47 protein-coding genes and 2 tRNA genes (2 of these 49 only partly in view) are annotated in these 57,671 nt (G+C 64.9%); 31 read left to right on the top strand and 18 right to left on the bottom strand.

Translation table 11 applies throughout. The annotated features are described in order from the left end of the window. Both FLL57_RS11990 and FLL57_RS11985 read right to left on the bottom strand, forming a co-directional pair. A protein-coding gene (locus FLL57_RS11990; RefSeq protein WP_142882990.1) for a hypothetical protein crosses the window boundary here: on the bottom strand, nt 1-163 show its 5' end (the start). It extends 518 nt beyond the left edge of the window; only the first 163 of its 681 coding nucleotides appear in the window; the start codon lies at nt 161-163; the stop codon falls past the left edge of the window. 410 nt (nt 164-573) lie between these two features. Continuing rightward, nucleotides 574-1,254, bottom strand: a complete 681-nt coding sequence (locus FLL57_RS11985; protein WP_142882989.1) for a site-2 protease family protein — start codon at nt 1,252-1,254, stop codon at nt 574-576. A gap of 336 nt (nt 1,255-1,590) precedes the next feature. On the opposite strand from FLL57_RS11985, the gene FLL57_RS11980 reads away from it, so the two are divergent. Together FLL57_RS11980 and FLL57_RS11975 are read left to right on the top strand one after the other, a co-directional pair. Next, the gene (locus FLL57_RS11980; protein ID WP_142882988.1) at nt 1,591-2,775 is read left to right on the top strand and encodes a S1C family serine protease; all 1,185 of its coding nucleotides are present in this window, start codon (nt 1,591-1,593) and stop codon (nt 2,773-2,775) included. A gap of 69 nt (nt 2,776-2,844) precedes the next feature. Further along, nucleotides 2,845-3,057, top strand: coding sequence for a hypothetical protein (locus FLL57_RS11975; protein WP_013501820.1), 213 nt, complete (start codon nt 2,845-2,847; stop codon nt 3,055-3,057). A gap of 206 nt (nt 3,058-3,263) precedes the next feature. Here the strand turns inward: FLL57_RS11975 and FLL57_RS11970 are convergent, their stop codons facing one another. From FLL57_RS11970 to FLL57_RS11955, 4 genes are all read right to left on the bottom strand, one after another. Continuing rightward, entirely contained in the window at nt 3,264-4,112 is an 849-nt protein-coding gene (locus FLL57_RS11970) for a transglutaminase-like domain-containing protein (protein ID WP_013501821.1), read from the bottom strand. Nucleotides 4,113-4,271: 159 nt separating this feature from the next. Further along, on the bottom strand, nt 4,272-6,476 hold the full coding sequence (gene glgX, locus FLL57_RS11965; RefSeq protein WP_013501822.1) for a glycogen debranching protein GlgX: 2,205 nt from the start codon (nt 6,474-6,476) through the stop codon (nt 4,272-4,274). Nucleotides 6,477-6,731: 255 nt separating this feature from the next. Continuing rightward, nucleotides 6,732-7,292, bottom strand: coding sequence for a DUF4142 domain-containing protein (locus FLL57_RS11960; protein ID WP_013501823.1), 561 nt, complete (start codon nt 7,290-7,292; stop codon nt 6,732-6,734). Nucleotides 7,293-7,306: 14 nt separating this feature from the next. Then, nucleotides 7,307-7,816, bottom strand: a complete 510-nt coding sequence (locus tag FLL57_RS11955; RefSeq protein ID WP_013501824.1) for a ferritin-like domain-containing protein — start codon at nt 7,814-7,816, stop codon at nt 7,307-7,309. 227 nt (nt 7,817-8,043) lie between these two features. Here FLL57_RS11955 and FLL57_RS11950 point away from each other — a divergent pair. Beyond that, a tRNA-Gly gene (locus FLL57_RS11950) sits at nt 8,044-8,117 on the top strand. Nucleotides 8,118-8,299: 182 nt separating this feature from the next. Beyond that, on the top strand, nt 8,300-9,070 hold the full coding sequence (locus tag FLL57_RS11945; RefSeq protein WP_142882987.1) for an exodeoxyribonuclease III: 771 nt from the start codon (nt 8,300-8,302) through the stop codon (nt 9,068-9,070). Nucleotides 9,071-9,078: 8 nt separating this feature from the next. Here the strand turns inward: FLL57_RS11945 and FLL57_RS11940 are convergent, their stop codons facing one another. From FLL57_RS11940 to FLL57_RS11920, 5 genes are all read right to left on the bottom strand, one after another. After that, a complete protein-coding gene (locus tag FLL57_RS11940; RefSeq protein WP_142882986.1) occupies nt 9,079-9,855 on the bottom strand; it encodes an enoyl-CoA hydratase-related protein in 777 nt (258 codons plus the stop codon). A gap of 14 nt (nt 9,856-9,869) precedes the next feature. Further along, nucleotides 9,870-10,697, bottom strand: coding sequence for an SDR family NAD(P)-dependent oxidoreductase (locus FLL57_RS11935; RefSeq protein WP_142882985.1), 828 nt, complete (start codon nt 10,695-10,697; stop codon nt 9,870-9,872). Nucleotides 10,698-10,845: 148 nt separating this feature from the next. Continuing rightward, the gene (locus FLL57_RS11930) at nt 10,846-11,268 is read right to left on the bottom strand and encodes a MaoC family dehydratase (RefSeq protein ID WP_185966138.1); all 423 of its coding nucleotides are present in this window, start codon (nt 11,266-11,268) and stop codon (nt 10,846-10,848) included. Further along, complete coding sequence (locus tag FLL57_RS11925) at nt 11,265-11,711, bottom strand: MaoC family dehydratase N-terminal domain-containing protein (RefSeq protein WP_142882984.1); 447 nt, start codon at nt 11,709-11,711, stop codon at nt 11,265-11,267. Before FLL57_RS11925 ends, FLL57_RS11930 begins: the two co-directional genes overlap by 4 nt. Before the next feature lie 10 nt (nt 11,712-11,721). Further along, nucleotides 11,722-12,906 carry a lipid-transfer protein gene (locus FLL57_RS11920; protein ID WP_142882983.1) on the bottom strand — a complete coding sequence of 395 codons (1,185 nt, stop codon included), beginning with the start codon at nt 12,904-12,906 and terminating at the stop codon, nt 11,722-11,724. Nucleotides 12,907-13,032: 126 nt separating this feature from the next. Between FLL57_RS11920 and FLL57_RS11915 the strand changes: the two genes are divergently transcribed. The 8 genes from FLL57_RS11915 (at nt 13,033) to FLL57_RS11880 (ending at nt 22,719) form a co-directional block, all read left to right on the top strand. Next, nucleotides 13,033-13,815, top strand: a complete 783-nt coding sequence (locus FLL57_RS11915; protein WP_142882982.1) for a TetR/AcrR family transcriptional regulator — start codon at nt 13,033-13,035, stop codon at nt 13,813-13,815. Next, nucleotides 13,733-15,289 (top strand): acyl-CoA synthetase, encoded by a 1,557-nt coding sequence (locus tag FLL57_RS11910; protein WP_142882981.1) that lies wholly within the window; start codon nt 13,733-13,735, stop codon nt 15,287-15,289. Before FLL57_RS11915 ends, FLL57_RS11910 begins: the two co-directional genes overlap by 83 nt. A 155-nt stretch (nt 15,290-15,444) precedes the next feature. Beyond that, entirely contained in the window at nt 15,445-16,827 is a 1,383-nt protein-coding gene (locus FLL57_RS11905) for an alpha/beta hydrolase family protein (RefSeq protein WP_142882980.1), read from the top strand. 540 nt (nt 16,828-17,367) lie between these two features. Next, nucleotides 17,368-18,720: a substrate-binding protein gene (locus tag FLL57_RS11900; protein ID WP_013501883.1), complete on the top strand. Its 1,353-nt coding sequence runs from the start codon at nt 17,368-17,370 to the stop codon at nt 18,718-18,720. A 250-nt stretch (nt 18,721-18,970) separates the two neighbouring features. Further along, complete coding sequence (locus FLL57_RS11895) at nt 18,971-19,978, top strand: branched-chain amino acid ABC transporter permease (protein WP_013501884.1); 1,008 nt, start codon at nt 18,971-18,973, stop codon at nt 19,976-19,978. A 4-nt stretch (nt 19,979-19,982) separates the two neighbouring features. Next, nucleotides 19,983-21,203, top strand: a complete 1,221-nt coding sequence (locus tag FLL57_RS11890; protein ID WP_013501885.1) for a branched-chain amino acid ABC transporter permease — start codon at nt 19,983-19,985, stop codon at nt 21,201-21,203. After that, on the top strand, nt 21,200-21,970 hold the full coding sequence (locus FLL57_RS11885; protein ID WP_142882979.1) for an ABC transporter ATP-binding protein: 771 nt from the start codon (nt 21,200-21,202) through the stop codon (nt 21,968-21,970). Before FLL57_RS11890 ends, FLL57_RS11885 begins: the two co-directional genes overlap by 4 nt. Continuing rightward, a complete protein-coding gene (locus FLL57_RS11880) occupies nt 21,967-22,719 on the top strand; it encodes an ABC transporter ATP-binding protein (protein ID WP_142882978.1) in 753 nt (250 codons plus the stop codon). The genes FLL57_RS11885 and FLL57_RS11880 overlap by 4 nt, the downstream gene beginning before the upstream one ends. Nucleotides 22,720-22,796: 77 nt before the next feature. Here FLL57_RS11880 and FLL57_RS11875 read toward each other — a convergent pair whose 3' ends face one another. Then, nucleotides 22,797-23,195: a hypothetical protein gene (locus FLL57_RS11875; protein ID WP_047309700.1), complete on the bottom strand. Its 399-nt coding sequence runs from the start codon at nt 23,193-23,195 to the stop codon at nt 22,797-22,799. A 274-nt stretch (nt 23,196-23,469) separates the two neighbouring features. Beyond that, the gene (locus tag FLL57_RS11870) at nt 23,470-24,147 is read right to left on the bottom strand and encodes a TetR/AcrR family transcriptional regulator (protein WP_013501888.1); all 678 of its coding nucleotides are present in this window, start codon (nt 24,145-24,147) and stop codon (nt 23,470-23,472) included. Nucleotides 24,148-24,388: 241 nt separating this feature from the next. On the opposite strand from FLL57_RS11870, the gene FLL57_RS11865 reads away from it, so the two are divergent. After that, nucleotides 24,389-25,621 (top strand): acyl-CoA dehydrogenase family protein, encoded by a 1,233-nt coding sequence (locus FLL57_RS11865; RefSeq protein WP_011158831.1) that lies wholly within the window; start codon nt 24,389-24,391, stop codon nt 25,619-25,621. A 153-nt stretch (nt 25,622-25,774) separates the two neighbouring features. Further along, nucleotides 25,775-26,833: a phosphotransferase family protein gene (locus FLL57_RS11860; protein ID WP_142882977.1), complete on the top strand. Its 1,059-nt coding sequence runs from the start codon at nt 25,775-25,777 to the stop codon at nt 26,831-26,833. A 305-nt stretch (nt 26,834-27,138) separates the two neighbouring features. Here the strand turns inward: FLL57_RS11860 and FLL57_RS11855 are convergent, their stop codons facing one another. After that, on the bottom strand, nt 27,139-27,924 hold the full coding sequence (locus tag FLL57_RS11855; protein WP_142882976.1) for an SDR family NAD(P)-dependent oxidoreductase: 786 nt from the start codon (nt 27,922-27,924) through the stop codon (nt 27,139-27,141). Nucleotides 27,925-28,079: 155 nt separating this feature from the next. Between FLL57_RS11855 and FLL57_RS11850 the strand changes: the two genes are divergently transcribed. Both FLL57_RS11850 and FLL57_RS11845 read left to right on the top strand, forming a co-directional pair. Further along, complete coding sequence (locus tag FLL57_RS11850; protein WP_047308229.1) at nt 28,080-28,835, top strand: histidine phosphatase family protein; 756 nt, start codon at nt 28,080-28,082, stop codon at nt 28,833-28,835. 155 nt (nt 28,836-28,990) lie between these two features. After that, on the top strand, nt 28,991-29,758 hold the full coding sequence (locus tag FLL57_RS11845) for an SDR family NAD(P)-dependent oxidoreductase (RefSeq protein WP_142882975.1): 768 nt from the start codon (nt 28,991-28,993) through the stop codon (nt 29,756-29,758). A 287-nt stretch (nt 29,759-30,045) separates the two neighbouring features. Here the strand turns inward: FLL57_RS11845 and FLL57_RS11840 are convergent, their stop codons facing one another. Next, a complete protein-coding gene (locus tag FLL57_RS11840; protein WP_142882974.1) occupies nt 30,046-31,269 on the bottom strand; it encodes a serine hydrolase domain-containing protein in 1,224 nt (407 codons plus the stop codon). Between the two features lie 186 nt (nt 31,270-31,455). Here FLL57_RS11840 and tuf point away from each other — a divergent pair, with 186 nt between their 5' ends. Together tuf and FLL57_RS11825 are read left to right on the top strand one after the other, a co-directional pair. After that, a complete protein-coding gene (tuf, locus tag FLL57_RS11835; protein WP_013501895.1) occupies nt 31,456-32,646 on the top strand; it encodes an elongation factor Tu in 1,191 nt (396 codons plus the stop codon). Between the two features lie 414 nt (nt 32,647-33,060). Further along, nucleotides 33,061-33,136, top strand: a tRNA-Trp gene (locus tag FLL57_RS11825). A gap of 75 nt (nt 33,137-33,211) precedes the next feature. On the opposite strand, the gene FLL57_RS11820 is transcribed toward FLL57_RS11825, so the two are convergent. Then, nucleotides 33,212-34,462: a PepSY-associated TM helix domain-containing protein gene (locus FLL57_RS11820; protein WP_047309353.1), complete on the bottom strand. Its 1,251-nt coding sequence runs from the start codon at nt 34,460-34,462 to the stop codon at nt 33,212-33,214. Nucleotides 34,463-34,549: 87 nt separating this feature from the next. After that, entirely contained in the window at nt 34,550-36,619 is a 2,070-nt protein-coding gene (locus FLL57_RS11815) for a TonB-dependent receptor (protein ID WP_052960655.1), read from the bottom strand. A gap of 1,037 nt (nt 36,620-37,656) precedes the next feature. Here FLL57_RS11815 and secE point away from each other — a divergent pair. The 11 genes from secE to FLL57_RS11760 all read left to right on the top strand — a co-directional run bounded on the left by secE (nt 37,657) and on the right by FLL57_RS11760 (nt 56,042). Next, nucleotides 37,657-37,845: a preprotein translocase subunit SecE gene (secE, locus tag FLL57_RS11810; protein ID WP_013501899.1), complete on the top strand. Its 189-nt coding sequence runs from the start codon at nt 37,657-37,659 to the stop codon at nt 37,843-37,845. Nucleotides 37,846-37,862: 17 nt separating this feature from the next. Beyond that, nucleotides 37,863-38,393, top strand: coding sequence for a transcription termination/antitermination protein NusG (nusG, locus tag FLL57_RS11805; RefSeq protein ID WP_013501900.1), 531 nt, complete (start codon nt 37,863-37,865; stop codon nt 38,391-38,393). A gap of 216 nt (nt 38,394-38,609) precedes the next feature. Next, the gene (rplK, locus tag FLL57_RS11800) at nt 38,610-39,038 is read left to right on the top strand and encodes a 50S ribosomal protein L11 (RefSeq protein ID WP_013501901.1); all 429 of its coding nucleotides are present in this window, start codon (nt 38,610-38,612) and stop codon (nt 39,036-39,038) included. A 6-nt stretch (nt 39,039-39,044) separates the two neighbouring features. Further along, nucleotides 39,045-39,734, top strand: coding sequence for a 50S ribosomal protein L1 (rplA, locus tag FLL57_RS11795; RefSeq protein ID WP_047309350.1), 690 nt, complete (start codon nt 39,045-39,047; stop codon nt 39,732-39,734). A gap of 107 nt (nt 39,735-39,841) precedes the next feature. Next, the gene (locus tag FLL57_RS11790) at nt 39,842-40,801 is read left to right on the top strand and encodes an NAD(P)-dependent oxidoreductase (RefSeq protein WP_142882973.1); all 960 of its coding nucleotides are present in this window, start codon (nt 39,842-39,844) and stop codon (nt 40,799-40,801) included. A 771-nt stretch (nt 40,802-41,572) separates the two neighbouring features. Continuing rightward, the gene (gene rplJ / locus FLL57_RS11785) at nt 41,573-42,091 is read left to right on the top strand and encodes a 50S ribosomal protein L10 (protein ID WP_013501904.1); all 519 of its coding nucleotides are present in this window, start codon (nt 41,573-41,575) and stop codon (nt 42,089-42,091) included. Nucleotides 42,092-42,146: 55 nt separating this feature from the next. After that, nucleotides 42,147-42,521, top strand: coding sequence for a 50S ribosomal protein L7/L12 (gene rplL / locus FLL57_RS11780; RefSeq protein WP_013501905.1), 375 nt, complete (start codon nt 42,147-42,149; stop codon nt 42,519-42,521). A gap of 467 nt (nt 42,522-42,988) precedes the next feature. Next, nucleotides 42,989-47,113 carry a DNA-directed RNA polymerase subunit beta gene (gene rpoB, locus FLL57_RS11775; RefSeq protein ID WP_047309348.1) on the top strand — a complete coding sequence of 1,375 codons (4,125 nt, stop codon included), beginning with the start codon at nt 42,989-42,991 and terminating at the stop codon, nt 47,111-47,113. 146 nt (nt 47,114-47,259) lie between these two features. Then, nucleotides 47,260-51,462: a DNA-directed RNA polymerase subunit beta' gene (gene rpoC, locus FLL57_RS11770; protein ID WP_013501907.1), complete on the top strand. Its 4,203-nt coding sequence runs from the start codon at nt 47,260-47,262 to the stop codon at nt 51,460-51,462. A gap of 303 nt (nt 51,463-51,765) precedes the next feature. After that, complete coding sequence (locus FLL57_RS11765; protein WP_142882972.1) at nt 51,766-53,829, top strand: FAD-dependent oxidoreductase; 2,064 nt, start codon at nt 51,766-51,768, stop codon at nt 53,827-53,829. 116 nt (nt 53,830-53,945) lie between these two features. Continuing rightward, nucleotides 53,946-56,042, top strand: coding sequence for an ABC transporter ATP-binding protein (locus tag FLL57_RS11760; RefSeq protein WP_142882971.1), 2,097 nt, complete (start codon nt 53,946-53,948; stop codon nt 56,040-56,042). Nucleotides 56,043-56,118: 76 nt separating this feature from the next. Here the strand turns inward: FLL57_RS11760 and FLL57_RS11755 are convergent, their stop codons facing one another. Beyond that, nucleotides 56,119-56,580: a MarR family winged helix-turn-helix transcriptional regulator gene (locus FLL57_RS11755; protein WP_142882970.1), complete on the bottom strand. Its 462-nt coding sequence runs from the start codon at nt 56,578-56,580 to the stop codon at nt 56,119-56,121. A gap of 142 nt (nt 56,581-56,722) precedes the next feature. On the opposite strand from FLL57_RS11755, the gene FLL57_RS11750 reads away from it, so the two are divergent. Both FLL57_RS11750 and FLL57_RS11745 read left to right on the top strand, forming a co-directional pair. Then, nucleotides 56,723-57,151, top strand: a complete 429-nt coding sequence (locus tag FLL57_RS11750; RefSeq protein WP_013501911.1) for a VOC family protein — start codon at nt 56,723-56,725, stop codon at nt 57,149-57,151. A gap of 254 nt (nt 57,152-57,405) precedes the next feature. Further along, nucleotides 57,406-57,671 carry the 5' portion of an MFS transporter gene (locus FLL57_RS11745; RefSeq protein WP_142882969.1) on the top strand. Its footprint extends 943 nt past the window's final position, so 266 of the gene's 1,209 nt are visible here — the first part of the coding sequence; it begins with the start codon at nt 57,406-57,408; the stop codon falls past the right edge of the window.

The following is a 57,671-nucleotide window of genomic DNA, read 5'->3' as shown; positions in this document are numbered from 1 at the left end:
CTCTCGCGGCGATTTCGTAGTGGCGACCGATCCCACGGACGATCTGCCGAACGGCCTCATCCATGCCTCTGATCCTGCCGTGCTGGTAGTATGATCTAGCTGAAGACCAGCACGCCCAAAACAGGGCGATCAGAAGGCCGACGACTATCAGCAGCACGATCATTCCAGCCCCCGCTTGAATGTCTCTCGAAGCAAGTCCTCAGCACAGTCCGGCGCCACTCTAGTGAGTTCTGGTAATTCAATCGTAAATTAGTAAGCGATCGCCAAAAGCGCCGCCGGACGGGTGCGAACGTCCAAATTACTTGCTGCGACGATGGGGGATGGACGGCCGTGTCCGTGTCGTCCCGGGAGGCTCGGACGAATCCATGTGAGCCCGAGTCGTCCGACGGCGCTGCCGAGATCCGGCTCATGCTGGGAGAGGCTGCAGGCCCCAGCCCGCCAGTCGCTGGTCGGCGAACTGTGGTGGACGACGGTGCCTGTACGGGATCCCGATGGCTCGGGGCGAGCGGCACAGGCGGTGCGACAACGGGACGCGGCGCCTCGGTCGGGCTGCCGTTTGAGGCGACGCCCGCGTCAGGCCGCGCCGGTGAGGCGCAGGATCGCGTGAACCACGAACTGGCTCGATTGCGCGATGAACCGCGTCGCCACGCCGATCCCGGCCATCGGCAGGATGAAGATCAGCGTCAGCAGGATCAGCATGCCGTAAGGTTCGAGCCGGTCGAGTGGCCGCGCCAGCGCCCGTGGCAGGATCCCCACCGCAATGCGGCCGCCGTCGAGCGGCGGGATCGGCAGCAGATTGAAGATCGCCAGCACCACGTTGATCAGCAGCGCGTTGACGAGGTTCTGTGCGAGCCATTGCCCGGCTTCGCCGGGCACGTAGCCGACGAGATGAAACGACAGCCCCGCGAGCGCGGCCAGCGCCAGATTGATCGCGGGACCGGCGGCCGCGACCAGCACCATGTCGCGGCGCGGGTGGCTCAGATTGCGGAAGTTCACCGGCACCGGCTTGGCGTAGCCGAACAGAAACGGCGACTGGATCACCAGCAGCAGCAGCAGCAGCGGCAGCAGCACCGTGCCGAACGGATCGATGTGCCTGATCGGATTGAAGCTGACGCGGCCGAGCATCCAGGCGGTGTTGTCGCCGCAAAGCTTCGCCACATAGGCGTGCGCGGCCTCGTGGAAGGTGATCGCGATCAGGAGCGGCAACGCCCACACCGAGATCACCAGCATCATGTTGGACAATGATTCAGTCATTCGATCGACTCGCGCTGGGATCGATCGGTCGGCCGAGGAGAGGGGAACAGCGCAGATATAGAAGCCGGTCAGGATCGGCGCCAGCGGCGAACGGCGCCTCCAGACGATGATGGACACGATGTCATCCAACGGCATTCCTGGGTCGGGGGCGGCGTTGCCGGCCTTTGGCGGCAACCGCGGAGCCGCTGTCTCCGCCGGAGCTGGCGCAGCCGCCGGCCGTGCCTATCTGCAGGATGGAACCGGCGGAAACGTCGTGCATTAGCGGTTATCGATGTCGATGGAACCGACCGCTGCCAGCCGGTTCGGTCGGCTTCGTGTTGAAGGATTCATCTCGCCATGACGTCGCTTCCGCCCCGTTCGCCGGTCCCTCCTGGTCCCGATCCGCGACTCGCGCAGGCCCAGATGCGGCGGGCGCAGCGCACCGACTTGTTGCTGCGCATCGCGATCGTCTGGCTGCTGGTGCTGGCGACGTTCTGGGTCGCTCAGCCTTATCTGAGCGCGTTGTGGTTTTCCGCCACCGGCCCGCGCACCGTCACCGCTCGCGGCGAGTTGGCACCTGCCGAGAAGGCCACGGTGGAGCTGTTCAAGCAGGTATCGCCCTCGGTGGTGCACGTGTTCGCGCAAGCCCAGCAACGGGTGTCGCCGTTCTTCGCACAGCAGGAGGCTCCGGTGCAGTCCGGCTCCGGCGCGATCTGGGACGCCGCCGGTCATGTCGTCACCAACAACCATGTGGTGCAGAATGCCGGCCAGCTGGGCGTCCGGCTCGCCTCGGGTGAGTTTGTCACCGCGCGCGTGGTCGGCGCGGCGCCGAACTACGATCTCGCCGTGTTGCAGCTCGAGCGGCCGCAGACGCCGCTGCGCCCGATCGCGATCGGCAGCTCGGAAGATCTCCAGGTCGGGCAGGCGGCCTACGCGATCGGCAATCCCTACGGTCTCGAACAGACGCTGACCACGGGCATCGTCAGCGCGCTGCGGCGCCGGTTGCCGACCGCGGCGGCGCACGAGGTCCGCGGCGTGATCCAGACCGACGCGGCGATCAATCCCGGCAATTCCGGCGGCCCGCTGCTCGACAGTGCCGGCCGGCTGATCGGCATCAACACCGCAATCATCTCCGGCTCCGGCGCTTCGGCCGGGATCGGCTTTGCGATTCCGGTCGACGCAGTCAACCGGGTGGTCACAGCTCTGATCACCAACGGTACCGTGCCGGTGCCGGGTATCGGCATCATCGCCGCCCGCGAGAACGAGACCGCCCAGCTCGGAATCGACGGCGTCGTGGTGTTGCGGACGCTGCCGGATTCGCCGGCCGCCCGCGCCGGCCTCGAAGGCGCGACCAACGACGGTTACGTCCGGGACGTCATCACCGCCGCAGATGGCAAGCCGATCCACGGCATGTCGGACCTTGCGGCGGCCTTGGAGGAGGCCGGCATCGGCCGCGACGTGAAGCTCACGGTCGAGCGCGACGGTCGGACCCGGAGCGTGACCGTGAAGGTCACCGACATTTCGCAGCAGCGGCGCGGCTGAGGCGTCGCCCCGCGGCCAAGCGGAACGAATGCGGTCGCCGTCGATTGTCGCAGCATTCGGAGGTGAATGATGGGCAAGGCTTACTACGACATCATCGGCAGCGACAATCGCTGGGGCATCCGCCACGACGACGATCCGACCGGCGACTATTCCAGCAAGGAGGCCGCGTTCGAAGCCGCCTGCGCCGCTGCGTCGAACGCGATCAAATTCGGCCACGAGGTGCGGATCACCGTGCCGGGGAATGAAGGCTCGGAAACCAATCTCGGTGTGATCACCAACTGAACGTTTCGGCCTTCGTCTCGAGCGGTCGGGTAAAAGCCCGGCCGCTTTTTGCCGTCGGAGGGGCGCTTGCCGTCGTGATGAGCGCGAGGCCGCGTCATGGCGAGGATCGAGCCGAAGAAATCCGGATGCTCCGCACGGAGACTGGATTGCTTCGCTTCACTCGCAATGACGGAGAGTTGGGATCCGACGACGTCACGCCGAACGTGTCACGCCACTTTTGACAGCGGAGCGTCCGTCGCAGCTTCCTGGTTCGTCACCTCATGGGTGATCACTTCGAAGTTCAGCAGGTTGGTGACGCCGAACGAGGTCGAAATCGCGACGTCGGCTGCGTCGCGGCCACGGGCGATGACGATGCGGCCGATCCGCGGCGTGTTGTGCCGGGCATCGAAAGTGTACCAGCGTCCGTCGAGATAGACCTCGAACCATGCCGAGAAGTCCATCGGTGCCGGATCGGCCGGCACGCCGATGTCGCCGAGATAGCCGGTGCAGTAGCGCGCCGGAATGTTCATGCAGCGGCACAGCGCGACGGCGAGATGGGCGAAGTCGCGGCAGACGCCGATCTGTTCGGCATGGCCTTCGGAGGCGGTGCGATCGTTGCGGGCGAATTGATATCCGAAGGTGATACGGTCATGCACGTAGTCGACGATCGCCTGCACCCGCTCCCAGCCGGCGGGGGTGCCGCCGAACAGCGACCAGGCGAGGTTCGACAGCTTGTCGGTGTCGCAATAGCGGCTGCCGAGCAGATACACCATCACCTCGTCCGGCAGTTCCGCCACCGGGATCTGGCGGGCGCCGGGCGCGACCTCGTCGGGCAGGCCGGAATCCTCGATCAGAAAGTCGTTGCTGATGTCGATGCGGCCGGGCGGCGCCACGATCCGGGTGCAGACGTTGCCGAACATATCGGTGAAGTCGTGTGCGGGCACATCCGGAGAAAACTTGATGACGTGCTCTCCGATCACATGCTGGGCGCGCGACGGATGCACGCTGAGCAGCAGATTGATGGGCGTCTCCTGAAAGCAGTGGAACGCGATGTGGTAGCCCGCGCGAATGATCACCTGAAGAGCTCCGTTGCTGATCGAGAAAGGGGCGGTCGCAGCCGGCCCGTGCTGTTGTTCTCAATCGCGGAATGAACCTGGTGTTCCCGCCATCCAGCGGAGATCATTGCGCAAATTTGTGGCAGCGCGTCGGCGGCAGATCCGCCGACGCGCCGTGGGTCACTCGCTCAGCCCGAACAGCAGCACCGAACGTGCGGTCACTTGATAAACCGCGCCACAGGCGAACTGCTCGTCCGGCAGGCCGCTCGGCAGGTTGGTGTCGATCAGCAGCGACCATGTCGAGCCGTGCGGGACCTCGGGCAGGGTGAAGTCGACCACGCCGTCGAAACTGTTCATCACCAGCAGCACGGTGGCGTGCTCACCGTGCTTGTGAATGCCGGTGGTTTGGGCGCGGCCGTCGAGCAGCATTCCGAAGCATTTCACATTTGGGTCGTCCCAGTGCTCCTGCTGCATCTCCCCGCCATTGGCGTTGATCCAGGTGACGTCGCGGACGTCGAGCTCTTCGTCGTATTGTCCGGTGAGAAACCGGCTGCGCCGCAACGTCGGCGTGGTCCGGCGCAGTTCCAGCAGCCGCTGCGTGAAGGCCAGCAGGTGTTGCGCGGCCTCGTCGTGGTCCCAGTGCACCCAGGAGATCTCGTTGTCCTGGCAATAGGCGTTGTTGTTGCCGTTCTGGGTGCGGCCGAATTCGTCGCCCGCCAGCAGCATCGGTGTGCCTTGAGCGAGCAGCAGGGTCGCCAGCATGTTGCGCTTCTGGCGTTCGCGTAGCGCCACAATGGTCTCGTCGTCGGTCGGGCCTTCCGCGCCGCAATTCCACGAGCGGTTGTCGGAGTGGCCGTCGCGATTGTCCTCGCCGTTCGCCGCGTTGTGCTTGTCGTTGTAGCTCGCCCAGTCGTTGAGGGTGAAACCGTCGTGCGCGGTGATGAAGTTGACGCTTGCCCAGGCGCGACGTCCTTGCCGGTTGAAGACGTCGCCCGAAGCCGACAGCCGCGGCGCCAGCGCCGCAGCCGGTGCTTCGCCGCGCCAATAGTCGCGCACAGTATCGCGGAATTTGTCGTTCCATTCCGCCCATCCCGGTGGGAAGCCGCCGACCTGATAGCCGCCGGGGCCGCAATCCCACGGTTCTGCGATCAGCTTCACCGAACTGAGCAGTGGGTCCTGCATCACGGATTTCAGAAAGCCGCTCTGCTCGTCGAAGCCGTAATGCTCGCGCGCCAGGATGGTGCCGAGGTCGAAGCGGAAACCGTCGATGTGCATCTCGCCGGCCCAGTAGCGCAGGCTGTCGTTGACCATCTGGATCACGCGCGGATGCGTGAGGTTGACGGTGTTTCCGGTGCCGGTGTCGTTGATGTAGTAGCGCTTCTGCTCCGGGAGCAGGCGATAATAGCTGGCGTTGTCGATGCCCTTGAACGACAGTGTCGGGCCGAGCTCGTTGCCTTCGGCGGTGTGGTTGTAGACCACGTCGAGGATCACGGCGAGGCCGACATCGTGCAGCCGCGCCACCATCTCCTTGAACTCGCGCAGGCTGTTGGGCACATCCGCGGCGTAGCGCGGATCGGGCGCGAAGAATCCGATGGTGTTGTAGCCCCAGTAATTCACCAGATTCTTGTCGAGCAGATAACTGTCGTTGACGAAGGTGTGGATCGGCAACAGCTCGACCGCAGTGACGCCGAGTGAGGAAATATAGTCGACCACCGGCTTGGTGCCGAAGCCCGCATAGGTGCCGCGCAGATCTTCGGGTACCTCGGGATGCAGCTTGGTGAAGCCTTTGACGTGAGTTTCGTAGATGATCGCCTGGTCCCACGGCACGAATTTGCGGCCGGGCTCGCCCTTCCAGTCGAAATCCGGATCGACCACCACGCATTTCGGCACGAACCGTGCGCTGTCGCGTTCGTCGAATGTGGTGTCGTCGCCGCTCTCCATCACATAGCCGAACACGGCCGGAGCCCAGGTCAGCTCGCCGGCATGGGCGCGCGCGTAAGGGTCGAGCAGCAGCTTGTTCGGATTGAAGCGATGGCCGTTCTCGGGCTCGTAGGGTCCATAGACCCGGTAGCCGTAGAAGGTGCCGGGGCCGACATCCGGGATGTAGCCGTGAAACACCTCGTCGGTATATTCCGGAAGCTCGATGCGCCGCTCGGTATCGCCATCGAACAGGCAGACTTCGACCTTGGTGGCGTTGGCGGAGAACAGCGCGAAGTTGGTGCCATGGCCGTCCCAGCAGGCGCCGAGCGGATAGGGCAAGCCCTCGCGCACGGCCGAGGAGTCGTGCACCACCTGATACAGCGGCGGCTCGGGCGATTTCGAGGCGACCTCGGGAGCGGCGGCAGTCTCAGCGGGCGGTTCGAGGGTTTCGCTGACGTCGGTCATCGACCGCTCTCCGCTGCGAGCGGAGCTGTGCCCGCGCGGTACGCCCGCGGGAAAATGGAAAACGCCGACGGTCTGGTCATTTGCTGATGTTCCCCCGAATGAGCTTCACCGGACAATGCGGCAACCAGGAGTCCGGTTCCACCGATCCGGAAAAGCTCGTCGCAATCGGCAGGCATCTCGAAGCCTCGGCCCGGCATCGTGACGATGCCGGGCCGAGGCTCCAGTCTCAGACCAGTTGGTGACGCAATCGGCGGATTACTTGGCAGACTGCGACGTCGTGCTGGTGCGGTCGCGTTCGAGCTGCTTGGCCATCTCCAGATGGTGCTGCAGCTTGGGCAGCGTGGTGCCGGCCCAGTTCTTCAGGGCGTCGTTGTCGCCGCTCTTGGCGTAACGTTCGAACAGCGACACCGCGTCCTGGTGGGCTTCGACCTGCTGCTCGCCGAACAGCTCGCTGAACTCGGCGCCGCTGGCGTTCTTCAGCTTGTCGAGCTTTTCCTGGTGGGCGGAGTCGAGTGCGGTCGGCAGCGCGGCCTTGACCTTGCCGTCGGTCACCATCGCCTTGAGCTCGCTCGAGGTCTTGGTGTGATCGGTGATCATCTGCTTGGCGAAGGTCTGCTGGGCGGCATTGCCCTTGCGCTCGGCGAGCTGGTTCGACTGGATCTCGTACATGTCGCTGATCGCGACCTGCTTGACGAAATCGGGGGTGGAGGGCGCGATGCCGAGCACCGAATTGACGCCGGTCTTCTCGGTCACCGATTGCGCCAGCGCCGGGGTGGCGATCAGCAGGCAGCCGAGTGCGAGTGCTGTGCGGTTCATGCGGTTGTTTCCTTTCAGCTTGCAGCTTTGCGATTGACGCCTTTGCGCAGCGCCACGGTGTTGAGCTTTGTGTTGGCGGCCTTTTCCTCGTTCAGATTGGTGGTGAGGAAGCGGACGATGTCGTCGTGGCCGAGTTCTTCGGCCCAGGCGATCAGGGTGCCGTAGCGGGCGATCTCGTAGTGCTCGACCGCCTGCGCGTTGGCGACGATGGCGGCGTCCAGCACGGTCTTGTCGGCGATCTCGCCGGCGGTCTCGTCGGCTTCCTGGATCAGGCCGTCGATCGCCGGGCAGTTCACGCCCGACGGCTTCTCGCCGAGCTTCTTGAACACCTGGTCGAGCCGTTCGATCTGCTTCTGGGTCTCTTCCAGATGCGCCTTCAGGCCCTGCGACAGGTCACGGTTGGTGGCCTGCTCGATCATCTTCGGCAGCGCCTTGGTGATCTGCTGTTCGGCGTAATAGATGTCGCGGAGGCCGTGCAGCAGCAGGTCCTCCATGGTCTGAATGTCCTTGCTGAAGAATCCCATCGTCGCCTCCGCCCGAATGGTCCGCGTCCCGCGGTTCGACCGGAGAACCGGGAACGGTCGATTCTGTTCCGCAGCGCGCGCGCCCGAGCGGGCGGCCGGCCCGGCTACGGCCAGGACGGGTTGCGCCGCGGGCCGCCGGGGTCATTCCGGTGATCGGCAGACGAAGTTGGGGGGCGCCAACCAGGGGAGTTGAGGCTCCGCGGCTAACGTGTTACGGGGGCTGCATTGCGGGTGTAGCTCAATGGTAGAGCAGCAGCCTTCCAAGCTGAATACGAGGGTTCGATTCCCTTCACCCGCTCCAGCTTCCGATCCAAAATACTTAGAAGTATCTGAGGCTTACGGTCTTTCGGCCGGGGGTCTGGCTTGGCGCGGCTCGCCCTGAGGCCAGGGCGCAAATAGAGCGCAGGCACTCACGCCATCGGGATCCATCCGGCCGCGCTCGCGTTGCTCAGGCCGAGGGCCGGCAGGCGGGGGCGGGGCGGCGTGAAGATCGCGACCTTCAACGTCAACAATGTCAACAAGCGGTTGCCGGTGCTGCTGGCGTGGCTGAAGGCGGCGCGGCCGGAGATCGTCTGCTTGCAGGAGCTGAAGGCGGCCGATGCGGACTTTCCGGAAGCGGCGCTGCGCAAGGCGGGCTATACGGCGGCGTGGGCCGGGCAGAAAAGCTGGAATGGCGTGGCGATCCTCGCCCGCCGCCGCGAGATCGTGGTGACCCGGCGCCGGCTGCCTGGCGCGCCGCACGACAAGCAGAGCCGCTACATTGAGGCGGCGGTTGCCGGGATCATCGTCGGCTGCCTGTACGCGCCCAACGGCAACCCGCAGCCGGGGCCGAAATTCGACGAGAAACTCGCCTGGCTGATGCGGCTGAACCGCCATGCGGCGACGCTGCTGAAGAGCGGTGCGCCTGTGGTGCTGGCCGGCGACTTCAACGTGGTGCCGACGCCGGCCGATATCTACCCGACCAAATCATGGGACAAGGACGCGTTGGTGCAGCCGGCGCCGCGCAAGCTGTTCGCGGCGCTGCTGCGCCAGGGCTGGACCGATGCACTGCGGCACTGCCATCCGGACGACGCGCCATACACATTCTGGTCGTATTGGCGAAAACGGTTCGAGCGCGACGCGGGCTTGCGGATCGACCACCTGCTGCTCGATCCGTCGCTGGCGCTGCGGCTGAAGCGGGCCGGCGTCGATCGCAAGGTGCGGGCGGCGCCGCAGGCGAGCGATCACGCCCCCGCCTGGATCGTGATCGACTGAACGCGACGTCAGCGGCCGGTGAAGTTCGGCGGGCGCTTCTCGACGAAAGCGGCGGCGCCTTCGCGCAGGTCCGCGGTGACGAAGGCGCGGCCCTGCTGCTGGGCTTCGTCGTCCAGCACTTCGGCGAGCGGGGCGCTCCATGCAGCTTCGATCTGGCGCTTGATCAGGCCGATGCCGATCGGCGGGCCGGCCGCGAGCTGCTGGGCGATCGCCATCGCGTCGTCCATCAGGCGGTCGTCGTCGACGGCCTGGAAGATCAGGCCGGATTGCTCGGCCTGTTCGGCGGACAGCGGCCGGCCGAGCAGCGCCAGTGCGCGGGCGCGGGCCACGCCGATCGCGCGCTGCACGAACAGCGAAGTGCCGGCATCGAGCGCGGCGCCGAGCTTGACGAAGCTCAGCACGAACTTCGCCGACCGCGCCGCCAGCACGATGTCGCCGGCGAGCGCCAGTCCCACGCCGGCGCCGGCTGCGGGGCCATTGACCGCGACCACGATCGGCTTCGCGGCACCGCGCATCGCTTCCAGCACCGGGCTGAGCTCGGCGCGCATCCACGGCGCGACGTCGGCGCCGGCGTCGAACGTCTCGCTGCCGAGCGCCGCGCCGGCGCAGAAGCCCTTGCCGGCACCGGTGAGAAGGATAGCGCGGACGGCGTCGTCGGCGAGCGCCGCGTTCAATGCGGCGCCGAGCTCGCCGAGCAGGCCGCGGCGCATCGCGTTGTATTGCGCCGGGTTGTTCAGCGTCAGCAGCGCGACGGCGCCGCGCCGCTCCGACAGAACCAGGGTCATCGCCGCATATCCGCTTAGAGGATCAGGCCGCCGCCGCAGACCAGCACCTGGCCGCTGACGTAGTTGGATTCCGGGCTGCAGAACAGATACACCGCATCGGCCGCTTCCTCCGGCGTGCCGCCGCGGCCGAGCGGGATCATCCGCGCCATCGCGTCCAGCATCTGCGGCTGCACCCCGACCTTGATGTCGCGGCCGGCGACGTCGATCGTCTTCTGCTGCGCTTCGATCGGCTGGGTGAGGCGGGTGTTGATCAGGCCGAACGCGACGCAATTGACGTTGACCTTGTAGCGGCCCCATTCCTTGCACAGCGTCCGCGTCAGCCCGACCAGCGATGCCTTCGCCGACGAGTAGCTGGCCTGGCCGGCATTGCCGTAGAGCCCGGCGATCGACGAGATGTTGACGACCTTCCGGAACACCTCTTGGCCTGCCTCGGCTTCCTTCTTGGCGAAGATCCGGATCGGCTCGGCGGCGGCACGCAGGATGCGGAACGGCGCAACCAGATGCACGTCGAGCATCGCCTGGAATTGCTCGTCGGTCATCTTCTGGATCGTCGAGTCCCAGGTGTAGCCGGCGTTGTTGACGATGATGTCGAGGCCGCCGAATTTCTCCACCGCGGCGCCGACGAAGCGATCGGCGAAGCCCGGCTCCGAGACGCTGCCGTTGACCGCGATCGCATCGCTGCCCATCGCCTGGATTTCGGCGGCGACGGCGTCGCCCGGCTCGGCGTCGAGGTCGTTGACGACGACGCGCGCGCCTTCGGACGCGAGCTTCAGCGCGATGGCGCGGCCGATGCCGCGGCCCGATCCTGTGACCAGCGCCACCTTGCCTTGCAGTTTGCCCATGAGATGTCCTTCAAATTGTTGAACGCACACGCAGTTATTAGTGGGTCGTCATGCCCGGGCTCGTCCCGGGCATCCACGCCTTGCGGCGGTCAACGACAGCAAAGACGTGGATGGCCGGGACAAGCCCGGCCATGACGGATGAGTAGTGCTAAACGGCGACGATCGCTTCGCCGGCGAGCTTGATCTCGCCGGTCTGGTCGCGGGCGGTGAGGGCGAGTCGGGCGCGGCGCTCGCCGCCGGCCTCGATCAGCTCAGTGACCTGGCCTTCGCAGGTGATCTCGGCACCGAGCTGGGTGATCGCCGCAAATCGCGTCGAGAAGCTGCGGATCCGGCCCGGCGGCACCGCGTCGCTCAGCGCCTGGCCGAGATAGCCCATCACCAGCATGCCGTGGGTGAACACGTCCGGAAAACCCGACGCCTTGGCGAAATCGATGTCGACATGGATCGGATTATGATCACCGGAGGCGCCGCAATACAGCGCCAGACGGTGACGGTTGATCGCCGGGAAGCGCTTGTGGACGATGCGGTCGCCGACCGTGGGGGAAGTTGTCATGTCCATCATGTCGGTCATCCGTTGCGCACCACGATGGTCCGCGTCGTATCGGCGACGTGAACCCCGTGCTGATTGGTGACGGTGGTTTCGACGCCGATCAGCGTCATTGCGCCACCCTTCTTGTCGGTGACGCTGGTCACCTGCGGGCTGAAGGTGAGGCTGTCGCCGACCATCACCGGGGCGTGGTAGGTGAAGCTCTGCTCGCCGTGCAGCACCCGGCCGAGATCGATCTCGAGCGCTTCGAGGAACTCGAACGGCTTTTCGTTGTCGAGCATCTCGAGGCAAAACAGATAGGTCGGCGGGATCGGCGGCGCCGCGAAGCCTTCGGCCTTGGCCGCGGCGGCGTCGCGATACACCGGATTGGTCTCGCCGAGCGTGTCGAGAAAATAGCGCAGCCGGCCGGCTTCGACATGGGCGGTCACCGGTGTGAACCGGCGACCAACAGCGGATTGATCGACCATTGCGTCAGCCTCACGCGCGCTCGTACAGCGTCACCACGCAGGCGCCGCCGAGACCGAGATTGTGCTGCAACGCGCGCTTGGCGCCGTCGACCTGGGTCGCCTCCGCGGTGCCGCGGAGTTGCCGGGTCAGCTCGTAGCACTGGGCAAGGCCGGTGGCGCCGAGCGGATGGCCCTTCGACAGCAGACCGCCCGACGGGTTGGTAACGAACTTTCCGCCATAGGTGTTGTCGCCGTCGGCGATGAACTTCTCGGCGCCGCCTTCGGGGCAGAGACCAAGCGCCTCGTAGGTGATCAGTTCGTTATGGGCGAAGCAGTCGTGCAGCTCGACGACGTCGATGTCGTCCGGCCCGACGCCAGCGTCCTCGTACACCTTGGTGGCCGCGGCGCGCGCCATGTCGTAGCCGACCACCCGCATCATGTCGTGCGCCTCGAAGGTCGACGCCGTATCGGTCGTCATCGCCTGCGCGGCGATGCGAACGTCGGTGCGGAGGCCGTGCTTCTTGGCGAAGGCTTCGGACACGAGCACCGCGGCGGCGCCACCGCAGGTGGGGGGACAGGCCATCAGCCGCGTCATCACGCCCGGCCAGATCACCTGATCATTGAGCACATCGTCGGCCGAGACTTCCTTGCGGAACAGCGCCAGCGGGTTCTTCGCCGCATGGCGGCTGGCCTTGGCGCGAACTGCCGCGAACGACGACAGCGGCGTGCCGTACTTCTGCATATGGCTGAGGCCGGCGCCGCCGAAATAGCGCAGCGCCAGCGGCACGCCGGGCGCATCGATCAGCTTGTCGGCAGCGGCGTCGAAATCCTCGAACGCGCTGGGCCGATCGACGAACACCGAGCCGAGAGCGCCGGGCTTCATCTGCTCGAAGCCGAGCGCCAGCACGCAGTCGGCGGCGCCGGAGGCGATCGCCTGCCGCGCCAGATACAGCGCGGTCGAGCCGGTCGAGCAGTTGTTGTTGACGTTGACGATTGGGATGCCGGTCATGCCGACCTGGTACAGCGCGCGCTGGCCGCAGGTGGAGTCGCCATAGACGTAGCCGACGAACGCCTGCTGGATCGCGTCGTAACCGACGCCTGCATCGCGCAAGGCCAGCCGCGCCGCTTCGGCGCCCATCAAATGATACGGCTCGTTCGCGCCCGGCTTGACGAACGGGATCATGCCGACGCCGGCGACGTGGACGGGTGACGCCATCGTTTCCTCCCTAAACTTACCCATTGGACTTTTTATTACCCATGAGTAATATATGCGAGCTGCTGGCGAGTCAATCGATCGGCGCCGGATCAGTTATTTGCCAAATTGCTGCCTGCGGAATTTGTGATGAGCGGACACGCCGCCGACGACCGATCGCCCTGGATGCCGTTCGAAAACCGCCGCCGCGCCCGCGACGAAAAGCGCGAGGCGGTGCTGCGAACGGCGGTGCATCTGTTTCTCGAACAGGGCTATCATCGCGCCACGCTCAACGAAGTGGCGGAGCGGCTGAACATCACCAAGCCGGCGCTGTACAATTACTTCCGCAGCAAGGAGGAGATTCTGTTCGAGTGCTGGGCGCTCGGCCAGGAGCAGGTCGACGACATCATCGCGGTCATCAACGCTTCCGGTGACGATGGGCTCGGCAAGCTGCGCGGGCTGGTGCGTGCCTATGCCACCACGATGGCCACCGAGTTCGGTGCCAGCATGGTGCGGTTCAATCCACGCGACCTGTCGCCCGAGAACGAAAAGACCGTGCGCGCCGCCAAGCGCGGCATCGACCAGACGTTCCGCCGCTTCATCGCCGAGGGCGTCGCCGACGGATCGATCAAACCGTGCGATCCGAAGTTGACAGCGTTCGCGATCGCCGGTTCGTTGAACTGGATCGGTCACTGGTACCAGCGCGACGGTGCGCTGTCGCCGGAGGCGATCGCCGACGAATTCGCGATGCGCCTGACTGAAGGCCTCGCCACCCGATCAACCAAGAAGAAGAGCGCCCTCGAGGCGCCGGACGGCAACAACAACAGGAAACGACCCAAGGGAGGACACCATGAACATCACCCACGGCCTGCGGCGCGCGCTGCAGATCAACCCGGAAGGGCTGGCCACCGTCTGCGCCGGCCGCCGACGTAACTGGCGCGAGGTCGGCGACCGCGTCGCGCGTCTCGCCGCGGGCCTGCGCGCCAGCGGTGTCGGCGAGGGCGACCGCGTCGCGATCCTGTCGCTGAACTCGGATCGCTATCTGGAAATGTATCTCGCCGCCGGCTGGTGCGGCGGGGTCATCGTGCCGCTCAACATCCGTTGGAGCGCGCTGGAAAACGAAGACGCCCTGCGCGACTGCCGCGCTGTGGCTCTGGTGGTCGACAAGGCGTTTGCTGCGACCGGCGCCGCGCTGGCGCAGGCGATCCCGTCGATGGCGATGATCTACGCCGACGACGGCGACGTCCCGGCCGGGATGCAGAGCTATGAGGATCTGATCGCCGCGCACGCGCCGATCCCGGATGCGATGCGCAAGGCCGAAGATCTCGCCGGCATCTTCTACACCGGCGGCACCACCGGCCGCTCCAAGGGCGTGATGCTGAGCCACGGCAATCTGATGGCGAACGCGCTCAATGCGCTGGGCGAGGGGCTGTTTCCGGGCACGTCTGTGTATCTGCACGCGGCGCCGATGTTCCATCTCGCCAACGGCGCGGCGATGTATTCGCTGCTGCTGTCGGGCGGCTCCAACGTGATGATCCCGTCGTTCACGCCGGAGGGCGTGATGCAGGCGATGCAGAACGATCGGGTCACCGACGTGCTGCTGGTGCCGACCATGATCCAGATGTTCGTCGATCACCCGGCGCTGAAGACTTACGATCTGTCGTCGCTGAAGAATATCGTCTATGGCGCGTCGCCGATCAGCGAGGCGGTGCTGGCGCGGGCGAGCGCGGCGCTGCCCAACGTGCAGTTCACCCAGGCCTACGGCATGACCGAGCTGTCGCCGATCGCGACCTTGCTGCACTGGAAGGAGCACATCGGCGACGGCAAGGCCAAAGGCCGCCAGCGCGCTGCTGGCCGCGCCACGCTCGGCTGCGAAGTTCGGATCGTCGATGCCGAGGATCGCACCGTGCCGTATGGGACGGTCGGCGAGATCTGCGTCCGCGGCGACAACGTGATGATGGGCTATTGGGAGCGGCCGGAGGAAACCGCGCGGGCGCTTCTCGGCGGCTGGATGCACACCGGCGACGGCGGCTACATGGACGAGCACGGCTTCGTCTATGTCGTCGACCGGGTCAAGGACATGATCATCTCCGGCGGCGAGAACGTCTACTCGGTCGAGGTCGAGAACGCGGTGGCGCAGCATCCGGCGGTGGCGCAATGCGCGGTGATCGGCATCCCGCACGAGGCGTGGGGCGAGCAGGTTCACGCCGTCGTCGTCACCAAGGCCGGCGCCACCGTGACGGCAGAGGAGCTGATCGCGCATTGCAAGGCGCTGATCGCCGGCTACAAGTGCCCGCGCAGCGTCGAGATCACCGAGACGCCGCTGCCGCTGTCCGGCGCCGGCAAGATCCTCAAGCGCGAGCTACGCCAGCCGTATTGGGAAAGCCGCGAACGCCGCGTGAGTTGACGCGCCGCCACACGACACCAGCGCCGCGCCGGATCGGTTCTTGTTTGGACCGTATCCGGCGCGGCGTTTTTCTTTGTCCGAGGCGGTGGGGGCGCGATCGAGCGCTAGACTGAACCGCCGATTCGTCCGCAGCGCGAGAGCCGAGGTCCATCCCGATGCCGCCCCTGAATGATCAGTCCGCCCCGGCGCAGGCGCAGTCATCCGCAGAACGGATCGATAGGGCCCGGCGAGCCCTGGTGTTCGGTGCCGCGCTCTCCGCCGGCGTGGCCGGTGCCGGGCTGGGCCCTGCGAACGCTGCGGTGCGCCGGTCGTCGGCACGGTCCGGGATCGACCGCTCGGTGCGGGTCAGCGCCGCGCGGCTCGATGCGGAGGTCGCCAAGGCGTTTCCGCTGTTCAATGTGCCGGCGATCCTGCCGCCGTTCGACGCCGCATCCGCCGGCGCACGGTTCGACGTCGATCTGCACCGGATCGTGACCACGACGCGCGTTCCGGAAACCGGCGCGCGGGTGCAGGTCAGCGGCCTGCTGGCGGTGCCGGTCGGCAAGACCGGCGAGCTGCCGCTGGTATCGTGGCAGCACGGCACCATCCTGTCGTTCGATCAGGTGCCGTCGAATCTGATCCGGCTGGCCGACCCGGACTATGCGCTCACTGACGCCGCGGACTCGCTGGAGACGCTGTTCAATGTGCAGCGCTTCGCCGGGCAGGGCTACGCGGTGATCGCCGCCGACTATGTCGGCAAGGGCCCGTTCCGCGACGGACGGGACGAGGCGTATGTGGTCAAGGGCGTCAGCGTCCAGACCTGCCTCGACATCCTTCAGGCCGGGAAGGCGGCGATGACCTCGCTGGGTCTTGCGCCCTCGAAGCTGCTGCTGAACGGATGGTCGCAGGGGGCACTCAACACCCAATGGCTGCATCAGGCGCTGCGCCGCCGGTCGACGCCGATCGCCGCCACTGCGGCGGCTAGTCCGTTCAACGATCTGAACGAAGCCTGGAGCTACTGGGCCGGCGCGCAGAGCTTCGCCTTGCCGGCCGGTACGACCTCGTACCCGGCGCTACCGAGCTGGATTTCGCTGTGCATGATCGTCGCGCTCGGCAGCTACGAACGGTACTACGGCCTGAATGGATTGCTGGACAGCGCCATCCGGCCCGATTTCCGAGAACTCGCCCGCAAATATTGGAGCGATTATAAAACCGACTTCGACCCGGCCAAGCCTTTTCCCACCGGTGCGGAGCTGTTGGTGCCGGGGGTTTTCGAGCGCGCCACCGACGATCGCAACAGCGCATTCCTCCGCCACCTCGCCGCCAATCGTGCCTCGTACTGGCGCTACGATTCGCCGATCCGGTTTCACTACGGTCTCGCCGACGAGGCGCTGCATCCGGCGATGGTGTATCGGGCGCTGTCGGCCGGCGGTCATGCGGCGACGGGGATTCCGACCGCCGGCGCCAGCCATCGCGCGACCTTTCTGGCCTCGCTCTACGGCGACGCGGCGAGCCTCGGCGGCGCCGAGAACGTGTTGAGCTGGTTCGGTAAATCGTAGCTGCGGCGCAATTTGCGGGAGCCCGCCATGCAAACCGGCGAGCTGTTCGATCTTCGATATCCTCCCGAAGGCGCGCCATTCAGTTTGCGCGATCGCGGCAGGATGTGCGCTGCCTTGTTGACGCACCGCATCGCGAGCGTGCGCTTTCGCGACCAAACGTCACATCGTGACACAAACGACCATCGCCGGCCGGGGGTGCACGCGCTGTGAATCGTTTGGTGCATTGCGATATGTGACGTTGCGATTGCGGGTCTCTGCTGATCCGTCGTGACTTTTCCTGCGAAGCTCGATGCGGGCGGTCCGACAAGTGTCACGCCGGCGTGACGATTAGTTCTGTCAACTGAATTAGTAGTTACCTGTGCGACCTGGGCGCGAACCCTCCCTTAGACAAAAGGAGCGGTTGACCCATTTCCACCCGCTCTCCAAGACTTCGGCTTCGTTGCCGGAAGAGCAACTGGTCACAACGGCGTCTGATCGCCCTTAGTCGTGACTGGAAGAACAACAACACGATTTACCGAGGAACCTGAGGAGAGACGCCCCATGGCCGACAAGAAATTCATCATCGACCGCAGAACTGCGCTCAAGACCGGCCTGGCCGGTGCTGCTGCCCTTGCAACGCCGACGTTCTTCATCCGCGACGCGTGGGCCGACGATTTCTGCAACATGCCGAAGGGCAAGGAAGTCGTGTTCGGCTTCAACGTCCCGCAGTCCGGCGCCTATGCCGACGAAGGCATGGACGAACTCAAGGCCTATCAGCTCGCGGTCAAGCACCTCAACGGCGAGGGCGACGGCGGCATGCTCAAGACCATGAAGCCGCTGGCGCTCAAGGGTAACGGCGTGCTCGGCAAGAAGGTCACCTTCGTTTCCGGCGACACCCAGACCAAGGCGGACGCGGCCCGCGCCTCGGCCAAGCGCATGGTCGAGAAGGACGGCGCGATCATGATCACCGGCGGCTCGTCGTCGGCCGAGGCGGTCGCGGTGCAGTCGCTGTGTCAGGACATCGGCGTGATCTTCATGGCCGGCCTGACTCACTCCAACGACACCACCGGCAAGGACAAGCGCGCCTACGGCTTCCGGCACTTCTTCAACGCCTACATGTCGGGCGTGGCGCTCGGCCCGGTGCTCGCCGAAGCCTACGGCAAGGATCGCGCAGCCTACCACCTGACCGCCGACTACACCTGGGGCTGGACCCAGGAGGAGTCGATCAAGGACGCCACCGAGAAGCAGGGCTGGAAGACCATCAAGGCGGTCCGCACCCCGCTCGGCGCGGCGGACTTCTCGCAGTACATCACGCCGGTGCTGAATTCCGGCGCGGACGTGCTGATCCTGAACCACTACGGCAAGGACATGATCAACTCCTTGACCCAGGCGGTGCAGTTCGGCCTGCGCGACAAGATGGCGAACGGCAAGAAGTTCGAGATCGTCGTGCCGCTGTTCTCCGAGTTGATGGCGCAGGGCGCGGGCGACGCGATCAAGGGCATCTACGGCACCGCCAACTGGGATTGGAAGCTGGAAGACGCCGCAACGAGCGCCTTCACCAAGTCGTTCGGTGCCGCTTACGGCACCCCGCCGTCGCAGGCCGCGCAAACCTGCTACGTCCAGGCGATCCTCTACGCCGATGCCGTCGAGCGCGCCGGCACGTTCAATCCGTCCAAGGTGATCGCTGCGCTCGAAGGGTTCGAGTTCGACGGCCTCGGCAATGGCAAGACGCTGTACCGCGCCGCCGACCATCAGTGCTTCAAGGACGTGCTGGTGGTGCAGGGCAAGGACAAGCCGAAGGACAAGTTCGATCTGCTTGAAGTTCGGAAGATCGTGCCTGCGTCGCAGGTCACCTACGATCCGAGCATCTTCGGCGGCGAACTGGGCTCCAAGGACGCCAAGAAGTGCGGCTGATCTGATCGAGCCGGGCTGCTGATCGCGGCCCGGCGGACTGATCGCGGCCGGCTGCGCCTCGGTGCGGCCGGCCGACGCTTCGTGTCTCACGAGTGCGTTCGGCGCGGTTTTGCGACGTCCAGGCACAGCTTCGGGACACACGATACTGCCAATGTTTGTACCAGCCTGGCGGCCGAGGTCGGTCGTCGGGGACTAGCGATGGACGCGCGCGCCGGGCTGGCGCCACGGACACAGGGGAGATTGACCACGCATGGACGCGATCGTTCTGCAGATCATGAACGGCCTCGACAAGGGAGGGGCCTATGCGCTGATCGCGCTCGGGCTGACATTGGCCTTCGGCACGCTGGGCGTCGTGAATTTCGCCCACGGGGCGCTGTTCATGCTCGGCGCGTTCTGCGCCGTCGTCTTCAACAAGCTGCTGACCCTCGAGATCGTCAAGGTCGATCCGACCCGGACCACCCCGTGGGGCAGCCCGCTCGAGATCAAGACGCCCTACGTCCAGGATATGCTGGGCGATTGGGGCAAGGTGCTGATCGACTATTCGGTGCCCATGTCGATCCTGTTGGCGATTCCGGTGATGCTGCTGATCGGCATCCTGATCGAGCGCGGCCTGATCCGGTTCTTTTACAAGCGTCCGCACGCCGACCAGATCCTGGTCACCTTCGGCCTCGCCATCGTGCTGCAGGAGATCGTCAAGCACTTCTTCGGCGCCAACCCGATCTCGCAATCGGCACCGGCGCTGTTCTCCGGCAGCCTCCAGATCACCGAAGCGATCGTCTATCCTTATTGGCGCATCGTCTATCTGTGCTTCTCGCTGGTGGTGATCGCGCTGGTGTTCGCGTTCCTGCAGCTCACCACCTTCGGCATGGTGGTGCGCGCCGGCATGCAGGATCGCGAGACCGTCGGTCTGCTCGGCATCAACATCGAACGGCGCTTCACCATCGTGTTCGGTCTCGCCGCGGTCGTCGCCGGTCTGGCCGGCGTGATGTACACGCCGATCGTCCCGCCCGATTATCACATGGGCATGGACTTCCTGGTGCTGTCGTTCGTCGTCGTCGTGGTCGGCGGCATGGGCTCGCTGCCGGGCGCGGTGCTGGCCGGCTTTCTGCTCGGAATCCTGCAGTCCTTCGCCTCGATGAACGAGGTCAAGGCGCTGGTGCCGGGCATCGATCAGATCATCATCTATCTGGTCGCGGTTGTGGTTCTGCTGGTGCGGCCGCGAGGGCTGCTCGGCCGCAAGGGCGTGATGGAGAGCTGATCCGATGAAGCACACCTCCAAATTCGCCGACATCGCGCTGTTGATCGGCTTCGCCGTGATGGTGGCGCTGGGCCCGATCATCTTCACCCCGATCGGCGCCGGCTATCCCGACCTGCTGCAGAAGTTCGCGATCTACGGAATCTTCGCGATCGGCTTCAACATCCTGTTCGGCCTCACCGGCTATCTGTCGTTCGGCCACGCCGCGTTCCTCGGCGTCGGTTCCTACGCGGCGGTGTGGTCGTTCAAGCTGGTCTCGATGGAATTGCTTCCGGCGGTGGCGTTCTCGGTCGTGCTCGCCGGAATCCTGGCGCTGGCGATCGGCTTCGTCAGCCTTCGCCGGTCCGGGATCTACTTCTCGATCCTGACGCTGGCGTTCGCCCAGATGTGCTACAACATGGCCTATTCGGTGCTGACCCCGATCACCAACGGCGAAACCGGCCTGCGCGTGCTTCGCGACGATCCGCGGGTGCTCGACGCCGCGATCGGCTACGCCTCGCCGATGCCGTCGCTGTTCGGTCTGACGATCACCGGCTGGACCGGCTTCTACATCTGCGGCGCGGTGCTGGTGGCGGCGTTCGGTCTGTCGATCGCGATCTTCCGGTCGCCGTTCGGCATGACGCTTCGCGCGATCAAGTCCAACCAGAACCGGATGGGCTACACCGGCTACTCCACCAGGCCCTATCTGCTGTCCGCCTTCGTGATTTCCGGCATGTTCGCCGGTCTCGCCGGCGCACTGCTCGCCGCCACCGACCCGCTCGCGGGTGCGGAGCGGATGCAATGGACTGCGTCGGGCGAGGTGGTGCTGATGACGATCCTCGGTGGTGCCGGAACGCTGCTCGGTCCGGTGGTCGGAACTGGCATCATCAAGTACTTCGAGAACATTTTCTCGGCCTACAACGATCAGCAGCTCGCCAAGTTCTTCGCGTTCCTGCCGGACGGCTTCCGCGAAGGCGTCGTCAGCGTGACGAGCCTGTTCGTCGGCGAAGGCTGGCACCTCACTCTCGGCCTGCTGTTCATGGCGGTGGTGATCTTCCTGCCCGGCGGCGTGATGGAAGGCGTCAATCGGCTGATCGGCTTCAAGCACACTCCGAAGGTCAAGTCGCTCGGCGATTCACCGCAGCGCGACGCGCTCGGCGAGGCGGTGATCGAGGAGATGCCGACCCACGACCGCGCTGCGGAAATCGAGAAGAAGGCTAGCGAGAAGAAAGCGAGGGCCGTGTCATGACCGCGACCAACGACATCGTCCTGCACATCGATCACGTCCACAAGACGTTCGCCGGTCTGCACGCGCTCGCGGACGTTCACCTCGACATCCGCGAGGGCGAGACCCACGCCATCATCGGCCCGAACGGCGCCGGCAAGTCGACGCTGCTCAACGTCTGCGTCGGCGTGCTGCCGCCGACCCAGGGCAAGGTGATGTTCCACGGCACCCAGCTCACCGGGCTCAAGCCCTACGAGATCAACCAGCTCGGGGTGGCGCGGGTGTTCCAGACGCCGGAGATCTTCGGCGATCTCACGGTGCTGGAAAACGTCATGATGGCGATGCTGTCGCATCAGGACGGCGCCTTCCGTCTCAAGCTGGTGAGCCGGTTCGACGAGCAGGGCGAGATCGGCCAGCGCGCCGTCCAGGCGCTGCGCGAGCGCGGTCTCGGCGACCACGTCTATCATCTGGCCGGAGCACTGTCGCGCGGCGACAAGCGGCGCCTCGAGCTAGTGATGGGCCTGGTGCAGAAGCCGAAGCTGCTGCTGCTCGACGAACCGACCGCCGGCATGGCGCGAGCCGACACCAACGCCACCATCGACATCCTCCGGCAGATCAAACAGTCCGGCATGACGATCGTGATCATCGAACACGACATGCACGTGGTGTTCTCGCTGGCCGATCGCATCACGGTGCTGGCCGGCGGCCGTGTCATCGCGCAGGGCGTGCCCGACGAGATCAAGGGCAACCCGAAAGTGATCGAAGCCTATCTCGGCGAGGAACAGGTATGACGACGATGACCGCAGAACGGCCCGGCCCGGCGCAAGCGGGCGCGACGCCATTCTTTCGCTGCCGCAATCTGAATTCGTATTACGGCGACAGCTACATCGTGCAGAACGTCTCGTTCGACCTGAACAAGGGCGAAATCCTGGCGCTGCTCGGCCGCAACGGCGCCGGCAAGACCTCGACGCTGCGCTCGATCGCCCGTGCTTCGACGCCCGAACTGGTTTCGGGCGAGGTGATCCTCGACGGCGTGGCGCTGCACGGCAAGCCGAACTATGTCGCGGCGCAGGCCGGCATTCAGTTGGTGCAGGAAGATCGCCGCATCATCCCGGGCATGACGGTCGAGCAAAATCTGCAGATCGCCGTCATCTCGGGCAGCGTCGGCTGGTCGTTCGAGCGGATCTACGAGCTGTTCCCGCGACTCGCCGAACGCCGCAAGCAGGAAGGCGTCACGATGTCCGGCGGCGAGCAGCAGATGCTGGCGATCGCCCGCGCGCTCGCCCGCGACCTGAAGCTGCTGCTGCTCGACGAGCCCTATGAAGGGCTCGCACCGGTGGTCCGGCACGACATTGCCAAGGCGTTGCGCGAAGTCCGCGCCGCCGGCATCACCACCATCATCGTCGAGCAGAACGCCGTGGCGGCGCTGGAACTGTCCGACCGCGCCGTCATCCTCGATACCGGGGAAGTGGTGTTCGACGGCAGCGCCAAGCACGTGCTCGACAGCGAAGAGCTACGGCATCGCTATCTGGCGATTTGAGTTCTGCATCTCATTTGACACTGAACCCCGGGCGGACGGGCGTCGCGCAAACCGGCCGGGGCTCACTGAATTGCTTGTCACGTTCTCCCGCGCGTCCGGACGCTGGCCCACAAGCCAAGCAGTCCGACCGGCAACAGCAGCGCCCATTGCGGCAATTTGAAAAGCCAGCCCGGCTCCGGCTGGATCGCAATGACAGCCAGGAAGACGCCGGCAAAGCAGCACCACAACACCGAGACGAACAAGACCAGATAGCGCGCGGCGACGGCGTGACGGGGCAGGCCGCCGATGAGCAAGGCGACCGAGGACAGGGCCAGTGCGACCGAGCCCATATGCCAGACGGCGTAGAGAACCTGCTTCGGCCAGCTTTCCAGCATCGACGCCAAAAGGGGATCGACCACGCCGTTACCACCCATGATGATGTGGATGGCGGCGGCAAGGGCGGCAAGGCCAGATGCGGCCGCGAGCGTTCGATTCATTTGTCCTCAACGATCTGGATGGCTCGCGGTTCTGAATGACTCGCGTATCAGGCCGCTGATTAGCTCGGTCAGTGCGCTAGAGTATTCCGACGCAGTCCGTGCGATAAGACTATCCTGTCAGCATGACGCGGATATTATCAACAAGTCGGTATCGTGGCGCGATTGGGCAGGTGTTGTCCGCTTCTGTGTCTGGGGTGCGGGTGGTCCATCGGACTGATCGCGCTCCGTCGTCGGATCAGGATAGCGCTTCGATACGCGTTTCCGAGTCGGTACTTCAGCGCTTCCGCGCCTCGGACTTTTCAGCGGTGGCAGCCTCGGCGTCGCCGGTCATGCCCATCTTCAGCGCCAGCGACGCCACCGCCACGACGCGGTCGATCACGCCGTCGACATCGTCGAGGTCGCAGATGCCTTCCGACAGCCGCAGCAGGCGCTCGCTGTCGCGCACCGTCTGCTGCGCCATTGCGAGGGCGAAGTGCAGGCCCCAATAGATCTCGGCGTCCGGCTTGCCGGGCAGGGAGCGCCGCATCGCGGCTGCAAATTTGCGCAAGTGATCGACTTCGCGATTCTTGATCTTGCGGATCGGCGGGATGGTCTCGATCGAGGCGCGGATCATGAACCGCGCGGCGTCGGAGCGCTGGCTGTCGGGGCCGAGACAGCCACGCAACGAAGGAGCGATCAGCGCGCGCAGCACCGCTTCGATGGGTGCCCGGCCGCCGCCGGCGGCTTCGGCGGCTTTCAGCTCGTTCAGCCGCGCGCGATTAGTGACGATCGAACGCGTCACGAACAGCTCGGCGATCAGTTCGTCCTTGGAGCCGAAGTGATAGTTCACCGCGGCGAGGTTGACTCCGGCCGCGGCGACGATGTCGCGCAATGTGACGTCGCCGAAGCCGCGCTCGGCGTAAAGCCGCTCGGCGGCGATCAGGATGGCGCTGCGTGTGGTGTCGGTCGACATGCCGCTCCGCGGGAAATCATCGCTGTTGCAATTCAAACAACTGTATGAAACTATCGTTTCACAGCCGGAAGTCAATGCGCCGTCGGGCGCTGCGACGCCGGCAGCGTCGTTTTCGCGGTTCGTGGCCGCCCGGCTGTCGGGAGGCGCGGGGCGGAAATCCGGCTTGCGGGCGCGATGCGGCAGGACGACAGTGCCGCACCCCGTCGGTCAAACAGTCTGGGAAAACAGTGAGGATCGCCTGATGGATTTCACGATGTCCGATCGCCAGCGTGAATGGCTGGACCGCGTCACCAAGTTCATGAACGACCATGTGCGGCCCGCTGTGCCGATCTACAAGCAGCAGGACGCCGAGGGCGAGCGCTGGAAGGTGATTCCGGTGCTCGAGGAGCTGAAGGCCAAGGCGAAGGCCGAAGGTTTGTGGAACCTGTTCCTGCCGCCGTCCTCGCACGACGACGATGAATTCCACGGCGCGGGGCTCTCCAACCTCGAATACGCGCTGCTGTCCGAGCAGATGGGCCACATCTCCTGGGCCTCCGAAGTGTTCAACTGCTCGGCGCCGGACACCGGCAACATGGAAGTGCTGTTCCGCTACGGCACCAAGGAGCAGAAGCAGAAGTGGCTGCGGCCGCTGATGGCCGGTGAGATCCGCTCGGCGTTCCTGATGACCGAACCGGCGGTGGCCTCGTCGGACGCCACCAACATCGAGACCCGGATCGAGAAGGACGGCGATCACTACGTCATCAACGGCCGCAAATGGTGGTCGTCGGGCGTCGGCGATCCGCGCTGCAAGATCGCGATCGTGATGGGCAAGACCGATCCGAACGCCGCGCGTCACCAGCAGCAGTCGCAGATCCTGGTGCCGCTCGACACCCCCGGCATCACCATCGAGAAGATGCTGCCGGTGTTCGGCTTCGACGACGCGCCGCACGGCCACGGCATGGTCAAGCTGGAGAACGTCCGCGTTCCGGCCTCGAATCTGCTGCTCGGTGAGGGCCGCGGCTTCGAGATCGCGCAGGGGCGCCTCGGCCCGGGCCGCATCCATCACTGCATGCGCACCATCGGCAAGGCCGAAGAAGCGCTGGAGAAGATGGTGAAGCGGCTGCAGTCGCGCGTCGCGTTCGGCAAGCGGATCATCGAATTCTCGGTGTGGGAGCAGCGGATCGCCGAAGCCCGTATCGACATCGAGATGAACCGTCTGCTGTGCCTGAAGGCCGCCGACATGATGGACAAGGTCGGCAACAAGACCGCGCAGCTTGAGATCGCGATGATCAAGGTGGCGGCGCCGCGGATGGCGCAGCGCATCATCGACGAAGCGATCCAGGCGTTCGGTGGCGCCGGCGTGTCCGACGACGCGGGTCTCGCCAAGGATTACGCCAACATCCGCACGCTGCGGCTCGCGGACGGTCCGGACGAGGTGCACAACCGCGCCATCGCCCGGCTGGAGATGAAGAAATACGCCAACGCAGCGCACTGACGCGCAAAGGCAGCACAAAAACGTCATCGCCGGACTTGATCCGGCGATGCATCTCTTGGAAAGATGGATACCCGGGTCACGCCCGGGTATGATTGTTTTAGGATTGTCGGAACGCGCGGCGCGAAACGCGCGAACAAGAACAAGGAGCGTCACTTGGTCGGGAAGCGAAACGACGACGATTACACCGGCACCAAGCCGGTCGAGGAGCGGCATCGGGTCGACGAGGCCCGCCTCGCCGAATGGATGCAGGCGAATGTCGAGGGCTATCAGGGTCCGCTCGAGGTTCAGCAGTTCAGGGGCGGGCAGTCCAACCCGACCTATAAGCTCGTCACCCCGAACCGTTCCTACGTGATGCGGCGCAAGCCGTTCGGCAAGCTGCTGCCGTCGGCGCACGCGGTCGACCGCGAATTCCGCGTCATCGCCGCACTCGGCAAGCAGGGCTTCCCGGTCGCCAAGGCCTATGCGCTGTGCACCGACGACTCGGTGATCGGCGTGTCGTTCTACATCATGTCGATGGAAGAGGGCCGGGTGTTCTGGGACCCGACCCTGCCGACCCAGACGCCGGAGTCGCGATGGGCGATCTTCAAGGCCAAGATCGAGACCCTGGCGCAGCTTCACAGCTACGATCCGGAGAAGATCGGCCTCGGCGACTTCGGCAAGCCGGGCAATTATTTCGCCCGCCAGGTCGACCGCTGGAGCAAGCAGTACAAGGCGTCGGTGGCCGAGCCCATCCCGGAGATGGAGCGGCTGATGGAATGGCTGCCGAACACGCTGCCGGTGCAGGAGCGGGTGTCGGTGGTGCACGGCGACTACCGGCTCGACAACATGATCTTCCATGCCACTGAGCCGCGCGTGCTGGCGGTGCTGGATTGGGAGCTGTCGACGCTCGGCGATCCGATGGCCGACTTCACCTATCTGCTGATGCAGTGGGCGATGCCGGGCCTCGCCGAGGCCGATCTCAAGGCGCTGAATCTGCCGACGCTGGAGCAGGCCGCCGAGATCTATTGCAAGGCCGCTGGCATTGCCGGTGTGCCGGACCTCAACTGGTATCTGGCCTACAACACCTTCCGTCTCGCCGGCATTCTGGCGGGCATCGCCGGCCGGGTCCGCGACGGCACCGCGGCCTCCGACAAGGCCAAGGAATCTGCCGCCCGCACCGTGCCGATGGCGGAGCTGGCGTGGGAATACGCCCAGAAGGCCGGCGCGAAGTAAGCGGGTTTCGATATTGAAAAAGGCGCGGTCCGCAAGGATCGCGCCTTTTTTGTTGCTCTCACCAACGTCATTCCGGGATGCACGCCGCAGGTGTGCATCCCTCCGGGGGCGCGCGTTACGCCAGCGCCCCGAATGACGAAATTGCGATATTGATCTCAAGAAAAGGTCGTCATCGCCCGGCTTGACCGGGCGACCCAGTATTCCAGTGCGTCGTTGTTGTCACGAACGCCCTGGAATACTGGATCCCCGCATGCGCGGGGATGACGGTCGTGTGTGGAGCGGTCTGCGCCGCTCATCATCCCGTCTCAGATCGGCTTGCCCGCATAGGGCATCGAAGCGGTCAGGCCACCGTCGACCGGGAACGCCTGGCCGTTGACGTAAGACGCTTCGTCGCTGAGCAGGAACAGTCCCATGGTGGCGAGTTCGTGCGGCTGGCCGGCGCGCTTCAGCGGGTTGAGCTGACCGATCTTGTGATCGGTGCCGCGGGCGCGGGCGCCGTCGAACACCGGCTTGGTCATGCCGGTTTCGATCAGGCCCGGGCACACCGCGTTGATGCGCACGCCGGTGCCGGACAGCGAATAGGCGGTGGTCTGTACCAAGCTGATCACGCCGGCCTTCGATGCCGCGTAAGGGTGTCCCGACGCGCCGCTCTTCAAACCCGCGACCGAGGCAGTGCAGACAATTGCGCCGTGCCCCTGTTTGATCAGATGCGGCATGGTGTGCTTGATCGCCAGGAACGGACCGATCAGGTTGACGCGCAGGATCTCCTGCCAATGCTCCGGTGTCTGTTCGGGCAGCGGCACCAGGCCGCCGCTGATGCCGGCATTGGCCCAGATGCCGTCGAGCTTGCCGTAGGCCGAGAGCGCCTTGGCGACGAAGCCCTTCACGTCGTCTTCGGAGCCGGCGTCAGCCATCACCGCCTCGGCGGTGCCGCCGGCCTTGCGCACCAGCGCGACGGTTTCGTTGACGCCCTCGGTGCGATCGACGGCGATCAGTTGCGCGCCTTCCTTGGTGAACAGCAGCGATGCCGCGCGGCCGATGCCACTGCCGGCACCGGTGATGATGATGGATTTGCCTTCGAGGCGGCCCATGCGTTGCTCCCTGCTGATCATTTGCGGCGTTTGCCGTTTGACGGAATTGGAACGACGATCGTTCGTCGACATCGCGCGTCCGACACACAAGTGACTTGAGACGATGCGAGGTCTGACGTACAGCGACTTGTGACCGGATTGAAGGATTTTCTCACATGACGAACGTGCCGCCGTCTTCCAACGACAAACCGTTCGTCGCCCAGCACTCGGTGCCGGTCGGCGTCACCGCGACGCGGTGGTGGTGGGTGCGGCACGCGCCGGTCCGCAGCGACGGCGGTAACATCTACGGCCAGATCGACATCGATTGCGATTGCAGCGACAAGGTGGTGTTCGACGCGGTCAGCCGGGTGCTGCCGCAGAATGCGGTGTGGTACGCGAGCAAGCTGAAGCGTACCCACATGACCGCCGAAGCGATCTTCGCCGCCGGCTTTCCCCGGCCCGAGACCATCACGCAGGACGCCGATCTCAACGAGCAGCATCTCGGCGACTGGCAGGGCACCAACCGCGCCGCGTTCTTCGCCAAGCTGCCGGTCAACCTCGCCACCTTCTGGTTCGCGCCGATCGACGAGCGCGCGCCCAACGGCGAGAGCTTCATGGATCTTTACGAACGCACCAAGCGGGCGATCGAAAGGATCAACGCTGCGCATCCCGGCTGCGACATCGTCGCGGTCGCGCACGGCGGCACCATCAAGGCGGCGATCGGCCTGGCGCTGCGCGATCAGCCGGAGCGGGGGCTCGCCTTCACCATCGACAATTGCTCGATCACCCGGCTCGACCACATGGCCTCCAATGGCCACGAGGGCTGGCGGATTCCGATGGTCAATCAGCAGCCGTGGATCGCCGATCCGTCGCACGCCGCGATGCATCAGCCCGCCGGCCCCGAACTGGCGACGCCGAGCAAGCTGGCTTAGGCACCGTCATTGGGATGGCACGATACGTCTGACCGCCATTGCGAGCGAAGCGAAGCAATCCAGAGTCGAGAACACTGATCCTGGATTGCTTCGTCGCTTCGCTCCTCGCAATGACGGACTGCAATAATCAACAGCACTAACAACGGGAGAGAAACATGAGCTTGTTCGACCTGACCGGCAAAGTCGCGGTCATCACCGGTTCGTCGCGCGGCATCGGCAAGGCGATCGCCGAGCGGATGGCCGAGCAGGGCGCCAAGGTGGTGATCTCGTCGCGCAAGCAGGATGCCTGCGACGCGGTGGCGAAGGCCATCAACGATCAATTCGGTGCGGGCACCGCGCTGGCGCTGGCCGCCAACATCTCCAGCAAGGACGATCTGAAGCGTCTGGCGCAGGAAGCGACGCAGAGCTTCGGCAAGATCGACGCGCTGGTTTGCAATGCTGCGTCGAACCCGTATTACGGCCCGCAGGCCGGCATCAACGACGATCAGTTTCGCAAGATCCTCGACAACAACATCGTGGCCAATCACTGGCTGATCAGCGAAGTCGTGCCGCAGATGATTGCGCGCAAGGACGGTTCGATCACCATCGTATCCTCGATCGGCGGCCTGAAGGGCTCGACCGTGATCGGCGCCTACTGCATCTCGAAGGCCGCCGACATGCAGCTCGCCCGCAATCTCGCCTGCGAATACGGCGAGCACAACATCCGGGTCAATTGCATCGCGCCAGGCCTGATCAAGACCGACTTCGCCCGCGCGCTGTGGGAGAACCCGGAGACGCTGAAAGCCTCGACCGCGCGCTCACCGTTGCAGCGGATCGGCGAGCCCGACGAGATCGCCGGCGCCGCGATCTTCCTCGCCTCCAAGGCCGGCACCTTCACCACCGGCCAGACCATCGTCATCGACGGCGGCGCGACGATTAGCTGACGTGGTCGGCGTAGCCGACCACGTCATTCCGGGGCGCGCGCGGCGCGAACCCGGAATCCAGAAGTTGTAAGCAACGCAAGAGATTCCGGGTTCGCGAGCTGCGCTCGCGTCCCGGAATGACTCGGGGAGAGGTGGGAATGCCACACACTCCGCCCTCATCCTGAGGAGCGCGCCTGTAGGGCGCGCGTCTCGAAGGATGGAGGCTGGAAAGGGGCGTGCGGCCATCCTTCGAGACGGCCGCTGCGCGGCCTCCTCAGGATGAGGCTCGCGCCTGTGGCGGCTTGGAATTACTCCACCGCCGCGTACACCAGATCCCGCACCAGGGTGCGGAAGTATTCGCGCTGTCCCGGCCCTTGCGACATGAACACCGCGAACAACTGTTCGGCGGGATCGATCCAGAAGAACGTGCCGGCGATGCCGCTCCAGTAGAACTGACCGACCGAGCCGGGGAAGGGCGAGATGCCGGGCTGGGTGCGGACCGCGAAGCCGAGGCCGAAGCCGTTGCCGGGCGGCAGGATGTAGTTGTCCGGCGGGATGTGCGGCTCGAGGTGGTTCGATGCCATCAGCTCCAGCGTCTTGCGGCCGATGATGCGGGTGCCGTCGAGCGTGCCGCCGCTGAGCAGCATCTGGCAGAACCGCGCGTAGTCCATCGTGGTCGACACCAGGCCGCCGCCGCCGGATTCCATCGCCGGCTTTTCCAGCATGTTGAACAGCGCCACCGGATCGCCGGTCCACGGATCGGTCGGGAACGCCTCGGCGAGGCGGCTCTTGTTCTCGGCCGATGTGTGGAACCCGGTCTCGGCCATCTGCAGCGGCGCCAGGATGCGTTCGGTGAGAAACGTGCTGAGCGTTTGCCCGGCCACCACTTCGATCACCCGGCCGAGGATGTCGGTCGAGCGGCTGTAGTTCCACGCCGCGCCGGGCTGGCACACCAGCGGCATCGAGGCGATCAGGCTGGCGTGCTCCTCGTTGGTGATCTTGCGGCTACGGATCCGCGAGGCGCGGTACATCTTGTGGATCGGGCCGTCGCCGGTGTGGTCGTAAGTGATGCCGGAGGTGTGGCGCAGCAGATCCTGGATGGTGATCGGGCGCTGCAGCGGCACCAGTTCGAGCTCGCCGCCGCGGACGATACCGACATTGGTGTTCTCGAATTCGGGAATGAACTTCGAGAGCGGATCGTCGAGCAGCATCTGGCCGTCCTCGACCAGTTGCATGATGCCGACCGAGACGATCGGCTTGGTCATCGAGAAGATCCGGAAAATGCTGTCCCGACGCATCGGCGCCTCGGAACCCGGTGCCTGGCGGCCCAGCGCCTCGAACCAGCCGATCTTGCCCTTGCGCGACACCAGCACTGTGACGCCGGGGATTGTGCCCTTGTCGATCTCGCGCTTGAAGGCGTCCGACATCACCTGCAGCCGTCGCGGCGAAAGCCCCAGGGTTTCGGGCTTGGCCTCGGGCAAAGGTGGGGTCTGCGGGGGAAGGGCGGAGGTTGCGGCTGCGGTCGCGGTCATGGCGTTTCCCGGTGCTGTTTTTTGTTGTGGTCGGGCGCCGGTGTTCACACGCATGTCATCCGGGGCCTGCGGGGGCGTTCCGCGCCAGATTGACCCATAAAATCCGGCTTGAACAGGGTGCTTTTCCGCAGTAACCAGCCGCGGTTTCGCCGCCTTCCGGGCTGGCGCCGACAAGGATGGAGAACGATGGCCAAAGCAAAGTTTGAACGTACGAAGCCGCATTGCAACATCGGGACGATCGGTCACGTCGACCATGGCAAGACGTCGCTGACGGCGGCGATCACCAAGGTTCTGGCGGAGACGGGCGGTGCGACGTTCACGGCCTACGACCAGATCGACAAGGCGCCGGAAGAGAAGGCGCGCGGCATCACGATTTCGACCGCGCATGTCGAGTACGAGACGCAGAACCGTCACTACGCGCACGTCGACTGCCCCGGCCACGCCGACTACGTCAAGAACATGATCACCGGTGCGGCGCAGATGGACGGCGCGATCCTGGTGGTGTCGGCGGCCGACGGCCCGATGCCGCAGACCCGCGAGCACATCCTGCTGGCGCGTCAGGTGGGCGTTCCGGCGCTGGTGGTGTTCCTGAACAAGTGCGACATGGTCGACGATCCGGAACTGCTCGAGCTGGTCGAGATGGAAGTGCGCGAGCTTCTGTCGAAGTACGACTTCCCGGGCGACGACATTCCGATCGTCAAGGGCTCGGCGCTGGCGGCGCTGGAGAACTCCGACCAGAAGCTCGGGCACGACGCGATCCTGGAGCTGATGCGCCAGGTCGACGCCTACATCCCGCAGCCGGAGCGTCCGATCGACCAGCCGTTCCTGATGCCGGTCGAAGACGTGTTCTCGATCTCGGGCCGCGGCACCGTAGTGACCGGTCGTGTCGAGCGCGGCGTGATCAAGGTCGGCGAGGAAATCGAGATCGTCGGCATCCGCGACACGCAGAAGACCACCTGCACCGGCGTGGAAATGTTCCGCAAGCTGCTCGATCAGGGCCAGGCCGGCGACAACATCGGCGCGCTGCTGCGCGGCACCAAGCGTGAGGACGTCGAGCGCGGCCAGGTGCTCTGCAAGCCGGGCTCGGTGAAGCCGCACACCAAGTTCAAGGCCGAAGCCTACATCCTCACCAAGGAAGAGGGCGGCCGCCACACCCCGTTCTTCACCAACTACCGTCCGCAGTTCTACTTCCGCACCACCGACGTGACCGGTGTGGTGCACCTGCCGGAAGGCACCGAGATGGTGATGCCGGGCGACAACATCGCGATGGAAGTGCACCTGATCGTGCCGATCGCGATGGAAGAAAAGCTGCGCTTCGCCATCCGCGAAGGCGGCCGCACGGTGGGCGCAGGAGTAGTGGCGGCGATCATCGAGTAACGATCATCGCTTGCGCAATGCGAGGGCCGCGAGCGCGCTTTATCGTGCTCGCGGCCGTTCTTTTTGCAGGGATCGCGCCGGCATTCGCGGGCTGTCCGGAGCGGCCGGCCTGCAAGGGGTGCGGCTGCAAGGGCGGCACCGGCTATCGGGCGCCGGACGGGCACTGTGTCGGCTTTCGCGAGCTCGACCGGGTGTGCGGCGCGCCGCCGACTCGCTGCGTGTTCGAGAATGCGCCGGGGACGGGCGCCAACCGGGATTGCGCGCTGGCGCCCCGACCTTATCGCAAGTCCGGAACCGGTCCGGACGTCGCGCCTGTGGAACCTGTCGAATAGACCAAAGCCTAACCGCGTATCCCACTTGCCAGCAGGGCATCGCCTGTGCTTCAAACGGCCCGTTCGGTGGCAACGCCGACGTAGGAGTGTAGCTCAATTGGTAGAGCACCGGTCTCCAAAACCGGGGGTCGCAGGTTCGAGCCCTGCCACTCCTGCCAGCCATTCGCTAAGCATCTGATTCAACAGAAAAATTGAGCCTGCATAAGCTCTTCGGCGGGCGGTTCCGGCTGCTCTCACAGCGGCCGGTGTGCCTGATGCGGGTGCGGGGCAGGCTGAGCAGCCAGCGCCTTCGCCTTGATGCGGAGCTTGTCGTCGCGGGCCAAGCGCGCCTTGCGCTTTTTCCACCAGACGTAGAGCCCGGTATAGGCGCTGATCGCCAGCGCCAAGCCTACGAACGCGACGAAGATACGAAATGGCAGGCCGAACACTTTGGCCATATGCAGCGATTGCAGCCAGCGGCTGACGGTGTCGCCGGAATAGGCGCCGGTCGGCATCCGCGAGCCGAGCAGGGCGCCACTGCGGGCGTCGATGAACACGCCGGTCTGACCGCGGTCGCTCTGCACGTCCCGCGACGTATTGGCATAGTAGATGAAAGCGTCGAAGCGGCGATTGTAGAACAGATGGCTGCGGAAATTGACGGTAAAGCCGTGCTGCGCCGCCAGCTCGTCCATCGCGCGGGAGGCGATGTCGTAGGCCTGCGGCCAGCCGAGCAGCGGCTTGCTGGTGTCCGCCTTGCGCGGCTCCGGCGTCGCGCTGAACTCGAGGAAGGTCGACATCACCGGCGTATAGATCTCCTGCCGTAGATTGAGCATCACGCTCGACCACGCGAACAGGAACAGCACCGCCCACAGCCACAGGCCGGAAGCGCGGTGGACGTCGTAATGCAGCCGATAGGTGCTGCCCGTGTGCTTGATCAGCCAGGCCGGCAACCAGCGCTTCCAGAACGGTGGGATCCGCGGGAAGGTCGAGACGATGCCGACCAGACAATTCACCGTCCAGACCAGGGCGACGAGGCCGAACAACCATTGGCCGTAGGGTGCCGGCAGCGCCAGCGCATAGTGCAGCTTGTAAATGAAGCCGATCAGCGTGGTGCGATCGAACGGCGTGGCACCGTATTTGCGCACGCCGAGCAGACGCCCGTCATACGGATCGAGGAAGGCCTGATCCGCATCGGGCTGTTTCGGATCGCCGCGCGTCAGATTGAACGGGACCGAACGATCCGGTGTCCGCAGAAACGGGAATCCGGTGACCTGATAACCCGGCAGCGCTGCGACGGCCCGTGCATGCAGCTCGAACGGATCGAGCATCGCGGCGGGCCGGCCCTGTTCGTCCAGCCGCGGCTGCACGACATATTGCCCGGGATTGACGAGCGCCTCGAGCTCCTTCTCGAACGCCAGAAGGCTCCCGGTCACGCCGGCGACGATCAGGAACGCCGCCGCCAGCAGGCCGGTCCATTTGTGGATGAAGACGGAGAATGAAATCATGCGGACCATGCCGCGGCCTGCGCGCAGGCCGGGCGTGGGCTCCGTCCGGCTCTGCGTACTATTGCCCATCGTCGTCGGCTTTCTGGCTTAGAACCGGAAGGTGGTCGAAGCCAGATAGGTGCGTGGCGCGCCGAGATAGATCTGGCGGTCCGAAAGACTGGTCGCCCAGTAACTGCTGTTGCCGACGTTCTCGACGGCGAAGCGCAGCGTGATCGGCTTGCCGTTCCAGGGCGAGGCGAAGGTGTAACGCGCACCGAGATCGAACCGCGTCCAGGACGGCACCAGGAAGCGGTTGGCGGCGTCGGCATAGGCTTCACCAAAGTGGAGCGCGCGGCCTGTCAGCGTCAGGCCATCGGCGAACGGCGCGTCCCACTCGGTGCCGAGGCTGACCTGCACCTGCGGAATGCCGAGCGAGCGCTTGCCGTCGTTGATGCCGTTCTGGGTTTTGGCCTGACGGGCATCCATGAACGACGCGCCGCCAAGCAAGCGCCAGCCGGGCGTGAGCTCGCCGAAAGTGTTGATCTCGACGCCGCGATTGCGGTTCTCGCCGTCGATCGAGAAGATCGGCAGCGGCGAGTTCGGAATGCTGATCTGTGCCGGCTGCGAGATGTCGTAAGCGGCGACGGTGGTGGTGAAGCGGCCCCAATCGACCTTCACGCCCATCTCGTGCTGGACCGATTTGTACGGCGGGAACACCTGACCCTGGTTCTGGAAGCCGGCGTCCACGATCGTGCCCATCATCAGGCCTTCGATGTAGTTGGCGTAGACCGAGACGTTCTCCAGCGGCTTGATCACGAGCATATAGGCCGGCGACCATGTGCCGGCGCTGTAGCTCGAGGTCGGAGCCCCCGTGATCGTATTGAACGCGTCCGACGCGGCTTCCTGCCGGCGGATGCCCATCGTGAACTGGATGCGCTTGTTCAGCACCGACATCGTGTCGGCGATGCCATAGCTGTTCAGCGAACTGACGTTGGCCTTGACGACGTCGAGTTGCGGAATCGTCTGGAAGGGGATGGGAGCCGGATTGTAGATATTGGAGGTCACCCGCATGCCGACGCTCTGCGAGGCGTCGAGCTGGCCACTCCACAGCGTGGTGTTGAAGTTGACTTCATGCAGCACCGGACCAGTCTCGACCGTGGCCCGGAAGCCTGCCTGTTCGGTGTGGTTGTGGCGGTTCTGCCGATTGACGAACGGCGTCGACGTGGTGTCGCCGAGGGCATTGACGATGGTCGGGTTGGAGATCGTCGAGGTGATGGAATTTTCGAAGAAGCCGCCGCCGCCATAGATCGTCAGCCAGTCGGTGACGTCGACTTCGGCCTGGAACAGCGCCGCAGTGTTGGTGCCCTTGATGCCGGTCCAGGTCGGAATCCAGAAATTGGTCGGGGAAGGCGGCGTCGGCACCGCAGTCAGGCTCGGGCTCAAGGTGTTGCGGCCGCTGAGGCCGTTGCCGCGGAAATCGTTGTAGAGCACGTCGGCGGAGACCCGCACGCGCTCGCCGCGATAATCCAGCGCCAGGGCGTGGCTCTGATCGCGCAGGCTCTGATTGTCCACCTCGGTGTTGCCGTCGCGATAGCTGCCGTTGTAGCGGATGCCGAATTCCTTGTGTTCGCCGTAGCGCTGGCCGACGTCGAGATGCACGCCGCCTTGTCCGCGCGAGGCGAACGACGTCGTCACCTCGGCGATCGGCTCGTTGCGGGCGCGCTTCATCACGTAATTGATCGCGCCGCCGATCGAATCGTCCGGCGACTGACCGTTGAGCAGGCCGCTGAGGCCTTTGATCACTTCGACGCGTTCGACCGCATCGATCAGGTTGAAGTTGTTGTTACCCATCAGGCCGAAATAGCCGTTGATGCCGACCGCCGTGTTGCCGAGCAGGAAGCCACGGATCACCGGCTGCTCGCGGCCGATACTGCGCGGCAGCGCCGAGGCGACGGCGGGATCGTTGACCAGGACGTCCGCCAGCGTACGTGCCTGCGTGTTCTCGATGAGCTCGCGCGTGTAGGTGGTCTGGTTGAACGGCGTATCGAGCACGCCGCGATTGCCGAGCAGACCGACCTGACCGCCATTCGCGACCTGACCGCCGACATAAGACGGCGTCAGCGCACCGACGGTGCCGCGGCCGGGCACGACATAGGGGACGGGAGCAACCGGCTGCAACGGCGCGGCCGCACGGCGGGGCGCGGCGCGCGTGGCCGATGCTCGGCGGGGCGGGGAAACGCTGGGCTTGCTTTGACGGGTCGGCGCTTCGACGCTGATCGCGGGTAGCGTCGACTGCGCATGCGCCGGTGTGACGAAATCGATCGCCAGACACAAAGTAAGATGGCTCACAGCACCAAGGCACGCCACGCGAGCAAGATTGTCGATTATCACTTCCTTCGCCCCTCCCAGAAAACCATCAACGAGCTTGTTTCCGACGAGTGCGGTCTACGAAAACGATCGCGATCGCAAGATAGCTGCGATTAGAACGGATCCAATTCGCGATTGCGTTTGACGATGTGACTTGGATGATACAAGTTTGCGCGCGAATGCTGCGCGATGCGCTCGTCAGGATGGTGTTGTTTGAATCGTTCCGAAATCGTCGGCGTGATCGCGGTGGGGGGATGCCGCATCGATACTAATCATCTGTTTGTCGCTGCGTCGCGTTGCCACGATCGGCAGGCCCGGTCACGCGATGCGCTCGCGGCAGCCTCACAGTGGTGACGAGGCCGCAAGCGCGCCGACCGGCGTCGCCGATACCGGGGTCGGTTCGATGGGGCGCGAGCAGACCCTTCCTGCCGATGGGACGAAAAATTGGACCCTGCTGCTTCCGGAGGCATCGCCGATTGCCTTGCCGCTTTCAGGCGCGAGCCTTGGCTGGCGGCCGTGCCGGTTTGCTCCGGTTCCATTGGCTGATGTGGTATTTAGGTATTGATCTGGTGCGGTTCAGGAGGCGCGCGGCGAGCCGCCGCAGCCGCCCGCCGGGCGGCGCCGGAACCTTGGCCGGGCCGCATCTTGACCTTGTGGATGTGGCGCAGTAGACAGCTTTACTCGCTGCCGGCCCGCTTTGACGGATTTCCGGCGCGGCTTGATTTTCCCGAAAAACAGGGCCCGGTTGGCGGCTCATCCTGAAGCTGAGGGGTTCCTTGGCGGAGGTTGGGCGCAACAGGGCTGTCTGAGTTTCTGAAACCGACATCGACACTGACCCGGATCACGCCATGGCCTTCAGCCCGTTCAAATTCCTGCAGGAAGTGCGGAGCGAGACCGCCAAGGTGACGTGGCCGACCCGCCGCGAGACCTCGATCACCACGATCATGGTGTTCGTGATGGTGGCGCTGGCCTCGATCTTCTTCTTCGCCGCCGACCAGGTGATCAGCTTGCTGATCCGCCTGGTGCTCGGCGTCTAACGGCAGGCCCGAATCTTATGAGCATGCGCTGGTACATCGTCCACGCCTATTCGAACTTCGAGAAGAAGGTCGCGGAATCGATTCGCGAGCAGGCCAAGCAGCGTGGCCTGGAAGATCTGTTCGAGCAGGTGCTGGTGCCGACCGAGAAGGTCACAGAGGTGCGCCGCGGCCGCAAGGTCGACGCCGAGCGCAAGTTCTTCCCGGGCTACGTGCTGGTGAAGATGAATCTGACCGACGAAGCCTTCCACCTGATCAAGAACACCCCGAAGGTCACCGGCTTCCTCGGCGCCGAGAACAAGCCGATGCCGATCTCGGAGTCCGAGGCGATGCGCATTCTGCACCAGGTGCAGGAAGGCGTGGAGCGCCCGAAGGCGTCGGTGTCGTTCGAGATCGGCGAGAACGTCCGCGTCGCCGACGGCCCGTTCGCGTCGTTCTCCGGCGTGGTCGAGGAAATCGACGAGGCGCGTTCGCGCGTCAAGGTCGCGGTGTCGATCTTCGGCCGCGCGACGCCGGTCGAACTGGAATTCGGTCAGGTCGAGAAGGTTTGACCGAAACACCCCGTCATGGCCGGGCTTGTCCCGGCCATCCACGTTTTGTAGGCGTGGCGGTGGTGAGAAGACGTGGATGGCCGGGACGAGCCCGGCCATGACGTGCGGAAAGTAATTTCCGCGAAGCGTGGGAGGCTTCGGACGATCGCCAGTCGTCCGCTAGAGCCCCACCACGAAACCTGAAACCGCCGGTTCGCCGGCAACAGGAGAGTTGGTATGGCAAAGAAAGTGACCGGATACCTGAAGTTGCAGGTGCCGGCCGGAGCGGCGAACCCGTCGCCTCCGATCGGTCCCGCGCTTGGTCAGCGCGGCCTCAACATCATGGAGTTCTGCAAGGCGTTCAACGCGCAGACCCAGAAGGAAGAGAAGAACACGCCGATTCCGGTGGTGATCACGATCTACGCCGATCGGTCGTTCACCTTCGAGATGAAGACCCCGCCGATGTCCTACTTCCTCAAGCAGGCGGCCAAGATCCAGTCCGGCTCCAAGGCGCCGGGCCGCGATGTCGCCGGCAAGGTGACCTCCGCCCAGGTGCGTGAGATCGCCGAGAAGAAGATGAAGGATCTCAATTGCGACACCGTCGAGTCGGCCATGCGCATGGTCGAGGGCTCCGCCCGCTCGATGGGCCTGCAGGTCGAGGGGTAACGGATCATGGCAATCGGTAAGCGTCTGAAGAAGATCCGCGAAGGCATCGACCGCACCAAGCTGTATCCGCTCGACGAGGCGGTGAAGCTGATCAAGGAGCGCGCGATCTCGAAGTTCGACGAGACCATCGAGGTCGCGATCAACCTCGGCGTCGATCCCCGCCACGCCGACCAGATGGTCCGCGGCGTGGTCATGCTGCCGAACGGCACCGGCCGCACTGTGCGCGTCGGCGTGTTCGCGCGCGGCGCCAAGGCGGACGAGGCCAAGGCCGCGGGTGCCGACGTCGTCGGCGCGGAGGATCTGGTGGAGCAGGTGCAGGCCGGCAACATCAACTTCGACCGCTGTATCGCCACCCCGGACATGATGCCGCTGGTCGGCCGCCTCGGTAAGGTGCTCGGCCCGCGCGGCATGATGCCGAACCCGAAGATCGGCACGGTGACCATGGACGTCGCCGGCGCGGTCAAGGGCGCCAAGGGCGGTTCGGTCGAGTTCCGCGTCGAGAAGGCCGGCATCATCCAGGCCGGCGTCGGCAAGGCCTCGTTCGACGCCGACAAGCTGGTGGAGAACATCAAGGCGCTCGCGGACGCGGTCAACAAGGCCAAGCCGAGCGGCGCCAAGGGCACCTACATTCAGCGCGTTGCGGTGTCCTCGACGATGGGCCCGGGCGTGAAGGTCGAGCCGGGCACCGTCCACTAAGTCCGTTGCCCGGACGAATCGCGATTTGAAAAAGGGCGGACGGGGCAACCCGTTCGCCCTTTTTGTTTGCTCGCAAGAACAACAACAAACAATCGGGAGGGGCTGCAATGGCCGACAAGGTTCTGGTGACGTCACGGTTCGGCAGGTCGATGCTGGGACGGTTCGCCGAGCGCTTCGAGCTGCTGGAGACCGCGGGCAAGCCAGCCGATCAGGTGTTCGGCGCCGCCGAGCTTGCGGATGTCCGCGCGCTGCTGACGATGGGCGGCCAGCCGCTCGGCCGTGAAACCTTCGACATCCTCCCGGCGCTCGGCGCGGTGGTCTGCTACGGCACCGGCTATGACGGGGTCGATCTGAAAGCCGCGGCTGAGCGCGGTATCGTGGTCGGCAACAGCCCGGCCGCGAACGCCTCGGCGGTCGCGGATCTGGCGCTGGCGCTGCTGCTCGCCCTGATGCGGAGGGTGCTGCCGGCCGACGCTTACGTCCGGGCCGGGGGCTGGTCCGGCGCCAGGCCGTCGCCGATGCTGAAGCCGCCGCGTGGACTGACCGGCGCCAAGGTCGGGGTCTATGGCATCGGCGAAATCGGCCGCAAGATCGCCGCGCGGGTCGCCGGTTTCGAGACCGAGGTCGCCTATCATAGCCGCAGCCGGCACGACGTGCCGTATCGCTATATCGGCGACCTCGGTGAATTGGTCGACTGGTGCGACGTGCTGCTGGTCGCCGTCCGCGCCGGTCCCGACACCGAGAACATCATCGATGCGGGGATGCTGAAGCGGCTGGGCTCGGATGGTATTCTGGTCAACATCTCGCGCGGCTCGGTGATCGATCAGCCGGCGCTGATCGCCGCGCTTGCCGGCGGTACCATCGCGGGCGCCGGCCTCGACGTCTACGCGCAGGAGCCTTACGCGCCGGATGCGCTGGCCGAGTTTCCCAACGTGGTGCTGACGCCGCATATCGGCGGGCATACCCAGGAGGCGCACGTCGCCATGCAGGATTGCGTGATCGCCAATCTGGCCGCGTATTTCGAGGGGAGGCCGCTGCCATATCCGGTCGAGGCCCCACAGGGCTGACCGAAACCGCAGCGCCGACATCGACATAAGCGCAATGCTGCATCGTCTGGTGAAAGGTGAGCTGTGGCCGGTCCCTGCTGGCGAGCGCGCCTTGGCACCGGTCTGGCGTGCGTGGGCCGCTTGCGTCGCGTGGCCCGATCCGGCAGGATTCACTCAATAGCTGCCAGGGCGGTCCAAGGTTGGGCGGACCCGCTATGCCAAAATCGTGCCGATTGGCCAAGTTTGCTCTTGGCAAGCGCATTAAGACTCGCTAAACACCCCGCTCCGGACGTGCCGGCTGTGGCCGGCGCGTCTATGCGCGCATTCCAATGACCTGATCGATAGGAGGCCCTTCCTTCAACTCATCCACCCGGATCGCTGAAGGATGCGGAAGACTGTCACTGGATCGGAATGCGGGCAGGGATCGGAAAGGTCGACAGGCCGGCTCGCCGGACTGTTTGCCAGACGATCTCGGTCCTGTCCAAGACTGCAGGCGCCGAAGTGGAAGCGATCGTTTCCTCAGAGGCTTAATCGTATGGCCTGCATAGATGGGTGAAAACCGGATTTTGTGTCCCGACGCTCTGCGCGGCGGGATGCGGAGTGGGTTCGAACCTCGACACCCCGCGCGGGCGATGGCGATCAGCCGGAGCCGGTACGGGAGGGCAGGCAATTCACGATCGTCTCGCCCCGCGTGTCCTTGGAGGCTTTTGCCTCGGGGTCGGGTTGGAGCGGGACGGTGGGTGTAACCCGGTGGTCCTGCTCGCAGAGACCGCCAACCGGAGAGAGCTTGCTGTGGAAAGAGCGGCAAAAAAAGAGGCGGTCGAATCGCTGAACGGTCTGTTCCAGACCACCAGCGTCGCGATCGTCGCTCACTATTCCGGCCTCACCGTTGCCCAGATGCAGAAGCTGCGCCAGCAGATGAAGCAGGCGGGCGCCTCGGTGAAGGTCTCGAAGAACCGTCTCGCCAAAATTGCTCTTGAAGGCACCGACGTCGCAGCCATCGGCTCCCTGTTGAAGGGGCCGACGGTGATCGCAACTTCCAGCGATCCGGTCGCGGCGCCGAAGGTGGCCGTCGAATTCGCCAAGGCGAACGAAAAGTTCGTCATTCTCGGCGGTTCGATGGGCAAAACCGTCCTGAACGTCGATGGTGTGAAGGCGCTCGCCTCGCTGCCGTCGCTCGATGAACTGCGTGCCAAGCTGGTCGGCCTTGTCCAGGCCCCGGCGACCAAGATCGCGCAGGTCACCACTGCTCCGGCTGCCAAGCTGGCTCGCGTGGTTCAGGCCTATGCCTCCAAAAGCGAAGCGGCCTGACGCTTCACTCCCAATCAACCCTGGTTCGAACTGATACCCGTAAGGAACTGATTCAATGGCTGATCTGCAGAAGATTGTTGACGACCTGTCGAGCCTCACCGTGCTCGAAGCCGCTGAGCTCGCCAAGATGCTCGAAGAGAAGTGGGGCGTCTCGGCCGCTGCGGCCGTTGCGGTTGCCGCTGCTCCGGCCGGTGGCGCTGCCGCTCCGGCGGAAGAGAAGACCGACTTCACCGTTGTGCTGGCCTCGGCCGGCGACAAGAAGATCGAGGTGATCAAGGAAGTCCGCGCCATCACCGGCCTGGGCCTCAAGGAAGCCAAGGATCTGGTCGAAGGCGCTCCGAAGCCGCTCAAGGAAGGCGTCAACAAGGAAGAAGCCGAGAAGATCAAGGCCCAGCTCGAGAAGGCTGGCGCCAAGGTCGAGCTCAAGTAAGCCGATCGGTTTGGCCGGGCCCGGGTCTCCCCGGGTCCGGCACGATCGCGGTTCGGGCCCTCTGGGTCCGGGCGGCAACGGCAGGGCGGGCTGCGGTGTGCCCGGACGAGCCGTCACAGGAATGTGTGGAAAGGCGCGGGGACAACCCCTCGAATCTCCACATTGCCGTCCCATATTGGTGCGGCAGCACGAAAGCGCGGGCGCGATGGGCGTGGTAACGTGTCCGCGCAGCCTTTAGGAGAATCGGCAATTTCGGGCTTTTTCGGTCTGTAACGACGAGATTTCGACGGGCGGGTGCGGCAGCGCCCCGCGCGTCATTTTGCGTTCGGAATTAGTGTTGAGCCGACTTAGGACTTTGTTCCTGAAATCGGGCTCCTGAATTTCGGATGTTCGGTATTCAACCCGGGGGCGAGGCGGCTCGCGCTCCGGACGGTTCGCCCCGCCGGGCGACGAAACGAGAGGCCACGATGGCGCAGCAGACGTTCACCGGTCGCAAACGCGTTCGCAAGTTTTTCGGTCACATCCGGGAAGTCGCGGAGATGCCGAACCTCATCGAGGTTCAGAAGGCGTCCTACGACCAGTTCCTGATGGTCGCCGAGCCGCCCGGCGGGCGGCCTGACGAGGGTCTGCAGGCGGTGTTCCGGTCGGTGTTCCCGATCTCGGACTTCTCCAACGCCTCGATGCTCGAATTCGTGCGCTACGAATTCGAGCCGCCGAAGTACGACGTCGACGAGTGCCGCCAGCGCGGCATGACCTACGCAGCGCCGCTGAAGGTGACGCTGCGCCTCATCGTGTTCGATATCGACGAGGAAACCGGCGCCCGCTCCGTCAAGGACATCAAGGAGCAGGATGTCTACATGGGCGACATCCCGCTGATGACGATGAACGGTACCTTCATCGTCAACGGCACCGAGCGCGTGATCGTCTCGCAGATGCACCGGTCGCCGGGCGTGTTCTTCGACCACGACAAGGGCAAGACCCACTCGTCGGGCAAGCTGCTGTTCGCCGCCCGTATCATCCCGTATCGCGGTTCCTGGCTCGACATCGAGTTCGACGCCAAGGACATCGTCTATGCGCGTATCGACCGTCGCCGCAAGCTGCCGGTGACGTCGCTGATGTTCGCCCTCGGCCTCGACGGCGAAGAGATCCTGTCGACCTTCTACAACAAGATCCTCTACAAGCGCACCAAGGACGGCTGGCGCGTGCCGTTCGACGTCAACCGCTTCCGTGGCTATTCGACCGTCAACGACCTGATCGACGCCGACACCGGCAAGGTCGTGCTCGAGGCCGGCAAGAAGCTGACCGTGCGCGCCGCCCGCCAGCTCCAGGAGAAGGGGCTCAAGGCGCTGCGGATGTCCGACGAGGAGCTCGTCGGCAACTACCTCGCCGAGGATCTGGTCAACCCGAAGACCGGCGAAATCTACGCGGAAGCCGGTGAGGAGATCACCGACAAGGCCCTGAAGATGCTCAACGAGCAGGGCTACAAGGAACTGCCGCTGCTCGACATCGACCACGTCAATGTCGGCCCCTACATCCGCAACACCCTCAACGTCGACAAGAACATGACGCGCGAGGACGCGCTGTTCGACATCTACCGGGTGATGCGTCCGGGCGAGCCGCCGACGCTGGAATCCGCGCAGAACATGTTCCAGTCGCTGTTCTTCGACGCCGAGCGCTACGACCTGTCAGCGGTCGGCCGCGTCAAGATGAACATGCGCCTCGACCTCGATGCGCCCGACACCCATCGCACGCTGCGCAAGGAGGACATCCTGGCGGTGATCAAGACCCTGGTCGGCCTGCGGGACGGCAAGGGCGAGATCGACGACATCGACCACCTCGGCAACCGCCGGGTGCGCTCGGTCGGCGAACTGATGGAGAACCAGTACCGCATCGGTCTGCTCCGCATGGAGCGCGCCATCAAGGAGCGGATGAGCTCGGTCGACATCGACACCGTGATGCCGCAGGACCTGATCAACGCCAAGCCGGCGGCGGCGGCGGTGCGCGAGTTCTTCGGCTCGTCGCAGCTCTCGCAGTTCATGGACCAGACCAATCCGCTGTCGGAGATCACCCACAAGCGGCGCCTGTCGGCGCTCGGCCCGGGCGGTCTGACCCGCGAGCGCGCCGGCTTCGAAGTCCGCGACGTGCATCCGACCCATTACGGCCGGATCTGCCCGATCGAGACGCCGGAAGGTCCGAACATCGGTCTGATCAACTCGCTGGCGACCTTCGCCCGCGTGAACAAGTACGGCTTCGTCGAGACCCCGTATCGCAGGGTCAAGGATGGCCATGTCACCGACGAGGTGGTCTACCTCTCGGCGATGGAGGAGGGGCGTTACGCGGTCGCGCAGGCCAACGTGCCGCTCGACGCCAAGGGCCGCTTCACCGACGACCTGATCGTCTGCCGCGCCGGCGGCACCCGCGACGTCGTGCTGATCCCGGCCGACCAGGTCGACTACATGGACGTGTCGCCGAAGCAGCTCGTTTCGGTCGCCGCGGCGCTGATCCCGTTCCTCGAGAACGACGACGCCAACCGCGCGCTGATGGGCTCGAACATGCAGCGCCAGGCGGTGCCGCTGGTTCGCGCCGAGGCGCCGTTCGTCGGCACCGGCATGGAAGGCGTGGTCGCCCGTGACTCGGGCGCGGCGATCGCCGCGCGCCGCACCGGCATCATCGACCAGATCGACGCCACCCGCGTCGTGATCCGCGCCACCGAGGATCTCGATCCGACCAAGTCGGGCGTCGATATCTACCGGCTGATGAAGTACCAGCGCTCCAACCAGTCGACCTGCATCAACCAGCGTCCGCTGGTGAAGGTCGGCGACCACGTCAAGAAGGGCGACATCATCGCCGACGGTCCGTCGACCGATCTCGGCGAGCTGGCGCTGGGCCGCAACGTGCTGGTCGCGTTCATGCCGTGGAACGGCTACAACTTCGAAGACTCGATCCTGCTCTCCGAGCGGATCGTGAAGGAAGACGTCTTCACCTCGATTCACATCGAGGAATTCGAGGTGATGGCGCGCGACACCAAGCTCGGCCCCGAGGAAATCACCCGCGACATTCCGAACGTCTCGGAAGAAGCGCTGAAGAACCTCGACGAAGCCGGTATCGTCTACATCGGCGCCGAAGTTCGCGCCGGCGACATCCTGGTCGGCAAGATCACGCCGAAGGGCGAAAGCCCGATGACGCCGGAAGAAAAGCTGCTGCGCGCCATCTTCGGCGAAAAGGCCTCGGACGTTCGCGACACCAGCTTGCGGGTGCCGCCGGGCGTGCAGGGCACCATCGTCGAAGTCCGCGTGTTCAACCGCCACGGCGTCGACAAGGACGAACGTGCGCTGGCGATCGAGCGGGAAGAGATCGAACGGCTCGCCAAGGACCGCGACGACGAGCAGGCGATTCTCGACCGTAACGTCTACGGCCGTCTCGCCGACCTGCTCGACGGCCGCCAGGGCATCGCCGGACCGAAGGGCTTCAAGAAGGACACCAAGATCACCCGCGCGGTGCTTGAGGAATATCCGAAGTCGCAGTGGTGGCTGTTCGCGGCGCCGAACGACAAGCTGATGGCCGAAATCGAGGCCATGCGGAAGCAGTACGACGAGTCGAAGAAGGGCCTCGAACAGCGCTTCCTCGACAAGGTCGAGAAGCTTCAGCGCGGCGACGAACTGCCGCCCGGCGTGATGAAGATGGTCAAGGTCTTCGTCGCGGTGAAGCGCAAGATCCAGCCGGGCGACAAGATGGCCGGCCGCCACGGCAACAAGGGCGTGGTGTCGAAGATCGTGCCGATCGAGGACATGCCGTTCCTGGAGGACGGTACCCACGCCGACATCGTGCTCAACCCGCTCGGCGTGCCGAGCCGCATGAACGTCGGTCAGATCCTCGAGACGCATCTCGGCTGGGCGTGCGCGGGCCTCGGCAAGCGCATCGGCCAGACCATCGACACCTACTACCAGAGCCAGGATCTCAAGCCGCTGCGCGAGACCCTGCGGAAGATCTACGGCGAGGACGAGACCATCAAGTCGCTCGACGATGGCGAGCTGCTCGAGCTCGGCCGCAATCTGCGCCATGGCGTGCCGATCGCGACCCCGGTGTTCGACGGCGCCAAGGAAGCCGACATCGAGGAGATGCTGAAGCTCGCGGGCTTCGACGCCTCGGGGCAGTCGACCGTCTACGACGGCCGCACCGGCGATCAGTTCGATCGCCGCGTCACCGTCGGCTACATCTACATGCTGAAGCTGCATCACCTCGTGGACGACAAGATCCACGCCCGGTCGATCGGTCCGTACTCGCTCGTCACCCAGCAGCCGCTGGGCGGCAAGGCGCAGTTCGGCGGCCAGCGCTTCGGCGAAATGGAGGTGTGGGCGCTCGAGGCTTACGGCGCGGCCTATACGCTGCAGGAAATGCTGACGGTGAAGTCGGACGACGTCGCCGGCCGCACCAAGGTGTACGAGGCGATCGTGCGCGGCGACGACACGTTCGAGGCCGGTATCCCGGAATCGTTCAACGTGCTCGTCAAGGAAATGCGCTCGCTCGGCCTCAACGTCGACCTGCACAATTCCAAGCTGGGCAACACGCCCCCGGCCGAGGCGGCCGAATGATGTGCGGTTGGCGCGGCTTCGGTCGCGCCAACGAGTTGCGATTAGCGAATGGCGAATAGCATAGAGGCGGGTGTGCAGGGACGGCGAGACGAGCGGACTATTCGCTACTCGCCATTCGCTACTCGCTTTCTCCGAAGGAGAACGGGATGAACCAAGAGATTATGAATCTGTTCAATCCGACGACGCCGGCTCAGGTCTTCGACCAGATCCGGATTTCGATCGCGTCGCCGGAGAAGATTCTGTCGTGGTCTTACGGCGAGATCAAGAAGCCGGAAACCATCAACTACCGCACCTTCAAGCCCGAGCGCGACGGCCTGTTCTGCGCCCGCATCTTCGGGCCGATCAAGGATTACGAGTGCTTGTGCGGCAAGTACAAGCGGATGAAGTACAAGGGCATCATCTGCGAGAAGTGCTCGGTCGAAGTGACGCTGTCGCGCGTCCGTCGCGAGCGCATGGGCCACATCGAGCTGGCCGCGCCGGTCGCCCACATCTGGTTCCTGAAGTCCCTGCCGTCGCGGATCGGGCAACTGCTCGACATGACGCTGAAGGACCTCGAGCGGATTCTGTACTTCGAATACTACGTCGTGCTGGAGCCGGGCCTCACCGACCTCAAGGAGCGTCAGCTCCTGTCGGAGGAGGAATACCTGCGCGCCCAGGATCAGTACGGCCAGGATTCGTTCACCGCCATGATCGGCGCCGAGGCGATCCGCGAACTGCTGAAGGGTCTCGAGCTCGAAAAGATCGACGCGCAGCTCCGCGCCGAGATGGCCGAGACGGATTCGGACATCAAGCACAAGAAGCTCGCCAAGCGCCTGAAGATCGTCGAAGCGTTCCGCTATTCCGGCAACAAGCCGGAGTGGATGATCCTCACGGTCGTGCCGGTGATCCCGCCGGACCTGCGTCCGCTGGTGCCGCTCGACGGCGGCCGGTTCGCGACCTCGGACCTCAACGACCTGTATCGCCGCGTCATCAACCGTAACAACCGCCTGAAGCGGCTGATGGAGCTGCGCGCGCCGGACATCATCATCCGCAACGAAAAGCGCATGCTGCAGGAGGCCGTGGACGCGCTGTTCGACAACGGCCGCCGCGGCCGCGTCATCACCGGCGCCAACAAGCGCCCGCTGAAGTCGCTCGCCGACATGCTGAAGGGCAAGCAGGGCCGGTTCCGTCAGAACCTGCTCGGCAAGCGCGTCGACTATTCGGGCCGTTCGGTGATCGTGGTCGGTCCGGAACTCAAGCTGCACCAGTGCGGCCTGCCGAAGAAGATGGCGCTCGAACTGTTCAAGCCGTTCATCTATTCGCGGCTCGACGCCAAGGGTCTGTCGACCACCGTCAAGCAGGCCAAGAAGCTGGTCGAAAAGGAGCGGCCGGAGGTTTGGGACATCCTCGACGAGGTGATCCGCGAACATCCGGTGCTGCTGAACCGCGCGCCGACCCTGCATCGCCTCGGCATTCAGGCGTTCGAGCCGGTGCTGATCGAGGGCAAGGCGATCCAGCTCCATCCGCTGGTTTGCTCGGCGTTCAACGCCGACTTCGACGGCGACCAGATGGCCGTGCACGTTCCGCTGTCGCTCGAAGCGCAGCTCGAAGCGCGCGTGCTGATGATGTCGACCAACAACATCCTGCATCCGGCGAACGGCCAGCCGATCATCGTGCCGTCGCAGGACATCGTGCTCGGCCTGTACTACCTGTCGATCATGCGGGAAGGGCTGCCGGGCGAGGGCAAGGTGTTCGGCGATCTCGCCGAGCTCGAGCACGCGCTGTACTCGAAGGTCATCCACCTCCACACCAAGATCAGGTATCGCTGGCACTGGACCAACGAGGAGGGCCAGGAGACGGTCCGTCTGCTGGAGACCACCGCCGGCCGCATCCTGCTCGGCCAGGTGCTGCCGAAGTCGCCGAAGCTGCCGTTCGACGTCATCAACAAGCTGATGACCAAGCGCGAGATCTCCGGCGTCATCGATCAGGTCTATCGCCACTGCGGTCAGAAGGAGACGGTGATCTTCTGCGACCGGATCATGGCGCTCGGCTTCTTCAACGCGTTCAAGGCCGGCATCTCGTTCGGCAAGGACGACATGGTCGTGCCGGGCTCGAAGTGGAAGATCGTCGACTCGACCCGCACCCTGGCGAAGGATTTCGAGCAGCAGTACAACGACGGTCTGATCACCCACGGCGAGAAGTACAACAAGGTGGTCGACGCCTGGTCGAAGGCCACCGAAGAAATCGCCAAGGAGATGATGAAGGAGATCTCCGCGGTTCGGAAGGCGCCGGACGGCTCCGAACAGCAGGTCAACTCGATCTACATGATGGCCCACTCCGGTGCGCGTGGTTCGCCCGCGCAGATGCGTCAGCTCGCCGGTATGCGCGGCCTGATGGCCAAGCCGTCGGGTGAGATCATCGAGACGCCGATCATCTCCAACTTCAAGGAAGGTCTGTCGGTTCTCGAGTACTTCAACTCGACCCACGGCGCCCGTAAGGGTCTGGCCGACACCGCGCTGAAGACCGCGAACTCGGGTTACCTGACCCGGCGTCTGGTCGACGTGGCGCAGGACTGCATCATCACGCAGGCCGACTGCGGCACCTCGCTCGGCATCAAGATGCGGGCGATCGTCGACGCCGGCACCGTGGTCGCTTCGCTGGGCAGCCGTATCCTCGGCCGCACCGCGGGCGAGGACGTGCGCGACCCGGCCACCAACGAGATCATCGTCAAGCGCGGCGATCTGATGGAGGAGCGGGACGTCGAGGCGATCCACCAGGCCGGCGTGCAGGAAGTGAAGATCCGCTCGGCGCTGACCTGCGAGCTGGTCAACGGCATCTGCGGCAAGTGCTACGGGCGCGATCTCGCCCGCGGCACCCCGGTCAACCACGGCGAGGCGGTCGGCGTGATCGCAGCGCAGTCGATCGGCGAGCCGGGCACCCAGCTCACGATGCGTACCTTCCACATCGGCGGCGCGGCGCAGATCAACGAGCAGTCGGTGATCGAGTCGAACTTCGACGGCAAGATCGTGATCAAGAACCGCGCCATCGCCCGCAACGGCGAAGGCCACAATGTCGCGATGGTCCGCAACATGGTGATCGCGATCGTCGATCCGGACGGCACCGAGCGTGCGACCCATCGCATCCAGTACGGCGCGCGCGTGCACGTCGACGAGGGCGACATGGTCAAGCGCGGCCAGCGCATCGCCGAGTGGGATCCGTACACCCGGCCGATCCTGACCGAGGTCGAGGGTACCATCGACTTCGAGGATCTGATCGAGGATCAGTCGATCTCCGAAACGCTCGACGAGTCGACCGGTATCGCCAAGCGTATCGTCATCGACTGGCGTTCGAGCCGCGGCGGCGCGGACCTGCGTCCGGCGATCGTGATCAAGGGCAAGGACGGCAAGGTGCTGAAGCTGGCGCGCGGCGGCGACGCCCGTTACATGCTGTCGGTCGACGCCATTCTGTCGGTCGACGTCGGCGCCCAGGTCAAGCCCGGCGACATCCTGGCGCGTATCTCGACCGAGAGCGCCAAGACCCGCGACATCACCGGCGGTCTGCCGCGGGTGGCGGAGCTGTTCGAAGCGCGGCGGCCGAAGGATGCGGCGATCATCGCCGAGATCGCCGGCACCATCCGGTTCGGTCGCGACTACAAGAACAAGCGCCGGCTCTCGATCGAGCCGCTCGACAAGAACGAGGAAGCGCGCGAGTACCTGATCCCGAAGGGCAAGCACATCCACTTGCAGGACGGCGACGTCGTCGAAAAGGGCGACTTCATCGTCGAGGGCAATCCGGCGCCGCACGACATCCTGGCGATCAAGGGCATCGAGGAACTCGCGGCCTATCTGGTCAACGAAATCCAGGAGGTCTATCGACTCCAGGGCGTGTTGATCAACGACAAGCACATCGAGGTGATCGTTCGCCAGATGCTGCAGAAGATCGAGATCACCGACCAGGGCGACACCGACATGATCTCGGGCGAACAGGTCGACAAGATCGAGTTCAACGCGGTCAACGCCAAGGCGGTCGAGGAGGGCAAGAAGCCCGCCACCGGCAACCCGGTGCTGCTCGGCATCACCAAGGCGTCGCTGCAGACCCGGTCGTTCTTCTCGGCGGCTTCGTTCCAGGAGACCACCCGGGTGCTCACCGAAGCCGCGGTCAACGGCAAGGTCGACCCGCTGGAAGGTCTCAAGGAGAACGTCATCGTCGGCCGGCTGATCCCGGCGGGCACCGGTGCCTCGATGGCCAAGATCCGCGAAGTGGCGATGAAGCGCGACCGGCTGATCCTCGACGAACGCGAGAAGCAGGCGGCGATCGTTCCGGCCGCCGCGCCGGAAGCCGAACCGCTGTCGCTGCCGCCGGTAGAGTGACGCTCGCTTCTGCTAGTCAATCTCGACAGGAAGGGCCGGCCTTGCGCCGGCCCTTCTCATATCTGCCCGGTCCCGCTGGGTTTTCCTGGCTACCTTACCGGTTGTTCATCTTCCCTTCAGGTGAAAAGCGTCTTCCTGTCCTGCGAACGTCGAATCCGGCACAGGGGCGCCGATTCCACGCCAAATCAGCCCCAACTCGCTGACGTCACGCGGATTTTCTCGGAGAATCACGCCTTGACCGAAGGCGCGGAGCAAAACACGCTGCGCGGCGATCGGAAGCCGCGGGGATGTTGAAAGAGCACCATGTTTGATCTTGCAATCGTAGGTGGCGGCCCGGGCGGTCTGATGAGCGCCTGGTATCTGAAACGGAAGCTCGGCGGCCTTTGCAAGGTCACCATCTTCGAAGCCTCCGACCGGCTCGGCGGCAAAATCGTCACCCAGAAATTCGACACAGCGCCTGCGATGTACGAGGCCGGCGTCGCCGAATTGTACGACTACTCGATGACCGGGCCGGATCCGCTGCGAGAACTGGTGCAGCATTTCGGGCTGCAGACCATTCCGATGGATGCCGAGCAGGTGCAGCTCGACGGCGAGCTTCTCAACGACGTGCCCGGAATGCGCAAGAAGTACGGCGACAAGACCGCCGAGGCGATTGTCGCGTTCCGCAACAAGTGCAGCCGGCAGATGACGCCGACCCAGTATTACGAAGGCGTCGGCGCCCACGACAACGACCATCCCTGGGCCTGGACCAATTGCGAGCAGTTGCTCGACCAGGAGATCGAGGACCCGACCGCCAAGCGGTTCTTCAAGGTGATGGCGAAGTCCGATATCGCGACCGAGAGCCACAACACCAACGGCCTCAACGCGCTCAAGAACTTCGTGATGGATATCGACGGCTATATCGGCCTGTATTCGATCCAGAACGGCAACGAACAACTGATCGAGTGCCTGCGCTCGGAGATCGACGCCGACATCCAGTTCAATCACCGCGTGCTCAAGGTCGGCAAGACCGAGACCGGGCGCTACGAATTGAACATGATGAACGGCAAGGGGCCGGAGACGCGCGACTTCGATCTGGTGCTGATGTGCCTGCCGCACAATTGGCTCGCCACGTTGAGCTGGGGCAACGAGCAGCTCCGCAAGGCGATGGTCAAGCACGTCGCTTATTTCGACCGCCCGGCGCATTACCTGCGGATCTCGCTGCTGTTCGACGGGCCGTTCTGGGGCGACAAGATCCCGGGCTCGTGGTTCATGTCGGAAGCGTTCGGCGGCTGCTGCGTCTACAACGAAGGCTCGCGCCACGACGTCGGCAAATACGGCGTGCTGAACTTCCTGATCGCCGGCTCGGATGCGCTTGCGTTCTCCAACCTGACCGACAAGGAGCTGATCGAGCTGGCGCTGAAGTCGCTGCCGGCCGAGCTCGGCGATGTCCGCGGGCATTTCCTCGAGGGCAAGACCCATCGCTGGCTGTCGTCGGTGAACTGCATTCCCGGCGGCCTGCCGGTGCGCGATGTGATGACCAACCATCGCCCCGAGCCGAAGAACCATCCGGGCTTCGTGATCGTCGGCGACTATCTGTTCGACTCGACGCTGAACGGTCTGCTCGACTCCTCGGACGCCGCCACCGACATCATCGTCACCGAGACGATGAAGCTGCGTCGGGCCCGCGCCCAGGACGGCAAGCCGGTGTCCGACAAAATCGACCGCGACTATTTCGAGAACTATCGCGGCCAGGGGCCGTATCGCGAGGTCTGGAGCCGGTTCACCGACCCGGACTATCTGATGCAGACCATCGACACCGTGTGGAACCGGCCGCGCGGCATCAAGCTGCTGGTCGCCGGCGCCGCCAGCGGCGAGCTGGTCGGCGCGCTGCGCGAACGGGGCATCGATGCTTACGGGGTCGAAAACAACCGTTACATCCACGGCAGGACGCCGGAGGCGGTGAAGCCGTACAACAAGCTCGGATCGATCCTCGACCTGCCGTTCGAGGACGAGGCGTTCGACTTCGTGTTCGAGACCAGCCTGTGCCATGTCGCCGACAGCCGCGCCGTCAAGGCGATCCGCGAGCTGCGCCGTGTCGCGCGCACCGGTCTGGTGTTCGGCTCGGTGACCAGCGATATGGATCCGCGCGTGATCGACCGTTACGACCTGTTGCGCGGGGTGAAGAAGCTCGGCACCTGGTGGGAATGGTCGGAACTGTTCTTCGCCAACGGCTTCGATCTGTCGATGCACCGCAACGATTGCGGTGACGCGCTGTGGGAGTTGGCGATGAAGGCGGGCAGGGGCCCCGGCCATTGGTACAGCGACGCCGACAGCCTGCGCTACTCGTTCTTCGACAAGGTCCACGACGAGGACGACGGCGACTGACCGTCCGGCTTGCGCGCGGCCCTTGTCCGCGTTGGAAAATCCGGCGCCGTGGCTCGAACGAGTCACGGCGCCGCTCATTGTAGTTGTGCGGTTCTGCCACCCGACGGTCTCGATTCATGGCGCGCAAGCCTGAGCCTCCTGCCAATCCGGACTCGCGGCCGGACGACATTCCCGCGGCGACGCCGCCGGCGACCGGCGCCGCGAGCGGCGAAGGCGCTGCACCGATCTCGCCGCTCGACGAAAAATTCGCGATGCCGGTCGGCTCGGCGGCGCCTGTGGTGCCGACTACCAAGCCGCCGGTGAAGCAATTGATCGCCGACAAGGTCGCGGCCGCCGCTCCGCCTAGCGACAGCGACAGCGACAGCGACGACGACGATGACGACGAGGAAGGTGAAGACGACGACGAGGAACTCGTCGTCTTCACCGCCCGCCAGGCCGCGGGAGCGTTCGCGACTATCATCCGGTTCATCCGGCCGGTGGTCACCAACTACAAGAAGATGTTGGCCTTCGTGGTGTTCGGCGTGGTCGTCGAAACCCTGTTCAACGTCATCATGCCGCTCAGCCTCAAGTTCCTGATCGACGACGCGCTCGGTGAGGAGGACTTCCACGAGCTGTACAAGATCCTGTCGATCCTCGGCGTCGCTGGGGTCATCACCTCGATCGTGGCGGTGTGGTACGAGCGCTGGGACGCCCGGCTCTCCGCGGCGGTGATCGCCGATGTCCGCACCCGGCTGTTCGACCACGCCCAGCGCCTGCCTGCCGGCTATTTTGCCCGCACCAAGCGGGGCGAAATCCTGTCGCGATTTTCGATCGATATGGCGGCGTTCTCGCGGGTGGTCGAGATCCTCGCCAACACCGCGCTGCTGCCGTTCCTCGAATTGATCGCCGGCGTCATCCTGATGCTGTTTCTGAACTGGCAGCTCGCGGTGGTGGCGCTGCTGATCTTCCCGATCACGCTGATCGGTCCGCGCATCCTCACGCCGAAGGCGGTGCAGGCGAACTACGAGCAGAAGGTCCAGGAGGCCGGGATGCTCGGCGTGGTGCAGGAGAACATCGGCGCCCAGGCCGTGGTCAAGGCGTTCAGCCTGCAGCGCAAGATGTTCGGCTTCTTCACGCTGCGCAATCAGGCGACCCGGCAGAAGATGGCGCAGGCCACCTTCCTGACCTCGATGGTCGAGCGTTCGGTGACCGTGTCGGTGCTGATGCTGCATCTGGTGGTGCTGGCGATCGGCGCCTATCTGGCGACCACCGGCCAGATCACCGTCGGCACCTTCGTCACTTTCGAGAGCGCATTCTGGGAAGTCTCCTACAACATCGCTCACTTGATGCAGTTCATCCCGGTGTCGATCCAGGCCGCCGCCGCGGTGCGTCACATGGAGGAGCTGCTCGACGAGAAGACCCCGATCGCCGATCGTCCGGGCGCGGCCGAGCTGCCGCGGATCACCGACAACATCGCTTTCGAGCGGGTGTCGTTCGCCTATGAGGGCGCCGAGCGGCCGGTGATCGACAATTTCAGCCTGAAGCTGACGGCCGGCAAGACCATCGCCATCGTCGGCCCCAGCGGGTCGGGCAAGAGCACGCTGCTCAATATGGTGCTGCGGCTGTACGATCCGACCGAGGGGCGGGTCGCGGTCGACGGCGTCGACATCCGCAACGTGACGCTGGAATCGCTGCGCCGGAGCATGGCGGTGGTGTTCCAGGAGAACATGCTGTTCAACATGTCGATCCGCGACAACATCCGGCTCGGCAAGGAGGGGGCGACCGACGCCGAGGTCGAGCAGGCGGCCAAGAAGGCCGAGATTCACCGCTTCATCATGAGTCTGCCGGAGAAATACGACACCGTGGTCGGCGAGCGCGGTGACACGCTGTCCGGCGGCCAGCGTCAGCGCATTGCGATCGCCCGCGCGATCGTGCGCAATCCTTCGGTGCTGCTGCTCGACGAGGCGACCTCGGCGCTGGACCAGACCACCGAGGCGGCGATCAACAAGACGTTGATGAAGCTGGCGCGCGGCCGCACCATGATCTTCTCGACCCACCGCCTGACCAGCGTGGTCGAGATGGACGAGATCGTCGTCGTTTCGAACGGCCAGGCGATCGAGCGCGGCACGCACCAGGAGCTGCTGGCCAAGAACGGCGTCTATCGCAAGCTGTGGGACGACCAGAAGCGCCACGGCGCCGATGACGATGACGACGATGATGATGACGACGAGTGAGCGTCGCGTGCGCGCGGTCGCTGCGCGTCAGCGACTGCGTTTGAGGCTGTCGTAGTAGAACAAGGCTATCGGCCCCTCAGGTGACGGTCCCGTCGAGGCGGCCGAGGACATTCAGTTGGGTACGAAGGCCGTCGGCATCGGTGAGGTCGGCGTCGATCTCCGCATGGAGCTTGCGCCAGATCGGCACCGCCGCGGCCAGCGTCTTCCGCCCCGTAGGCGTCAGCCGTAGCAGCCTGGCGCGCCGGTCGGCCGGATCGATCAGCACTTCGAGCAGATTGCGCCGCTCCAGCGGTTTCAGGTTCGCCGTCAGCGTGGTGCGGTCCATCGCCAGCAATGCGGCGACGCTGCCGAGCGGGGCTGGCTGCGGCCGGTTCAGGGACATCAGCAGCGAGAACTGACCGCTGGTGAGCCCGGCCGGTTTCAGCGCGAGGTCGAACCGCCGTGCCAGCGCCCGCGCTGCGCGCTGGGCGTGCAGGCACAGGCAGCTATCGCTCACCAGCAGCGTGGTTTCGAAACTGGGTTCGGCCGATGCGCGCATCTGAGAACGGCTCTTGACAAGCGGGTGGCAATATAGGTTGATATCAACCTATTTCGGCGGGATCAAGCGCCGTCGAGGGCGGGTCCGGTGGGCGCAGCCCGCGCGGCATCGACCTCGCCAGTCGAACGGGGAGGAGCATCGTATGAAGATCGTGACCAGCCTGAGCTTCCAGGGGCAGTGCCGCGAAGCGTTCGAGTTCTACGCCAAGGTGCTGGGCGGCAAGATCACCGCGGCGTTCCCCTATAGCGACGCGCCGCCGGAGATGCCGGTCACCGATCCGAAGTACAAGACCTGGCTGATGCACTGCTGGCTCGAGGTCGGCGATCAGGCGCTGATGGGCGCCGACATGGACACCGGCTGGGCTCCGAACATCGACAAGCCGAAGAACGGTTTCGACGTCACCCTGCACACGGAGGACAAGGCCGAGGCGCAGCGCTGGTACGAGCAATTGTCCGAGGGCGGCAAGCCGATGATGCCGTTCGGCGAAACGTTTTGGTCGCCTGGGTTCGGTTCGCTGATCGACCGCTTCGGCATTCCGTGGATGATCAACACGCTGCCGGCGTCGGCCTGACGGCGGCGCGGGGCCGGCGAAAAAAACGCCGGCCCAATGTCGGCCGCGGCGTGGTCGCTTCGTCCTCGGAGCACGGGGGACCCAGTCCTTTCGCGCAGGTCTTTCAACGTCGTTGCGAACGAAGCGAAGCAATCCAGCTTCGCGCACTGAGCTGGATCGCTTCGTCGCGGAGCCTGTGCCCGGGCGGCGCATCGCGCCGATCCGGGTGCTCCTCGCAATGACTCGGCAAACGCTCCCGCAACACGGAAACGACCATGAACCAGTCCTATCGTTGGGTGATCGTTGCGGCCGGCGGTGTGCTTGGCTGCGTCGCGGCCGGTGCGATGTTCTCACTGCCGGTGCTGATCAGGCCGATGTCGCAGGACACCGACTGGTCGGTCACCGGGATCTCCACCGCGATGACGATCGGTTTCCTGGCGATGGCCGCCGCCAGCATGCTGTGGGGCAATCTGTCGGACAGGTTCGGTCCGCGCCCCGTGGTGCTGACCGGATCGGTGGTGCTCGCGGCCAGCCTCGCGCT

This window comes from Rhodopseudomonas palustris, from assembly GCF_007005445.1.
Taxonomy (GTDB): Bacteria; Pseudomonadota; Alphaproteobacteria; order Rhizobiales; family Xanthobacteraceae; genus Rhodopseudomonas; species Rhodopseudomonas palustris_G.
Note: the sequence above shows the minus strand (reverse complement) of the source record. Positions and strands in the feature narration are given on the sequence as shown.

What these genes read in the sequence shown, in the direction of transcription:
- FLL57_RS11885 (WP_142882979.1), top strand. Translation starts at nt 21,200, where the DNA reads ATGACCGCGACCAACGACATCGTCCTGCACATCGATCACGTCCACAAG.
- FLL57_RS11930 (WP_185966138.1), bottom strand. Translation starts at nt 11,268, where the DNA reads ATGACCGACATGATGGACATGACAACTTCCCCCACGGTCGGCGACCGC.
- FLL57_RS11760 (WP_142882971.1), top strand. Translation starts at nt 53,946, where the DNA reads ATGGCGCGCAAGCCTGAGCCTCCTGCCAATCCGGACTCGCGGCCGGAC.
- FLL57_RS11955 (WP_013501824.1), bottom strand. Translation starts at nt 7,816, where the DNA reads ATGGGATTCTTCAGCAAGGACATTCAGACCATGGAGGACCTGCTGCTG.
- nusG (WP_013501900.1), top strand. Translation starts at nt 37,863, where the DNA reads ATGAGCATGCGCTGGTACATCGTCCACGCCTATTCGAACTTCGAGAAG.
- FLL57_RS11960 (WP_013501823.1), bottom strand. Translation starts at nt 7,292, where the DNA reads ATGAACCGCACAGCACTCGCACTCGGCTGCCTGCTGATCGCCACCCCG.
- FLL57_RS11750 (WP_013501911.1), top strand. Translation starts at nt 56,723, where the DNA reads ATGAAGATCGTGACCAGCCTGAGCTTCCAGGGGCAGTGCCGCGAAGCG.
- rplK (WP_013501901.1), top strand. Translation starts at nt 38,610, where the DNA reads ATGGCAAAGAAAGTGACCGGATACCTGAAGTTGCAGGTGCCGGCCGGA.
- FLL57_RS11980 (WP_142882988.1), top strand. Translation starts at nt 1,591, where the DNA reads ATGACGTCGCTTCCGCCCCGTTCGCCGGTCCCTCCTGGTCCCGATCCG.
- FLL57_RS11790 (WP_142882973.1), top strand. Translation starts at nt 39,842, where the DNA reads ATGGCCGACAAGGTTCTGGTGACGTCACGGTTCGGCAGGTCGATGCTG.
- FLL57_RS11820 (WP_047309353.1), bottom strand. Translation starts at nt 34,462, where the DNA reads ATGATTTCATTCTCCGTCTTCATCCACAAATGGACCGGCCTGCTGGCG.
- FLL57_RS11895 (WP_013501884.1), top strand. Translation starts at nt 18,971, where the DNA reads ATGGACGCGATCGTTCTGCAGATCATGAACGGCCTCGACAAGGGAGGG.
- FLL57_RS11840 (WP_142882974.1), bottom strand. Translation starts at nt 31,269, where the DNA reads ATGACCGCGACCGCAGCCGCAACCTCCGCCCTTCCCCCGCAGACCCCA.
- rplA (WP_047309350.1), top strand. Translation starts at nt 39,045, where the DNA reads ATGGCAATCGGTAAGCGTCTGAAGAAGATCCGCGAAGGCATCGACCGC.
- FLL57_RS11900 (WP_013501883.1), top strand. Translation starts at nt 17,368, where the DNA reads ATGGCCGACAAGAAATTCATCATCGACCGCAGAACTGCGCTCAAGACC.
- rplL (WP_013501905.1), top strand. Translation starts at nt 42,147, where the DNA reads ATGGCTGATCTGCAGAAGATTGTTGACGACCTGTCGAGCCTCACCGTG.
- FLL57_RS11890 (WP_013501885.1), top strand. Translation starts at nt 19,983, where the DNA reads ATGAAGCACACCTCCAAATTCGCCGACATCGCGCTGTTGATCGGCTTC.
- secE (WP_013501899.1), top strand. Translation starts at nt 37,657, where the DNA reads ATGGCCTTCAGCCCGTTCAAATTCCTGCAGGAAGTGCGGAGCGAGACC.
- FLL57_RS11925 (WP_142882984.1), bottom strand. Translation starts at nt 11,711, where the DNA reads ATGGTCGATCAATCCGCTGTTGGTCGCCGGTTCACACCGGTGACCGCC.
- tuf (WP_013501895.1), top strand. Translation starts at nt 31,456, where the DNA reads ATGGCCAAAGCAAAGTTTGAACGTACGAAGCCGCATTGCAACATCGGG.
- FLL57_RS11755 (WP_142882970.1), bottom strand. Translation starts at nt 56,580, where the DNA reads ATGCGCGCATCGGCCGAACCCAGTTTCGAAACCACGCTGCTGGTGAGC.
- FLL57_RS11765 (WP_142882972.1), top strand. Translation starts at nt 51,766, where the DNA reads ATGTTTGATCTTGCAATCGTAGGTGGCGGCCCGGGCGGTCTGATGAGC.
- FLL57_RS11935 (WP_142882985.1), bottom strand. Translation starts at nt 10,697, where the DNA reads ATGGGCAAACTGCAAGGCAAGGTGGCGCTGGTCACAGGATCGGGCCGC.
- FLL57_RS11870 (WP_013501888.1), bottom strand. Translation starts at nt 24,147, where the DNA reads ATGTCGACCGACACCACACGCAGCGCCATCCTGATCGCCGCCGAGCGG.
- FLL57_RS11880 (WP_142882978.1), top strand. Translation starts at nt 21,967, where the DNA reads ATGACGACGATGACCGCAGAACGGCCCGGCCCGGCGCAAGCGGGCGCG.
- FLL57_RS11875 (WP_047309700.1), bottom strand. Translation starts at nt 23,195, where the DNA reads ATGAATCGAACGCTCGCGGCCGCATCTGGCCTTGCCGCCCTTGCCGCC.
- FLL57_RS11920 (WP_142882983.1), bottom strand. Translation starts at nt 12,906, where the DNA reads ATGGCGTCACCCGTCCACGTCGCCGGCGTCGGCATGATCCCGTTCGTC.
- glgX (WP_013501822.1), bottom strand. Translation starts at nt 6,476, where the DNA reads ATGACCGACGTCAGCGAAACCCTCGAACCGCCCGCTGAGACTGCCGCC.
- FLL57_RS11850 (WP_047308229.1), top strand. Translation starts at nt 28,080, where the DNA reads ATGACGAACGTGCCGCCGTCTTCCAACGACAAACCGTTCGTCGCCCAG.
- FLL57_RS11865 (WP_011158831.1), top strand. Translation starts at nt 24,389, where the DNA reads ATGGATTTCACGATGTCCGATCGCCAGCGTGAATGGCTGGACCGCGTC.
- FLL57_RS11905 (WP_142882980.1), top strand. Translation starts at nt 15,445, where the DNA reads ATGCCGCCCCTGAATGATCAGTCCGCCCCGGCGCAGGCGCAGTCATCC.
- FLL57_RS11855 (WP_142882976.1), bottom strand. Translation starts at nt 27,924, where the DNA reads ATGGGCCGCCTCGAAGGCAAATCCATCATCATCACCGGTGCCGGCAGT.
- FLL57_RS11940 (WP_142882986.1), bottom strand. Translation starts at nt 9,855, where the DNA reads ATGACCCTGGTTCTGTCGGAGCGGCGCGGCGCCGTCGCGCTGCTGACG.
- FLL57_RS11915 (WP_142882982.1), top strand. Translation starts at nt 13,033, where the DNA reads ATGAGCGGACACGCCGCCGACGACCGATCGCCCTGGATGCCGTTCGAA.
- rpoC (WP_013501907.1), top strand. Translation starts at nt 47,260, where the DNA reads ATGAACCAAGAGATTATGAATCTGTTCAATCCGACGACGCCGGCTCAG.
- FLL57_RS11985 (WP_142882989.1), bottom strand. Translation starts at nt 1,254, where the DNA reads ATGACTGAATCATTGTCCAACATGATGCTGGTGATCTCGGTGTGGGCG.
- FLL57_RS11910 (WP_142882981.1), top strand. Translation starts at nt 13,733, where the DNA reads ATGAACATCACCCACGGCCTGCGGCGCGCGCTGCAGATCAACCCGGAA.
- FLL57_RS11975 (WP_013501820.1), top strand. Translation starts at nt 2,845, where the DNA reads ATGGGCAAGGCTTACTACGACATCATCGGCAGCGACAATCGCTGGGGC.
- FLL57_RS11845 (WP_142882975.1), top strand. Translation starts at nt 28,991, where the DNA reads ATGAGCTTGTTCGACCTGACCGGCAAAGTCGCGGTCATCACCGGTTCG.
- rpoB (WP_047309348.1), top strand. Translation starts at nt 42,989, where the DNA reads ATGGCGCAGCAGACGTTCACCGGTCGCAAACGCGTTCGCAAGTTTTTC.